General features: G+C 73.5%; 51 protein-coding genes, 1 pseudogene and 1 riboswitch (2 of these 53 running past the window's edge). Of the genes and pseudogenes, 20 read left to right on the top strand and 32 right to left on the bottom strand.

Annotated features, from left to right (window positions below; all coding sequences use genetic code 11):
- Positions 1-172: the 5' end (the start) of a sensor histidine kinase gene (locus M1O15_RS11965; protein ID WP_248633663.1), read on the bottom strand. It extends 1,832 nt beyond the left edge of the window; the window shows 172 of its 2,004 coding nt (coding positions 1-172); its start codon is at positions 170-172; the stop codon falls past the left edge of the window.
- 577 nt (positions 173-749) lie between these two features.
- Here M1O15_RS11965 and M1O15_RS11960 point away from each other — a divergent pair.
- Complete coding sequence (locus M1O15_RS11960; protein ID WP_248633661.1) at positions 750-2,468, top strand: purine-cytosine permease family protein; 1,719 nt, start codon at positions 750-752, stop codon at positions 2,466-2,468.
- Between the two features lie 95 nt (positions 2,469-2,563).
- Positions 2,564-2,827 (top strand): GlsB/YeaQ/YmgE family stress response membrane protein, encoded by a 264-nt coding sequence (locus tag M1O15_RS11955; protein ID WP_248633660.1) that lies wholly within the window; start codon positions 2,564-2,566, stop codon positions 2,825-2,827.
- A gap of 95 nt (positions 2,828-2,922) precedes the next feature.
- Here M1O15_RS11955 and M1O15_RS11950 read toward each other — a convergent pair whose 3' ends face one another.
- The gene (locus M1O15_RS11950) at positions 2,923-5,304 is read right to left on the bottom strand and encodes a phosphoketolase family protein (RefSeq protein ID WP_248633658.1); all 2,382 of its coding nucleotides are present in this window, start codon (positions 5,302-5,304) and stop codon (positions 2,923-2,925) included.
- Positions 5,305-5,741: 437 nt separating this feature from the next.
- Between M1O15_RS11950 and M1O15_RS11945 the strand changes: the two genes are divergently transcribed.
- Both M1O15_RS11945 and M1O15_RS11940 read left to right on the top strand, forming a co-directional pair.
- The gene (locus M1O15_RS11945) at positions 5,742-6,077 is read left to right on the top strand and encodes an STAS domain-containing protein (protein ID WP_248633656.1); all 336 of its coding nucleotides are present in this window, start codon (positions 5,742-5,744) and stop codon (positions 6,075-6,077) included.
- A 60-nt stretch (positions 6,078-6,137) separates the two neighbouring features.
- Positions 6,138-6,818, top strand: coding sequence for a pyridoxamine 5'-phosphate oxidase family protein (locus M1O15_RS11940; protein ID WP_248633654.1), 681 nt, complete (start codon positions 6,138-6,140; stop codon positions 6,816-6,818).
- 15 nt (positions 6,819-6,833) lie between these two features.
- On the opposite strand, the gene M1O15_RS11935 is transcribed toward M1O15_RS11940, so the two are convergent.
- Both M1O15_RS11935 and M1O15_RS11930 read right to left on the bottom strand, forming a co-directional pair.
- A complete protein-coding gene (locus M1O15_RS11935) occupies positions 6,834-8,558 on the bottom strand; it encodes a sensor histidine kinase (RefSeq protein ID WP_443735615.1) in 1,725 nt (574 codons plus the stop codon).
- A 164-nt stretch (positions 8,559-8,722) separates the two neighbouring features.
- Positions 8,723-9,496, bottom strand: coding sequence for a response regulator (locus M1O15_RS11930; RefSeq protein ID WP_248633652.1), 774 nt, complete (start codon positions 9,494-9,496; stop codon positions 8,723-8,725).
- A gap of 295 nt (positions 9,497-9,791) precedes the next feature.
- On the opposite strand from M1O15_RS11930, the gene M1O15_RS11925 reads away from it, so the two are divergent.
- From M1O15_RS11925 to M1O15_RS11895, 7 genes are all read left to right on the top strand, one after another.
- A complete protein-coding gene (locus M1O15_RS11925) occupies positions 9,792-11,630 on the top strand; it encodes a methylmalonyl-CoA mutase family protein (RefSeq protein WP_248633650.1) in 1,839 nt (612 codons plus the stop codon).
- Positions 11,630-13,903, top strand: a complete 2,274-nt coding sequence (scpA, locus tag M1O15_RS11920) for a methylmalonyl-CoA mutase (RefSeq protein ID WP_248633648.1) — start codon at positions 11,630-11,632, stop codon at positions 13,901-13,903. Before M1O15_RS11925 ends, scpA begins: the two co-directional genes overlap by 1 nt.
- 14 nt (positions 13,904-13,917) lie before the next feature.
- Positions 13,918-14,916 carry a methylmalonyl Co-A mutase-associated GTPase MeaB gene (gene meaB, locus M1O15_RS11915; protein ID WP_248633642.1) on the top strand — a complete coding sequence of 333 codons (999 nt, stop codon included), beginning with the start codon at positions 13,918-13,920 and terminating at the stop codon, positions 14,914-14,916.
- A 243-nt stretch (positions 14,917-15,159) separates the two neighbouring features.
- On the top strand, positions 15,160-15,495 hold the full coding sequence (locus M1O15_RS11910; protein ID WP_248633640.1) for a hypothetical protein: 336 nt from the start codon (positions 15,160-15,162) through the stop codon (positions 15,493-15,495).
- Entirely contained in the window at positions 15,450-15,740 is a 291-nt protein-coding gene (locus M1O15_RS11905) for a hypothetical protein (RefSeq protein WP_248633638.1), read from the top strand. Before M1O15_RS11910 ends, M1O15_RS11905 begins: the two co-directional genes overlap by 46 nt.
- Entirely contained in the window at positions 15,737-17,053 is a 1,317-nt protein-coding gene (locus M1O15_RS11900) for a sensor histidine kinase (RefSeq protein ID WP_248633637.1), read from the top strand. The genes M1O15_RS11905 and M1O15_RS11900 overlap by 4 nt, the downstream gene beginning before the upstream one ends.
- Positions 17,054-17,094: 41 nt before the next feature.
- Entirely contained in the window at positions 17,095-17,715 is a 621-nt protein-coding gene (locus M1O15_RS11895) for a response regulator (RefSeq protein WP_248633757.1), read from the top strand.
- A gap of 65 nt (positions 17,716-17,780) precedes the next feature.
- Here the strand turns inward: M1O15_RS11895 and M1O15_RS11890 are convergent, their stop codons facing one another.
- Complete coding sequence (locus M1O15_RS11890) at positions 17,781-19,445, bottom strand: alpha/beta hydrolase (protein ID WP_248633636.1); 1,665 nt, start codon at positions 19,443-19,445, stop codon at positions 17,781-17,783.
- Positions 19,446-20,001: 556 nt separating this feature from the next.
- On the opposite strand from M1O15_RS11890, the gene M1O15_RS11885 reads away from it, so the two are divergent.
- Positions 20,002-20,865: a helix-turn-helix domain-containing protein gene (locus M1O15_RS11885; protein WP_248633635.1), complete on the top strand. Its 864-nt coding sequence runs from the start codon at positions 20,002-20,004 to the stop codon at positions 20,863-20,865.
- Between the two features lie 18 nt (positions 20,866-20,883).
- Here the strand turns inward: M1O15_RS11885 and M1O15_RS11880 are convergent, their stop codons facing one another.
- The 3 genes from M1O15_RS11880 to M1O15_RS11870 all read right to left on the bottom strand — a co-directional run bounded on the left by M1O15_RS11880 (position 20,884) and on the right by M1O15_RS11870 (position 23,292).
- Positions 20,884-21,729 (bottom strand): SAM-dependent methyltransferase, encoded by an 846-nt coding sequence (locus tag M1O15_RS11880; protein WP_282576629.1) that lies wholly within the window; start codon positions 21,727-21,729, stop codon positions 20,884-20,886.
- Positions 21,730-21,912: 183 nt separating this feature from the next.
- Positions 21,913-22,137: a DUF397 domain-containing protein gene (locus tag M1O15_RS11875; RefSeq protein WP_248633634.1), complete on the bottom strand. Its 225-nt coding sequence runs from the start codon at positions 22,135-22,137 to the stop codon at positions 21,913-21,915.
- A 738-nt stretch (positions 22,138-22,875) separates the two neighbouring features.
- Positions 22,876-23,292, bottom strand: coding sequence for an ANTAR domain-containing protein (locus M1O15_RS11870; protein WP_248633633.1), 417 nt, complete (start codon positions 23,290-23,292; stop codon positions 22,876-22,878).
- Positions 23,293-23,488: 196 nt separating this feature from the next.
- On the opposite strand from M1O15_RS11870, the gene M1O15_RS11865 reads away from it, so the two are divergent.
- Positions 23,489-23,983 carry a hypothetical protein gene (locus M1O15_RS11865; RefSeq protein ID WP_248633632.1) on the top strand — a complete coding sequence of 165 codons (495 nt, stop codon included), beginning with the start codon at positions 23,489-23,491 and terminating at the stop codon, positions 23,981-23,983.
- A gap of 36 nt (positions 23,984-24,019) precedes the next feature.
- Here M1O15_RS11865 and M1O15_RS11860 read toward each other — a convergent pair whose 3' ends face one another.
- The 3 genes from M1O15_RS11860 to M1O15_RS11850 form a co-directional block, all read right to left on the bottom strand.
- Positions 24,020-25,231 (bottom strand): MBL fold metallo-hydrolase, encoded by a 1,212-nt coding sequence (locus tag M1O15_RS11860; protein WP_248633631.1) that lies wholly within the window; start codon positions 25,229-25,231, stop codon positions 24,020-24,022.
- A gap of 125 nt (positions 25,232-25,356) precedes the next feature.
- The gene (locus tag M1O15_RS11855; RefSeq protein ID WP_248633629.1) at positions 25,357-26,151 is read right to left on the bottom strand and encodes an SGNH/GDSL hydrolase family protein; all 795 of its coding nucleotides are present in this window, start codon (positions 26,149-26,151) and stop codon (positions 25,357-25,359) included.
- 209 nt (positions 26,152-26,360) lie between these two features.
- On the bottom strand, positions 26,361-27,269 hold the full coding sequence (locus M1O15_RS11850; protein WP_248633622.1) for a M23 family metallopeptidase: 909 nt from the start codon (positions 27,267-27,269) through the stop codon (positions 26,361-26,363).
- A gap of 3 nt (positions 27,270-27,272) precedes the next feature.
- A riboswitch (cyclic di-AMP (ydaO/yuaA leader) is annotated at positions 27,273-27,427 on the bottom strand.
- 590 nt (positions 27,428-28,017) lie between these two features.
- On the opposite strand from M1O15_RS11850, the gene M1O15_RS11845 reads away from it, so the two are divergent.
- Positions 28,018-28,851: a tyrosine-protein phosphatase gene (locus M1O15_RS11845; protein WP_248633620.1), complete on the top strand. Its 834-nt coding sequence runs from the start codon at positions 28,018-28,020 to the stop codon at positions 28,849-28,851.
- 6 nt (positions 28,852-28,857) lie between these two features.
- On the opposite strand, the gene M1O15_RS11840 is transcribed toward M1O15_RS11845, so the two are convergent.
- From M1O15_RS11840 to M1O15_RS11760, 17 genes are all read right to left on the bottom strand, one after another.
- Positions 28,858-29,067, bottom strand: a complete 210-nt coding sequence (locus M1O15_RS11840; RefSeq protein ID WP_248633619.1) for a DUF6126 family protein — start codon at positions 29,065-29,067, stop codon at positions 28,858-28,860.
- A gap of 30 nt (positions 29,068-29,097) precedes the next feature.
- A complete protein-coding gene (locus M1O15_RS11835) occupies positions 29,098-29,724 on the bottom strand; it encodes an XRE family transcriptional regulator (protein ID WP_248633618.1) in 627 nt (208 codons plus the stop codon).
- Between the two features lie 77 nt (positions 29,725-29,801).
- Positions 29,802-31,196, bottom strand: coding sequence for an aspartate aminotransferase family protein (locus M1O15_RS11830; RefSeq protein WP_248633614.1), 1,395 nt, complete (start codon positions 31,194-31,196; stop codon positions 29,802-29,804).
- Positions 31,193-32,209, bottom strand: coding sequence for an adenosyl-hopene transferase HpnH (hpnH, locus tag M1O15_RS11825; RefSeq protein ID WP_248633612.1), 1,017 nt, complete (start codon positions 32,207-32,209; stop codon positions 31,193-31,195). Before hpnH ends, M1O15_RS11830 begins: the two co-directional genes overlap by 4 nt.
- 5 nt (positions 32,210-32,214) lie before the next feature.
- Positions 32,215-32,880 (bottom strand): phosphorylase family protein, encoded by a 666-nt coding sequence (locus M1O15_RS11820; RefSeq protein WP_248633611.1) that lies wholly within the window; start codon positions 32,878-32,880, stop codon positions 32,215-32,217.
- Positions 32,877-34,886 carry a squalene--hopene cyclase gene (gene shc / locus M1O15_RS11815; protein WP_248633608.1) on the bottom strand — a complete coding sequence of 670 codons (2,010 nt, stop codon included), beginning with the start codon at positions 34,884-34,886 and terminating at the stop codon, positions 32,877-32,879. Before shc ends, M1O15_RS11820 begins: the two co-directional genes overlap by 4 nt.
- Positions 34,887-35,044: 158 nt before the next feature.
- Positions 35,045-36,145 (bottom strand): polyprenyl synthetase family protein, encoded by a 1,101-nt coding sequence (locus tag M1O15_RS11810; protein ID WP_248633601.1) that lies wholly within the window; start codon positions 36,143-36,145, stop codon positions 35,045-35,047.
- Positions 36,142-37,575, bottom strand: a complete 1,434-nt coding sequence (gene hpnE / locus M1O15_RS11805; RefSeq protein ID WP_248633599.1) for a hydroxysqualene dehydroxylase HpnE — start codon at positions 37,573-37,575, stop codon at positions 36,142-36,144. Before hpnE ends, M1O15_RS11810 begins: the two co-directional genes overlap by 4 nt.
- Positions 37,576-37,654: 79 nt before the next feature.
- Entirely contained in the window at positions 37,655-38,596 is a 942-nt protein-coding gene (gene hpnD, locus M1O15_RS11800; RefSeq protein WP_248633597.1) for a presqualene diphosphate synthase HpnD, read from the bottom strand.
- Between the two features lie 8 nt (positions 38,597-38,604).
- Entirely contained in the window at positions 38,605-39,519 is a 915-nt protein-coding gene (gene hpnC / locus M1O15_RS11795; protein ID WP_248633596.1) for a squalene synthase HpnC, read from the bottom strand.
- Between the two features lie 281 nt (positions 39,520-39,800).
- Entirely contained in the window at positions 39,801-40,610 is an 810-nt protein-coding gene (locus M1O15_RS11790) for an ABC transporter ATP-binding protein (protein WP_248633595.1), read from the bottom strand.
- Complete coding sequence (locus M1O15_RS11785) at positions 40,603-41,532, bottom strand: ABC transporter permease (RefSeq protein WP_248633594.1); 930 nt, start codon at positions 41,530-41,532, stop codon at positions 40,603-40,605. Before M1O15_RS11785 ends, M1O15_RS11790 begins: the two co-directional genes overlap by 8 nt.
- Before the next feature lie 95 nt (positions 41,533-41,627).
- Complete coding sequence (locus M1O15_RS11780) at positions 41,628-42,521, bottom strand: glycosyltransferase family 2 protein (RefSeq protein ID WP_248633592.1); 894 nt, start codon at positions 42,519-42,521, stop codon at positions 41,628-41,630.
- 8 nt (positions 42,522-42,529) lie between these two features.
- Complete coding sequence (locus M1O15_RS11775; protein WP_248633590.1) at positions 42,530-43,309, bottom strand: CDP-alcohol phosphatidyltransferase family protein; 780 nt, start codon at positions 43,307-43,309, stop codon at positions 42,530-42,532.
- Complete coding sequence (locus tag M1O15_RS11770) at positions 43,287-44,348, bottom strand: iron-containing alcohol dehydrogenase family protein (protein ID WP_248633589.1); 1,062 nt, start codon at positions 44,346-44,348, stop codon at positions 43,287-43,289. Before M1O15_RS11770 ends, M1O15_RS11775 begins: the two co-directional genes overlap by 23 nt.
- Entirely contained in the window at positions 44,336-45,070 is a 735-nt protein-coding gene (locus M1O15_RS11765) for a phosphocholine cytidylyltransferase family protein (protein WP_248633588.1), read from the bottom strand. The genes M1O15_RS11770 and M1O15_RS11765 overlap by 13 nt, the downstream gene beginning before the upstream one ends.
- A complete protein-coding gene (locus tag M1O15_RS11760) occupies positions 45,067-46,947 on the bottom strand; it encodes a DUF5941 domain-containing protein (protein ID WP_248633755.1) in 1,881 nt (626 codons plus the stop codon). Before M1O15_RS11760 ends, M1O15_RS11765 begins: the two co-directional genes overlap by 4 nt.
- Positions 46,948-47,288: 341 nt before the next feature.
- Between M1O15_RS11760 and galE the strand changes: the two genes are divergently transcribed.
- From galE to idi, 4 genes are all read left to right on the top strand, one after another.
- Positions 47,289-48,272 (top strand): UDP-glucose 4-epimerase GalE, encoded by a 984-nt coding sequence (galE, locus tag M1O15_RS11755; RefSeq protein ID WP_248633587.1) that lies wholly within the window; start codon positions 47,289-47,291, stop codon positions 48,270-48,272.
- A 180-nt stretch (positions 48,273-48,452) separates the two neighbouring features.
- Positions 48,453-49,394 (top strand): cation diffusion facilitator family transporter, encoded by a 942-nt coding sequence (locus M1O15_RS11750; RefSeq protein WP_248633586.1) that lies wholly within the window; start codon positions 48,453-48,455, stop codon positions 49,392-49,394.
- A gap of 297 nt (positions 49,395-49,691) precedes the next feature.
- Entirely contained in the window at positions 49,692-50,972 is a 1,281-nt protein-coding gene (locus tag M1O15_RS11745) for a bifunctional class I SAM-dependent methyltransferase/N-acetyltransferase (protein ID WP_248633754.1), read from the top strand.
- A 247-nt stretch (positions 50,973-51,219) separates the two neighbouring features.
- Positions 51,220-51,753: an isopentenyl-diphosphate Delta-isomerase gene (gene idi, locus M1O15_RS11740; RefSeq protein WP_372499461.1), complete on the top strand. Its 534-nt coding sequence runs from the start codon at positions 51,220-51,222 to the stop codon at positions 51,751-51,753.
- Positions 51,754-51,934: 181 nt separating this feature from the next.
- On the opposite strand, the pseudogene M1O15_RS11735 reads toward idi, so the two are convergent.
- Positions 51,935-52,435 (bottom strand): annotated as a pseudogene (locus M1O15_RS11735) (ATP-binding protein); the annotation flags it as partial.
- Between the two features lie 105 nt (positions 52,436-52,540).
- Positions 52,541-53,086 (bottom strand): HdeD family acid-resistance protein, encoded by a 546-nt coding sequence (locus tag M1O15_RS11730; RefSeq protein WP_248633753.1) that lies wholly within the window; start codon positions 53,084-53,086, stop codon positions 52,541-52,543.
- Between the two features lie 335 nt (positions 53,087-53,421).
- Between M1O15_RS11730 and M1O15_RS11725 the strand changes: the two genes are divergently transcribed.
- Positions 53,422-54,165: an enoyl-CoA hydratase/isomerase family protein gene (locus tag M1O15_RS11725; RefSeq protein ID WP_248633582.1), complete on the top strand. Its 744-nt coding sequence runs from the start codon at positions 53,422-53,424 to the stop codon at positions 54,163-54,165.
- A 46-nt stretch (positions 54,166-54,211) separates the two neighbouring features.
- Here the strand turns inward: M1O15_RS11725 and M1O15_RS11720 are convergent, their stop codons facing one another.
- Together M1O15_RS11720 and M1O15_RS11715 are read right to left on the bottom strand one after the other, a co-directional pair.
- On the bottom strand, positions 54,212-54,856 hold the full coding sequence (locus tag M1O15_RS11720) for a DJ-1/PfpI family protein (protein WP_248633580.1): 645 nt from the start codon (positions 54,854-54,856) through the stop codon (positions 54,212-54,214).
- A 49-nt stretch (positions 54,857-54,905) separates the two neighbouring features.
- Positions 54,906-55,871 (bottom strand): GlxA family transcriptional regulator, encoded by a 966-nt coding sequence (locus M1O15_RS11715; RefSeq protein ID WP_248633578.1) that lies wholly within the window; start codon positions 55,869-55,871, stop codon positions 54,906-54,908.
- 271 nt (positions 55,872-56,142) lie between these two features.
- Between M1O15_RS11715 and M1O15_RS11710 the strand changes: the two genes are divergently transcribed.
- Positions 56,143-56,846 carry the 5' portion of an SCO6745 family protein gene (locus M1O15_RS11710; RefSeq protein WP_248633575.1) on the top strand. The gene runs 160 nt beyond the window's last position, so 704 of the gene's 864 nt are visible here — the first part of the coding sequence; its start codon is at positions 56,143-56,145; its stop codon lies beyond the right edge, outside the window.

Genomic DNA, 56,846 nt, shown 5'->3' with positions numbered 1-56,846 from the left:
CGACGACGGGCAGTCCGGCGGCGCGCAGCAGCCGGAGGCGTATACGGGTGTCCGGGGTGGTCGACGGGGTGCGCGGCCGGCCGGGGTGGGGCAGGGAACGGGTGCCGGGCCGGCCGTGCCGCCCGCCCTCACGGCGGTCCGGTCGCGCGGCGGGGGCGCGAAGGTGAGACATCGACGTCCTTGGTACGGGGTTCTGGCTACGGGGACGAGCGGGCGGGGAGCGGACGGGCGTTCGACGGTTGTGCGCGGGCATGCGGAATGGCACACCGGTGCGCGGACCGTTGATCACCGGGCACTCACGGTAGTCAGCAAGGAGCCGGTCGCGGTGCGCAGTTGGGAAAGTTGCCCACCCGGCTTCCCGCTCTGGTATGAGGGCTCGCACGACCGAGCGATAACGACCGAGCGATAACGACCGAGCGACAACGGCCGAGTGCTGTCGGGAGGACGGGCGACCGGTCCGCAAGGGGCCCCGCGGTGAGGTTCCGGTGACGGGCCGTTCAAACGGGCGGGACCCGCCGGTAACACGGGCTGCCTAGCCTGTCCGGCCAGGGACGGGGGCCGCGCGCCCCCCACCGTGCCGTACGGCGCACCCCCGCCGGGTGGGGGTCCGCGGCGCGGCGCCGCACCCCCGCCCCCGCTCGCCCGTGCTGCCGACGACGCCACACGGGCCGGTCCGCGCGGCACGGCAGGACGACGCCCGACGCGTACCGCACCCGCAGCCCGCACACCGCACCCCGAAGGGGGCCGGCATGAGCACCACCGAGTCGCAGCCGACCGAGGCGGACCGCGTCCCCACGGCAGCAGCCGAGTCGCCGTCCACCGCCCCACCGCCCCCGACCCCGTCTCCGCCGGACGCGGCCGGGGACCAGGCGGTGCGGGAGACCCTGGAGGACTACACCCTCCGCTTCGCGCCGCGGAGTTACCGCCGCTGGACGCCGATGGTGGTGGCGACCACCGCGCTCGGCGGGATCGCCTACATGGCGGACTTCTCCATCGGCGCCGGGATCGCGCTGGCGCACGGCAGCGGCAACGCCCTGGTGGCGATCGCCGTGGCGGCGGTGGTCATCTTCGTGACCGGCTTCCCGCTCGCGTACTACAGCGCCCGGTACAACATCGACCTGGACCTGATCACCCGCGGCTCGGGGTTCGGCTACTACGGCTCGGTGCTGACCAGCGTGATCTTCGCCAGCTTCACCTTCATCTTCTTCGCCCTGGAGGGCTCGATCATGGCCCAGGGGCTGCTGATCGGCTTCGGGCTGCCGCTCTGGCTGGGCTATCTGGTCTCCACGCTGATGGTGATCCCGCTGGTGATCTACGGGATGAAGGCGCTGAGCAGGCTCCAGGTGTGGACCACACCCGTCTGGCTGCTGCTGATGGTGGGTCCGCTGGTGTACCTGGTGGCCGCCGACCCGGGCACGGTGGACGCCTTCCTCTCCTACGCGGGCACCGACGGCGAGGGGGCCGTGGACACCGCCTCGGTGCTGCTGGGCGCCGGGGTGTGCCTCTCCCTGATCGCGCAGATCGGCGAGCAGATCGACTATCTGCGCTTCATGCCGCCGAAGACCGCGGCCAACCGGCGCTCCTGGTGGACCGCGGTGGTGATGGCGGGCCCCGGCTGGGTGCTGCTCGGCGCGCTGAAGCAGGCCATCGGCGTCTTCCTCGCCGTCCATCTGCTCTCCCAGGCCGGACCGGTGGCGGCGACCGAGCCGATCCGGCAGTTCCAGGCCGCCTTCGACGCGATGATGCCGTCCTGGCTGGTGATCCCGCTGGCGGTGGTGCTGGTGGTGATCAGCCAGATCAAGATCAACGTCACCAACGCCTACTCCGGCTCGCTGGCCTGGACGAACTCCTTCACCCGGGTGACCAGGCGCTACCCGGGCCGGATGGTGTTCGTCCTGGTGAACCTGGGCTTCGCGCTGATCCTGATGGAGGCCGACATGTTCAGCTTCCTCAACACGGTTCTGGGCTTCTACGCGAACACCGCGATCGCCTGGGTGGTCACCGTGGCCACCGACATCATGGTCAACAAGTACCTGCTGGGACTGTCCCCGAAGCAGCCGGAGTTCCGCCGGGGCATGCTGTACGCGGTCAACCCGGTGGGCGTGGTCGCCTTCACCGCCTCCTCCGGTCTGTCGATCGCCCTGTACTTCGGGCTGTTCGGCGACACGCTCCAGCCGTACTCCCCGGTGGCCGCGGTCGTCCTCGCCTTCGTCCTCACGCCGCTGACGGCGCTGGCCACCCGCGGCCGCTACTACCTGCGGCGCACCGGGGACGGCATCGCCGAGCCGCTGCTCGACGCGGAGGGCAACCCCAGCGGGACGGTGTACGACTGCCATGTCTGCCGCCGCCCGTACGAGCGGCCGGATGTGGCCGCCTGCCAGACACACGGTGCGGTGGTCTGCTCGCTCTGCCTGAGCACGGACGCGGTCGGCGACCATGTGCTGCCAGCCGCTTTTACAAAACTGTAGAACCGGAGGTGTGTGCCGGTGGCGGCGCGGGGCATCCGTCAGCTGTTCGAAACCACCGCCGGTCGCCGGCGGATGCCTTTGTGGAGGGAAGCGGGATGGAGATCTCGGGAATCATCAGCGCCATCGTGATCGGCATCGTCATCGGTGTGCTGGGCCGGCTGGTGCTGCCGGGCCGCCAGCGCATCGGCGTGCTGTGGACGATCGGCGTCGGCATCCTCGCGGCCCTCGTGGGCACGGCCATCGCCGCCGCGCTGGGCGTGGCCGACAGCGACGGCATCGACTGGATCGAGCTGCTGATCCAGATCGGACTGGCCGCCGTGGGCGTGGCCGCGCTGGAGCGGATCAAGGGCCGCCGCTGAAGCCCTCGGCCGTACCTTCGCCCTACCGCCGGCCGCCGCCCCCGGAAGTTCCCGGGGGCGGCGGCCGGCGGTCGTACCGCACCGGCCTCGGGCCGTCAGTCCGACCAGCTCCAGTCGGCGACCTCCGGCAGGTCGGTGCCGTGCGCGCGGATCCAGTCGTGGTGGCGGGTGCGGACGTCCTCCATCCGCTGGCGCACCACGGCCGCCCGGACCGCGAGCCCGGGCACCCGGTCGATCACGTCCATCACCAGCCGGTACCGGTCCAGGTCGTTGCGGACCACCATGTCGAAGGGCGTGGTGGTGGTCCCCATCTCCTTGTAGCCCCGGACATGCAGATTGCCGTGGCCCCGGCGGCGGTAGGCGAGCCGGTGGATCAGCCAGGGGTAGCCGTGGTACGCGAGGATCACCGGCTTCTCCGGCGGGAACAGCGCGTCGTACTCGGCGTCCTTCATCCCGTGCGGGTGCTCCTCGTGCGGCATCAGCCGGGCCAGGTCCACGATGTTGACCACCCGGACCGCCAGTTCCGGCAGCTCGGTGCGGAGCAGCGAGGCGGCGGCCAGCACCTCCAGGGTGGGCACGTCGCCCGCGCAGGCCAGCACCACGTCGGGGACGTCGCCGGTGCGCTCGGTGCCGGCCCAGTCCCAGATGCCGACCCCCCGCGCGCAGTGCGCCCGGGCCTCCTCCAGGCTCAGCCAGTCGAAGGCGGCGTTCTTCCCGGCGACGATGACGTTGACGTGCTCCCGGCTGCGCAGCGCGTGGTCGGCCACCGACAGCAGGGTGTTGGCGTCCGGCGGCAGATAGACCCGGACGACATCGGGGCTCTTGTTGAGGACATGGTCGATGAATCCGGGGTCCTGGTGGGAGAAGCCGTTGTGGTCCTGGCGCCAGACATGCGAGGTGAGCAGGTAGTTGAGCGAGGCGATCGGGGCGCGCCAGGGCAGCGTGCGGGAGGTCTTCAGCCATTTGATGTGCTGGTTGACCATGGAGTCCACGATGTGCACGAAGGCCTCGTAGCAGGAGAACAGCCCGTGCCGGCCGGTCAGCAGATAGCCCTCCAGCCAGCCCTGGCACAGGTGCTCGGACAGCACCTCCATCACCCGGCCGTGCCGGTCCAGGTCCTCGTCGGTGGGCAGGATCTCCTCGCCCCAGACCTTGGCGGTGGCCCCGTAGACGGCCTGGAGCCGGTTGGAGGCGGTCTCGTCCGGGCCGACCAGCCGGAAGTCCCGGCGGTCGGCGGTGTCCGCCATGATCTGCTCGATCAGCCCGCCGAGCACCTCGGTGGGCTGGTTGCGGCTGGCCCCGGGCCTGTCCACCCGGACCGCGAAGCGCTCCAGCGGTGCCAGGGGCAGGTCGCGCAGCAGCACGCCGCCGTTGGCGTGCGGGGTGGCGCCCAGCCGGCGTGAGCCCTCGGGCACACAGGCCAGGACCTCCGGGCGGGGGCGGCCGTCCTCGTCGAACAGCTCCTCGGGGCGGTAGGAGCGCAGCCACTCCTCCAGCTGCGCCAGATGGGCCGGATCGTCCCGGACGCCGGGCAGCGGCACCTGGTGGGCGCGCCAGGTGTTCTCCACCGGCTTGCCGTCCACCTCGGCGGGACCGGTCCAGCCCTTGGGGGTGCGCAGGACGATCACCGGCCAGCGCGCCCGTTCGGTGGCGCCTCCCTCGCGGGCGGCGCCCTGGATCTCGCCGATGCGGTCCAGGGCCCGGTCCAGCGCGGCGGCCATCGCCTGGTGCACCTCGGCCGGCCGGTCGCCCGTGACATGGAGCGGCTCATGGCCGTAGCCGCGCAGCAGCTGGTCCAGTTCGTCCTGCGGCAGCCGGGCGAGGACCGTGGGGTTGGCGATCTTGTAGCCGTTGAGGTGCAGGATCGGCAGTACGGCGCCGTCGTTGACGGGGTCGAGGAACTTGTTGGCGTGCCAGGACCCGGCCAGCGGCCCGGTCTCCGCCTCCCCGTCGCCGATGACGCAGGCGACCAGCAGCTCCGGGTTGTCCAGCGCGGCGCCGTAGGCGTGGGCCAGGGAGTAGCCGAGCTCGCCGCCCTCGTGGATGGAGCCGGGCGTCTCGGGGGCCACATGGCTCGGTACGCCACCGGGGAACGAGAACTGCCGGAACAGCGCCTCCATCCCGGGCGCGTCCCGGCTGATGTCCGGATAGACCTCGCTGTAGCTGCCCTCCAGCCAGGAGTTGGCCAGTACGGCGGGCCCGCCGTGCCCGGGCCCCCAGACGCAGAGCGCGTCCAGGTCGCGGGCCTTGATCACCCGGTTGAGGTGGGTGTGGACCAGGTTGAGGCCGGGGGACGTGCCCCAGTGGCCGAGCAGCCGCGGCTTGATGTGCTCCGGCCGCAGCGGTTCGCGCAGCAGCGCGTTGGCCATCAGGTAGATCTGCCCCACCGCGAGGTAGTTGGCGGCGCGCCAGTGCGCGTCCAGGGCATCGGCCTCCTCCGGCGCCAGCGTGGTGCGGGCCGGTGCGTCGTCGCTCATGCGGTTCTCCGTTCCGGGTCGAACACGGTGAGTATCCGCCGCCGCGCGGGCCTCCGCACGGCGACGTCCCCCGCAGGCACGGGCACACGCGCGGGTGCCCGGGCCGCGTCGGTCGGGGCCCGCAAGGGCGGGGTCGCGCCGGTCGGGCCCGTACGGCGGGGCGGCGCCGGGCGGGTTCCCGTACAGCGGCCGCGCACGCCGCCCGAGGGCCGTACGACCGAATCACGCCGCCCGGGGCGTACGAGCAGGTCGCGGGACGCACGGCGCGGTTCCGGCCGGCGGGGAGCGGCGAAAGTCGGGACCTTCGGCCCTCGGCGGGAGCCCGGGGGTCCTGTCGCCGGGTGGCGGGGAGGTGGTGGTCTTGCGGAGGCGGGGAGGCAGGCCGCCCGTGCTCCCTCCTCTCCGCCCTCTCGCACCGCCCCCGGAAAGGCCAGCGCATGACCACCACCCCGATCTCCCTGACGGTAATCTCCCGCGGCAACGGGACGACGGCGCTCGCCCTCAGCGGGGAGCTCGACCTCGACACCTCCGCCCGCATCGAACCGGAGCTCTCGCTGGTCGCCAGACAGACCGACGAACGGCTGCTGGTCGACCTGTCGGGGGTGACCTTCTGCGACACCTCGGGGGCCGAGCTGTTCCTCCGGCTGCGCAGGCGCCGGGCCTGTGAGGGCGAGCGCCGCGGCGAGCTCCGCCTCTGCCGAGTGCCCAAGCAGACGGGCAGAGTGTTCCGGATCCTGGGCGTGGACCAGGCCATCCCCTGCTCGTTCGGCTAGACCGGGCCGCCGCACCACACGGCCCGCCGCACCAGGCGCATCGGCACGAAGGAGCCGGAAGTGTACGGAGTGTACGGAACGAACGGGACCCGCTCCCCCGGCGGAGCAAGGGGTACGGCGCCGAGCCGACGGCCCTGCCCCCGGCGTACGCAGCCGACCCGGGCCGAGGCGATAGAGCTGCTGGCCGGCGTCACCCTGGGGCGCCTGGTCTGCACCCGCGACGCCCTGCCCGCGGTGCTGGTCGGCCACCATGTGGTGGTCGACGGCGAGATCCTCGTACGACTGTACGACCGGGCCGCCGCCGCCTCGGTCACGGCTTCGGCCGACGGCCCGGGCACCGTCGTCGCCTACCAGGCGGACCTGGTCGACCCGGTGACCCGAACGGGCTGGAGCATCGTGGTGACCGGATACGCCCTCGGCCGCACCGCCCCGGCCACGGGCCATGGCTCCCCGCCGTACCCCTCGCCGGCGCCCGACGAGTATCTGCTGCGGATCCGTCCCGGCATCGTGACCGGCTCCCGGCTGGAGGAGGAGCCCGCCTCCCCGGCACCGGCCTTCCCGGCACCGGCCTCCTCGGCGCCGGCCTTCCCGGTACGGGCCTCCTCGGCACCGGCCGGGGCGCCCCTCCTCGTACCGGACGGCGAGGCCGCGGCACCGGCACCGCAGGGCTCCACCGCGGCCCGGGAGACCTGCGGGGCCGCCCGTGGAGCCGGGGCGCTCTGCTCCCCGGCCTGCCGCTGAGGCCCGGCCCCCGGCTCAGTGCCCGTCGCGGGTGAGCGGGGCGCGCCAGACGAGGCGGCTGCCGCCGTCGGGGACCTGGCCCGCCTCGAACGCCCCGCCCGCGGCGCCCGCCCGCTCCTGGAGGTTCCGCAACCCGCTGCGACGCCCCTGCGCGGGGATACCGCAGCCGTCGTCCACCACGGTGAGCACGACCTCGTCGGCGGTGGCCCGCAGGCCGACCTCCAGCCGGGTGGCGTGCGCGTGCCGGGCCGCGTTGCTCAGCGCCTCGGTGAGCACCGCCATCACATGGTCCGCGATCGGGCCCGGCACATCGGTGTCGAGCAGCCCTTCCATGCTCAGCCGGGGCGGGAAGCCCAGCGCGGTGCCGGCCTCGCCGACCGCGCGGGCCACCTGGGCGCGCAGACTGGGGCCGGTGTCGTCGTCGCGGGCCCGCAGCCCGAAGATGGTCGACCGGATGATCCTGATGGTCTCGTCCAGGTCGCCGACCGCCCGCTGGACCCGTTCGGCCGCGCCGGGGTGGTCCACCAGCCGGGCCGCGCTCTGCAGGGTCATCCCGGTCGCGAACAGCCGCTGGATGGCGAGGTCGTGCAGATCGCGGGCGATCCGGTCGCGGTCCTCCAGCAGGGTGATCTGCTCGGCGTCGTCCCGGCGCTCGGCGAGTTCCATGGCGAGGGCCGCCTGCCCGGCGAAACCGAGCAGCGGGTCCAGCTCCCCCACCGTGAACACCGGTTCGCCCTCCGGCCGGGCCAGCAGCAGCACTCCCCGGGTGTCCTCGGAGCCGGTGCCCAGCGGGACCGCGACCGCGGGTCCCAGTCCCCCGGCGAACTGCCGGGGCCCGGCCGGGAAGCGGCGGTCGTCGGCGACGGTCATGGTGGTGACCGGCTTGCCCGCCCGGTAGGCGGCACCGGACAGGGTGCCCTCCACCGGGATGACCAGGCCCCGCCTCGCCTCCTCCTCCCCTCCGAGCGCCAGCTCGACCACCAGCTCGTCGGTGCCGGGCATGGGCACCGACACATCGGCGAGCCGGGTCCCGGTGATCTCCTTGGCCCGGCGGGCGATCAGCTCCAGGACCCTCAGCCGCGGACTGCCGGAGAGCAGGCTGCTGGTGATCTCCGCGCTGGCCTGCAACCACCGCTGCTGGCGCTGCGAACTCTCGTAGAGCCGGGCGTTGTCGATCGCCACCCCGGCGGCCACCGAGAGCGTGGAGATCACCGAGACGTCCTCGGCGTCGAAGTCCAGCCCGCCCCGCTTGTCGGTGAGGTAGAGGTTGCCGAAGATCTCGTCGCGGACCAGGATCGGCACCCCGAGGAAGGTCCGCATCGGCGGGTGGTGCGCCGGGAAGCCGTACGAGGCGGGGTGCTCGCCCAGCTCCCGCAGCCGCAGCGGCTCCGGGTTGCGGATGATCTCTCCGAGCAGTCCGTGGCCGGCCGGGAGCTGGCCGATCCGCGCGATCCCGGCCTGGTCGAGCCCGGTGGTCAGGAACCGCGAGAGGCTGCGGCCGTCCGGCCCGATGACGCCCAGCGCCCCGTACCGCGCGTCCACCAGCAGCGCGGCCGCCTCGACGATGCGCCGCAGCACCTGCGCCAGGTCCAGCTCCCGGCCGACCGACACCACGGCCTCCAGCAGGCTGTGCACCCGGTCCCGGGTGCCGCGGGCGGCGTTGATACGGGCCTGCAGCTCCTCCAGCAGCTCGTCCAGCCGCATCCCGGGCATCCGGGACCACGGCTCCTCCACGCCCACTGAATCTTCCTCCCGCGGCCGGCCGTCCAGGTACGGGCAGCAGCGTAGCGGTGTCATGACCCTCCGTCAGATCCACTGACGGATCCCCTGCCGGGTCCGCGGACGGATCCCCCCGCCGGATCCGCTGACGGGTCGACTCCGCGGCCGGCGCCCCGTGCCGTGCCCTAACCCGGACGGCCGTGCCGCGCCGGGCGGCCGTCTCCGCCCGGCCGGACCGGCTGCGCGGGCAGCTGGGCGGCCAGCACGGCGGCCTGCACCCGGCGCTCCACCCCGAGCTTGGCCAGCAGCCGGGAGATGTTGTTCTTGACCGTCTTCTCCGCGAGGTGGAGGCGCTCGCCGATCTCGCGGTTGGTCAGCCCTTCACCCACCAGGGTGAGGACCTCCCGCTCCCGTGCGGTGAGCGTCGCGAGCCCCGGCGGCCCCTCCTCGGGCCGCTCGCCGCCCCGCAGCCGGGCCATCACCCGCGCGGTGGCGCCGGGGTCGAGCAGGGACTGCCCCGAGGCGACCCCGCGCACCGCGGCGACCAGGTCGGTCCCGGTGATCTGCTTCAGCACATAGCCGGACGCGCCCGCCATGATGGCGTCCAGCAGCGCCTCCTCGTCGTCGAAGGAGGTCAGCATCAGACAGGCCAGCTCCGGCATGCGCGAGCGCAGTTCCCGGCAGACGCCCACCCCGTCCCCGTCCGGCAGCCGCACGTCGAGGACGGCCACGTCGGGCCGGAGGGCGGGCACCCGGGCGAGGGCCTGCGCGGCCGTGCCCGCCTGCCCGACCACCGTCAGATCGGGCTCGCCGTCCAGCAGGTCGTGCACCCCGCGGCGCACCACCTCGTGGTCGTCCAGCAGGAACACCCTGATCGGCCCGCGCTCACGATCACCACCGCCGGATTCCGTACGTACCTCCGCGCGGGTGTCCTGCTCGACGTGGGCGTCTCGCGTCATCAGGGTGCTCCGTGGTTCCCGGTGGGCCCCGCGGTCGGAGCCGCCCCGCTCACCGTGCCCGCGCCGGGCAGGCCCGCGCCAGGGCCGGTCGGCCCTACTCCCGGCCCCGGCACTCCCGCGCCGGTCAGCGCGGCCGACCCCGCAGAGGACGCCGTCCGGACGCCGCCCGGACCGGCCCGGCACCGCCCTCAGCCGGACAAACACCCCGTAGGTGGCACTGAGTGCCGCGACAAGAGAACAAGGTCACACTCGCGGCCCCTGCTGCACCTTTGTGCATCTGACCTAGCATCCGAGCATGACGGTCCTGCCTGACGACGGCCTTCCGCTGGCCGCCGAGTTCCCCGACGCCTCCCCCGAGCAGTGGCAGCGCCTGGTGGCGGGCGTCCTGCTGAAGTCGGGCAAGGACGTGCCCGCCGACCAGGCGGAGGACGCCCTGTCCACCCGGCTGGAGGACGGGCTCACCATCCGCCCGCTGTACACCGCGCGCGATTCCGCGCCCGACCCCGGGCTGCCCGGCTTCGCGCCGTTCGTCCGCGGCGGCCGGGTCGAGGGCGGCACGGTGGGCGGCTGGGACGTGCGCCAGCGGCACACCGCGGACGACGGTGCCGCGGTCCTGGCCGACCTGGAGAACGGCGTCACCTCGCTCTGGCTGGTCCTCGGCGAGGGCGGCATCCCGGTGGACCGGCTCGGCCAGGTGCTGGACGGCGTCTATCTGGACCTGGCACCGATCGTGCTGGACGCCGGCGCCGAGACGCCGGCCGCGGCGGACGCGCTGCTGGCGCTGTACGCGGAGCGGGGCGTCGCCGACGAGGCGGTACGCGGCAACCTCGGCGCCGACCCGCTCGGGTACGAGGCCCGTACCGGGCGGGCGCCGGACTTCGAGGCGGCGGCCGGTCTGGCGCGGCTGTGCGCCGAGCGTTTCGGCCGCGCCGGCGCCGGCGGCGGGACGCTGCGGGCGCTGACCGTGGACGCCCTGCCGTACCACGAGGCGGGCGGTTCGGCGGCGCAGGAGTTGGGCTGCTCGCTGGCCACCGGCGTGGCGTACCTGCGGGAGCTGACCGGGGCCGGTCTGGGAATCGCGGAGGCCTGCCGGCAGCTGGAGTTCCGGTACGCGGCCAGTGCCGACCAGTTCCTGACCATCGCCAAGCTCCGTGCGGCGCGCCGCCTCTGGGCCCGGGTGGCCGAGGTCTGCGGGGCCGGCGGGGCGGGGGCGCAGGTCCAGCACGCGGTGACCTCGCCGGTGATGATGACCCGTCGGGACCCGTGGGTGAACATGCTGCGGACCACGGTCGCCACGCTGGCGGCCGGGGTGGGCGGCGCCGACTCGGTCACCGTGCTCCCCTTCGACCACGCGCTCGGCCTCCCCGACGCCTTCGGCCGGCGCATCGCCCGCAACACCGCCACCATCCTGGTGGAGGAGTCGCATCTGGCGCGGGTGATCGACCCGGCCGGCGGCTCGTACCACGTGGAGCGGCTCACCGACGAACTGGCCGAGGCGGGCTGGGCGTTCTTCCAGGAGATCGAACGGGCCGGGGGCCAGGGCGCCGCCCTGCGCTCCGGGCTGGTCGGCGAGCGGCTGGCCGCGACCTGGGCCGAGCGGAGCGCCAAGCTGGCCAAGCGGCGCGAACCGGTCACCGGCGTCAGCGATTTCCCGCATCTGGCGGAGAAGCCGGTGGTCCGCGAGCCGGCGCCGCAGCCCCTGTCCGGCGGGCTGCCCCGGGTGCGGCGCGACGAGGCGTACGAGGCGCTGCGGGCGCGTTCCGACGCGCATCTGGCCGCCACCGGCGCCCGGCCCCGGATCTATCTGGCCGCGTTGGGCCCGGCCGCCGCGCACACCGCCCGGCTGACCTTCGCCGCCAACCTCTTCCAGGCCGGCGGCATCGAGCCGGTCACCGAGGGCGCGTTCGCCGACAGCGGGGCGGCCGAGGCCTGCCTCTGCTCCAGCGACACGGTGTACGGGGAGCAGGCCGAGGCGGTCGCCGCAAAGCTGCGCGCGGCGGGCGCCGGGCATGTGTTCCTGGCCGGCCGCCCGGCCTCGGAGCAGGGGTACCAGGGGATCGACAGCTATGTCTTCGCGGGCGGTGACGCCGTCGCGGTGCTCACCGCCGCCCTCGACCGTATGGGAGTGTCGTGATGGGAGTCCTCGGGAGCACGGGAGCCCCGGGAAGCGGGGACGTCCCCGACTTCTCCGGGATCGGGCTGGGGTCGCCGTCCCCGGCCGCCGGCGCCGACGAGTGGCGTACGGCCGTCAAGCGGGCCGCCGGCGGGGACGACCTGCTCTGGGAGACCCCGGAGGGCATCGGGGTCAAGCCGCTGTACACCGGGCAGGACCTGGAGGGCCTGGACTTCCTGGACACCTTCCCGGGCATCGCCCCGTACCTGCGCGGGCCCTACCCGACGATGTACGTCAACCAGCCGTGGACCATCCGCCAGTACGCGGGCTTCTCCACGGCCGAGGAGTCCAACGCCTTCTACCGGCGCAACCTGGCGGCCGGGCAGAAGGGCCTGTCGGTCGCCTTCGACCTGCCCACCCACCGCGGCTACGACAGCGACCACCCGCGGGTGACCGGTGACGTCGGCATGGCGGGCGTGGCCATCGACTCCATCTACGACATGCGCCAGCTCTTCGACGGCATCCCGCTGGACCGGATGACCGTGTCGATGACGATGAACGGCGCGGTGCTGCCGGTGCTGGCGCTGTACATCGTGGCCGCCGAGGAGCAGGGCGTACCGCCGGAGAAGCTGGCCGGGACCATCCAGAACGACATCCTCAAGGAGTTCATGGTCCGCAACACGTACATCTATCCGCCGAAGCCGTCGATGCGGATCATCTCCGACATCTTCGCCTTCACCTCGCAGCGGATGCCGCGGTACAACTCGATCTCCATCTCGGGCTACCACATCCAGGAGGCCGGGGCGACGGCCGATCTGGAGCTGGCGTACACCCTGGCCGACGGGGTCGAGTACCTGCGGGCAGGCCGGGACGCCGGTCTGGACGTGGACGCGTTCGCGCCCCGGCTGTCGTTCTTCTGGGCGATCGGCATGAACTTCTTCATAGAGATCGCCAAGTTGCGGGCGGCCCGGCTGCTGTGGGCCAAGCTGGTCGCCCAGTTCGAGCCGAAGAACACCAAGTCGCTGTCGCTGCGCACCCATTCGCAGACCTCCGGCTGGTCGCTGACCGCGCAGGACGTGTTCAACAACGTCACCCGGACGTGTGTGGAGGCGATGGCGGCCACCCAGGGACACACCCAGTCGCTGCACACCAACGCGCTGGACGAGGCGCTGGCACTGCCCACCGACTTCTCCGCGCGGATCGCCCGGAACACCCAGCTGCTGATCCAGCAGGAGTCGGGCACCTGCCGGACCATCGACCCGTGGGGCGGCAGCGCGTACGTGGAGCGGCTGACCTACGACCTGGCGCGCCGGGCCTGGCAGCACATCCAGGAGGTGGAGCGGGCCGGCGGGATGGCGCAGGCCATCGACGCGGGCATCCCCAAGCTGCGGGTGGAGGAGGCCGCGGCCCGCACCCAGGCCCGGATCGACTCCGGGCGCCAGCCGGTGATCGGCGTCAACAAGTACCGGGTGGACACCGACGAGCAGATCGAGGTGCTCAAGGTCGACAACTCCTCGGTGCGCGAGCGGCAGCTCGCCAAGCTGCGGCGGCTGCGCGAGGAGCGCGACGAGCGGGCCTGCCAGGACGCGCTGGACGCGCTGACCCGGGCGGCCGGCGGGGACGGCAACCTGCTGGAGCTGGCGGTGCGCGCGGCCCGCGCCAAGGCCACCGTCGGGGAGATCTCGGACGCCCTGGAGAAGGTGTACGGGCGCCACGCCGGCCAGATCCGTACGATTTCCGGTGTGTACCGCAACGAAGCCGGCGAGTCCCCGTCCGTGGAGCGCACCCGCGCCCTGGTGGACGCCTTCGACGAGGAGGAGGGCCGCCGCCCCCGCATCCTGGTGGCCAAGATGGGCCAGGACGGCCATGACCGGGGCCAGAAGGTGATCGCCACCGCCTTCGCCGACCTGGGCTTCGACGTGGACGTCGGCCCGCTGTTCCAGACGCCGGCCGAGGTGGCCCGCCAGGCGGTGGAGGCCGATGTGCACATCGTCGGCGTCTCCTCGCTGGCCGCCGGGCACCTCACCCTCGTCCCGGCGCTGCGCGAGCAGCTGGCCGAGGAGGGGCGCGAGGACATCATGATCGTGGTCGGCGGGGTCATCCCGCCGCAGGACGTGCCGACCCTGCTGGAGATGGGCGCGGCGGCGGTCTTCCCGCCGGGTACGGTCATCCCGGACGCGGCGTACGACCTGGTGCTCCGGCTGGCGGCCGACCTCGGCCACGGCGAGCTGGGCGCGGCCGGTTCCGGTGGCACCGGTTCGGGTGAGGCGACCGCCGCAGGGCAGGGCGACTGAGGGCCGGGGGCGGTATGGCGATCGATCTGGACGCGTACGTCAAGGGCGTGCTCGACGGCAAGCGGGCGCTGATCGCCCGGGCCATCACGCTGGTGGAGTCCACCCGCCCCCAGCACCGCGCGCTGGCACAGGAGTTGCTGACCGCGCTGCTGCCGCACAGCGGCAACGCCCGCCGGATCGGGATCAGCGGTGTGCCGGGCGTGGGGAAGTCGACGTTCATCGACGCGTTCGGCACCATGCTCACCGGTATGGAGCACCGGGTGGCGGTGCTGGCGGTCGACCCGTCCTCCACCCGTACCGGCGGCTCCATCCTGGGCGACAAGACCCGGATGGAGCGGCTGGCGGTGGACCCGGCCGCGTTCGTCCGCCCCTCCCCCACCTCCGGCACGCTCGGCGGGGTCGCCAAGGCCACCCGTGAGTCGATCGTGGTGATGGAGGCCGCCGGCTATGACGTGGTGCTGGTGGAGACCGTCGGCGTCGGCCAGTCCGAGACGGCGGTCGCCAACATGGTGGACGTCTTCCTGCTGCTCACCCTGGCCCGCACCGGGGACCAGCTCCAGGGCATCAAGAAGGGCGTGCTGGAGCTGGCGGACGTGATCGCCGTCAACAAGGCGGACGGCCCGCACGAGCGCGACGCCCGGACCGCCGCCCGCGAACTGGCGGGCGCACTGCGGCTGATGCACGGCAAGGACGCCTTCTGGACGCCTCCGGTGCTCAGTTGCAGCGCCCGGGAGACCACCGGCCTGGACACCGTCTGGGACCGGCTGGAGCAGCACCGCACCCTGATGGACTCCACCGGCCGGCTGGCGGCCCGCCGCCGGGACCAGCAGGTCGACTGGACCTGGACCATGGTCCGCGACGAACTCCTCGGCCGCCTCCGCGCCGACCCGGCCGTCCGCGCCCTGGCACCCGAGCTGGAGCGGCGGGTCCGCGACGGCGAGCTGACGGCGACCCTGGCCGCCGAACGCATCCTCCGCGCCCTGGGCGGCGGTTCGGGCGGCCCGGCGGCGTGAGGTAGACCCGGGCCGGGGGCCGGGGCGGCACGGGCCTGGGCGGCCACCGCCCCGTCGGGCGCCTGACCGGCGTTCGGCCGCATGCCCCATGCCCCGCCGCCCCCAGCGGCGGGGCCCTGCGCCGTACCGTCTCCTCCCTCTCGTCCCGGCTCCTCCCCCGGGCCGGGTTCCTCCCCCACCCGGGGGAGGCGGATCGCTCTCGCGCGGGATGGCACGGTCGGTGAGCGGCGGCAGGGTGGTCCCATGACCTCCGACGCCCTGTCCGCCGTCCACGCTCCGCCCAGAGGGCTGCCCCTGGCGCTGCGTACCGTGGCGATCGCCACCTGTCTGCCCTACCTCGTGCTGAAAGTGGTGTGGATAGCGGGCGGCAGGGTCGGCATCCCGGACGGCAGTGTGCTGCTGGAGCACCGGACGCTGCTGCTCGTCGCCAACACGGTCCTGCGACTCGCCTTCTCCGAAGCCGGGGGCGGCGTCCGGGGCTCGCGGCCGTTCCTCGACGAGTGGGTCTCGCCCAGCGCACCGCGGACTTCGCCATGCTGCACGGTTCACGGGCCGCGTTCGCCGCGGTGGCCGCGGTGAGCGTCCTGGTCCTCGCCTTCCGCCCGTTGCCGGGGCTGCCGCTGAAGCCGCTGCTGGGGGCCGCCTGGGTGGGCGCGAGCACCCTGGCGGCCTGGGGCGGTTGGCTGCTGTTCGCGGCGCTGGCACCTCTGGGCGGTGCCGAACCGCCTTCGGCGCTGACCGTGTCGGCCTACGCTGTGGAAATGATCTCCGGTCTGCTGCTGAGCTGCGTGCCGGCCCGTCTGCTGACGGCTCGGCGCCCGTGACGAGCACGGCCGCCACCACCGCCACCCCCCGCTCGGCGGCCCGGGCGCTGTTCGGGCGGCAGGCGCGGCTGCGCTGGGCGCATCTGGTGCTCGGCGGTGCGCTGCTGATGCCGTTCTGGCTGCTGAGCGTGGTCACCATCGGCTCGCTGACCGGCGCCGGCAACGCGCTGGAGGGCAATACCCGCCTCCAGTTCGCGGCCTACGCGGCCGCCCTGCCGCTCATCGCCGTGGCGGGGTGGCTGCCCATGGCGCGCCCGCTGTCGGTGGCCGCGGCCCGGTCCCTGTGCGGGCAGCCCGCCGAGCGGTTCGCCGACGGACCGGCCCGGGGCCGGTCCCAACGGGCGCGCACCGCCTGCTGGCTCACCCTGCATCTGTGCGTGGGTGCGGCGGTGGCGGGCGCCTCGCTGGCCCTGCCGCCGTTCGCGGTCGCCCTGATGGCTGCCGCCTTCCTCCCCGGGGTCCGCGCCTATCTGGCCGTGGACTCCTCCCCCGCGACCATCGTGCTGCTGCCGCTCCTCGGCGTGGCGTCGCTGGTGGCGCTCGTGGCGGTGTCCGCGGCTGCCGGAGCCCTGCTCGCCCGGTGCGCACCGCTGCTGCTCGGACCGTCCCCGGCCGAGCGGCTGGCGGCGGCCGAGCGGCGCGCCGCGGAGCTGTCCGAACGCAACCGGCTGGCCCGGGAGTTGCATGACTCGGTCGGCCACGCGCTGTCGGCGGTGACCCTTCAGGCGGGCGCCGCACGGCGGATGCTGGACGAGCGCCACCGGGACCTGGACTTCGTCACCCGGGCGTTGACGGCCATCGAGGAGACCACCCGCCGGACCGTGGGCGAACTGGACGCGGTGCTGGGCCTGTTGCGGCAGGACGACGGGGGGCCGCCCGGGCCGGAGGCTCTCGCGACGGCGCCGACGCTGGCCTCGCTGGACACCCTGGTGGCGGCCGGGGGTGCCCCGGTGGACCTCCGGCTGGCCGGAGACCCGCTCGCCGTCCCGGCGCAGGTGTCCCGGGAGGCGTACCGGATCGTCCAGGAGGGCCTGGGCAACGCCCTGCGGCACGCCGGAGCGGTCCCGGTGGAGCTGCGGATCACCGTAGGCGACGGAGAGGTGGAGGTCACGATGGACAACCCGACGGCCGAACGGCGCCCGGCGCCCCGAGGCGCCCGGGCGGGAGGTGGTCGCGGTCTGCGCGGGATCGCCGAGCGTGCCGCGCTCTCGGGCGGCCGTATGGAGGCCGGCCCCCGTCCCGCCGCCGGCGCCGCGTCGCCGCCGGGCTGGCGGCTCCGTGTCGTCCTGCCGTATGGAGCGGGGGCGCGGTGAGCGGCAAGGGGGTGCGCATCGTCCTGGCCGACGACGAGTTGATGGTGCGGACGGCCCTGCGGGTCATCCTGGACACCGAGCCGGGGCTGAGTGTCGTCGGCGAGGCCTCCAGCGGCGACGAGGCCGTCTCGGTGGTGCGTGAGCTGCGCCCCGACGTGGTGCTGATGGATGTGCGGATGCCGCGGGTGGACGGCATCCAGGCCACCGAACTGATCCTGGGCGGGCCCGGTCCGCTGCCGCGGATCGTGGTCGTCACCACCTTCGAGAACGACGCCTATGTGTACGACGCGCTGCGCGCGGGCGCGGCCGGCTTCCTGCTGAAGCGGGTCGCCGTGGAGGAGCTGGTGCAGGCGGTGCGGCTGGTCGCGCGGAGCGACTCGCTGCTGTTCCCGGCGGCTGTGCGGTCGCTGGCCGCGGCGTACGGCGACCGTGGGCGGACCGGCCCGCCGGCCGCCTGGGTGGCACGGCTGACCGGGCGGGAGGCGGAGGTGCTGCGGCTGATGTCGGCCGGGCTGAGCAACGGGGAGATAGCCCGGCGGATGGAGGTGAGCCCGGCGACCACCAAGACCCATGTGGCGGCCGTGCTGGCGAAGACCGGCACCCGGGACCGTACCCAGGCGGTGATCGCCGCCTATGAGGCGGGGTTCGTCCCGGTGCGGTGAGCGGCCGGCGCCCCGTCCCGATGGCGCCGGCCGCTCCGTTACCGCTGTGCTCCCTCAGACCTGGGTCAGCGCACCGCGGGCACGGCCGGCAGGTCGAGCGGCGCGGCGGCCGGGGCCGAGGCCTTGCCCGCCTTGGCGCCCGGCGGGACCGGGGTGGCGTGCGGGGCGCAGGTCACATCACGGGCGTCGGTCTTGCCGGTGAGCAGATAGGCGTCGACCCGGGTGTTGACGCAGGGGTTCACCAGGCTGGTGACGCCGTGCGAGCCCGCGTCCTTCTCGGTGATCAGCCGCGAGCCGGCCAGCCGTCGGTGCAGCTCCACGGCGCCCTCGTACGGGGTGGCCGCGTCCCGTTCCGACTGCACGATCAGCACCGGCGGCAGCCCGCGCCTGGCGCCGACCTCGACCGGCTCGTGCTGCTTGGACTTCCAGGTGGCGCAGGGCAGGTTCATCCAGGCGTTGGACCAGGTGAGGAAGGGGTGGTCCTTGTGCAGCCGGGTGTTGTCCCGGTCCCAGCGCTTCCAGCTGGTGGGCCACTTGGCGTCCGCGCACTCGACGGCCGTGTAGACGGCGTTGCCGTTCTCGGCGGCGGCGTTGCCCGCGGTGTCGGACATGTCCGGGGCGATGGCGTCGACCAGGGCCTGGGTGTCCCCGGCGAGGTAGTCGCTGAAGGTCTGGGCGACCGGCACCCAGGAGGAGTCGTAGTACGGGGCGCCCTGGAAGAAGCCGATGAGCTCGGCGGGGCCGACCACTCCGCCGATCGGCTTCGCCTTGGCGGTGGCCCGCAGTTCCTGGTACCTGGCCTCGACCTTGGCCGGGGTGTTGCCGATGTGGAAGACGGCGTCGTGCCGGGCGACCCAGGCCTTCCAGTCGTTCCAGCGGGTCTGGAAGGCGACGTCCTGGTCCAGGTTGGCCTGGTACCAGATCTTCTCCTTCGAGGGGTTCACCACGCTGTCCACGATCATGCGGCGGACATGGGTGGGGAAGAGGGTGGCGTAGACGCCGCCCAGGTAGGTGCCGTAGGACACGCCCAGGTAGTTGAGCTTGCGCTCGCCGAGCGCCGCGCGGATGACATCGAGGTCGCGCGCGGTGTTCGGGGTGGTCATCTGCGGCAGCATCCAGCCGCTGCGCTCCTTGCAGCCGTCCGCGTACTCGGCCGCCAGCTTGCGCTGTGCCCGCTTGTCGGCCTCGCTGTCCGGCACCGGGTCGGCCTTGGGCGCCTTGACGAACTCCTGCGGGTCGATGCAGGAGATGGGCGTGGAGCGGCCCACCCCGCGCGGGTCGAAGCCGACGAAGTCATAGGCCTTGGCGGTGTTGGTCCACAGCGGGCTCTTGGTGGTGACCCGGCGCGGGAAGCGCAGTCCGGAGCCGCCGGGGCCGCCCGGGTTGTAGATCAGGGCGCCCTGGCGCTCGTCCTTGGTGCCGGTGTTGCCGATCCGGTCCACGGCGATGTCGATGGTCCGGCCGAAGGGCTTCGCGTAGTCGAGGGGGACCTTCACGAAGCCGCACTGGATGGGCTTCTCCAGGCCCCAGTCGGCCGGGCAGTCCTTCCAGTCGATTCCGGCGCGGGCCGCGCGGGCCGCGGCGATCTTCACTCCCACGGCCTCCCGCGCCCCGTCGCCGGCGGACCGGGAGGCGGGAGCGGCGGTGGCCGACGGGGAGAGCAGCAGGCCGGCGGCGAGCGCCCCGGCGGCAAGAGTGGCGGCGCTGCCCAGCGCCGCGGTGCGTATCACGTGGTCGTTCCCCCTGCGTGAGGTCTGCCGCCGGCCGGCGGGGGCCGTGTCCGGCGGTGGGTCCGCGGCCGCGGCCGAGCTGGCCCGGCCGACCGCAGAGGGATCCTTTCGTCTACCCCGGACGCTCCGACAGAGCTCACTCAGGGATTTTGCCAAGCCGATATTCGGACCATCATGTCCCGCTGACCGGACCTGGCTTGCTCCCGACCCCTCCCCCGGCCCACCGGCACGACTCCCGGGCCGGAGCCCGGGGGTCTTCCACCGCACGGCATGATCCCGAACGTCATGCGCTTGCATGACTGCCGGAAATGAATACTCCATAAGCCTTGCGCATATGCCAATGGCAAATTGACTGGTGGGGACGCGGGCAACCTCTCCCGCACCGGAAAGCACGGCCGGGCACTGTCCGCGCATTGACGCGATCCGGTGGAGCCATCCGCATCCGGTACTGCACCATGGTCCCTGCGTCTGAACGAGGATGCCCAGCAGTGCACTTCTAGGAGACTCAGTGCGACCCCAGCCGGCCCGACGACAAGCACGGGAGCTGCACGGTGCCGTGCCCACCGCCCAGCACATGGTGGTGGGCCGTGAATTGCGGCGGCTGCGCAGCGCCGTCGGATTGCAGCAGAAGGACGCCGCGACCCGCCTGGGAATCAGCACCTACATACTCAGCCGCAACGAGACCGGCGAGACGCCCTGCAAGACCGACACCGTCTACCAGGCCTGCTCCGTGTACGGGGCGACCTCCGAGGAGCGGGACCGCCTCCTCCAGTTACTCGCCGAGGCGAACGAGGAGCGGTGGTGGCAGGGTTCGGAGTGGCGCGGTGTCGCCAAGAACCAGCTGCTCACCCTCATCAGTCTGGAAGAGGCGGCCAACCTCGTCAGGGTGTACGACCGCGACCGGTTTCCGGGTCTCCTGCACACCCGCGACTACGCGTATTACGCCATCGCCTTCGCGGCCCCGGAAGGCACCTCCAAGCGGGAGATCAAACGCCGTACCGAACTCCGCATGGAACGCCAGCGCCACTTCCATGCCAGATCCGGCATCCGCTACATCTGCATTCTGGACGAGCTCTGCCTGCGCCGCACCATCGGAACGCCCGATATCATGATCGAGCAAATGGAGAAGCTGCTCTCGCTCGCGGACGATCCGCGCTACAGCTTCCGGATGATCCCGGTCAACGGTCACAATCTTCCGACCCTGGGGCCGACCGTCCTCTTCGATTTCGAGCAGCCGGTCCTCCCGACGGTGCTGTACGAGGACCGGGCCGAAAGCGCCTTCGTCTGCCAGGAGCCCGACGAGGTGGACCAGCGCAAGAAGCGGTTCGACCGGCTGCTCGAGAAGAGCATGACGACGCTTCAGACGAAGCGCCGCATCGGGCAGCACATCGAACGGATCATCCGGGACGGCAGGACGTAGGGCCGCCGGCCGAGGCCGTCAAGGCTTCCTCGCCACACCGGCGTACAGCGACACATCGGCATCACCCACCAGGCTGGGGCCGCTGGCCGGCTCCGGCCGCCAGCGGTGTGCCACCACCAGGCCCGGGTCCACCAGGTCGAGTCCGTCGAAGAAGCGCCGCACCTCCTCCCATGAGCGCACCTGGGCGGGGGTGCCCTTCTCCGTGTAGAGGCGGACGATCTCCCGCCACGGACCCGGCGCGAAGTCACCGGTGCAGTGGGTCAGGCTCAGATACGAGCCGGGGGCCAGCCGTTCGAGCAGCCGGTTCACCGTGCCGTACGGATCACGGTCGTCGGGGAGGAAGTGGAGCAGCGCGTGGAGCGTCAGCGCGACGGGGCGCCCCAGATCGAGGCCGCCCTCCTCCTCCGCCGCCGCGAGCACCGCCTCGGGGTCGGAGACATCGGCTTCCAGATAGGTCGTCCTTCCCTCCGGTGAGCTGGTCAGCAGTGCGTCCGCGTAGGCCAGGACGATCGGGTCGGTGTCGACATAGCAGACCCTGCTGCCGGGCGTCCGGGACTGGGCGACCTCGTGCACATTGGGCTCGGTGGGGATGCCCGAGCCGATGTCGAGGAACTGGGTGACGCCGCACTCTGCCGCGAGAAAGCGAACCGCCCGGTGCATGAAGGCCCGGTTGACGCGGGCCACGGTCGGTATGGCGGGGAAGCTCTGGATCACCGCCTCCGCGGCATCCCGATCCACCCGGTAGTTCGTCTTGCCGCCGAGGTAGTAGTCGTACATCCGCGCGCTGTGTGGTCGGTCCTGGCCCAAGTCCTGCTCCGAGCCGAAGCCGTTCGGCAGATCCGGCGTCTCACCGAGCCCGTGCATCGCGTCCGCACCCCTCATCCCTCAGACGTCCCCCGAGCCCGGCGGACTCGGCCCCCACACGTGCAGCTGCACGTGCATGCGTACCGGGTGGCTCCCGCCGGTACAAGCGGCAGCCGGACGCGGCACCATCCCCACGGCCCGCCGTGGCCGGAACGACCGGCCCACCTGGCCGGTCCGGGCGGATCAGCCGTCGAACCGTCCGCTCCGCAGCGCCCGCACGAAGGTGTCCGCCACCCCGCGGGCGACCTGGACCACCGGACCCGCCGGAACCTTGGAATCACGCAGCAGTACCGCGCTGTCCAGCTCCGCCAGCTCGACGCACTCACCGTTGAAGTTGCTGTAGGAGCTCTTCCGCCAACGCGGTGACGCCTGCGCCGACCCGTCTTCGCGCACCTTCACCCGTGCCATGGTCCCGCCTCTCCCGATGATCGCCGGTCTCCCCGGTCGGCCCTGCAATTGCATGGGCGACCGCTAGGAGTATGGCCACCGGCACATCGACTCATACACCGGACGGCGTGAAGATTTGCGACGCACGGGAGTGCGCCGGAGCGCAACTGCGGGCGAATGAACGAGGTTTCGCAGTTCACCTCGGTAGGGGGCGTCAGGCGAGACGCCCTCGGGGCGGAGAATCGAAATAGCTCCCGGTCATATGTTCGCCCACTATGCGCGTGTCATCTGACCTGCCCGAATGCCCACGCACCGGCCTCCCGTGGGCCCGAAATCCCCGGCGCACTCTCCACGACCCCGCCCGCCCCGCCGCCCTTGCGGGGCGCACATGCCGACCTGGCGCGCACCACCGGTGAACTCCCGGCCCGCAGTACGGACTTCACCCTCATCCGGCTGTACTACCGTCGGAATCGCCCGATTACCTGATCGGCGAACGCGGCCTGGCCGCACAACGGGAGCCTTGGCCTCCGCGGCCCGCCCATTCCCCCCTACCGAAGGAGAAACACCGGATGGCGCCATTCTCCGGCCGACCGGGCTGCCCGCAATGCGAGCGCGCTCCGGGACTGGAGGCCGGCAGCGGCCCGCCGGCCGCCGTATGCCGGATCTGCCTTCTCCGCTTTCTGCTGAGAGCCGTACAACTGTCCGAGATCGTGCTCGAATGGACCGCACAGGGAGAAGGCGCCGGCCCTGGTTCAGCGGTCATCGCCTTTCTCGCGATCGTCTGGAACCACCTGCGCCGCGACGAGGAGGAAGGCTGAGCCCCGTCTCTCGAATCCCGAAGGAGACGTCCCGCCCCGCCTCGTCCACTCCGCAGGCGCCCCCCAGGGAGCCCCGACGCTGCAGCGCCGCGTCCAGGCCGCGGTGGATCTCCGGCGGCAGCCACGCGCAGTGCGGCCACTGCACCAGGTACTCGGCCACCTCGCGCAGCTTGGTGTTGGTGTGCTGGGAGACCTCGCGGAGCACCTCCCAACCGGCATCGGAGCGCAGTCCGCCGTAGGCCAGCACCACACCGATCGCCTGGTCGATCACGGCATGGGAGACGACGGCGTGCCGCAGCTGGGCGACCTCCTCCCGCAGTGCGGAGATCTCGCCGATCCGGTGCTCTTGCTCTGGCATCGTGGGGCCCGCTCTCTGTTCCCTGACCGTGCGGTCATGATCACGCTGCCCGCATCGGGCCGGCGGAAAGGCCCCCGAGGCGAACGGTTCCAGCCCTGCCGGTCCGGAAAACGAAGCGCGGCGCCGAGGTGGACATCCCCGCCGCGGTGGCGAAAAAGGCCATCGACGCGGCGCCGAGGTGACCTACCGTGAACCGATGGGGAACGTGTTCGCAGGCGGCGGGCAGAGCCTGTACCTGTCCAACGGCGGCACCGCGGTGTTCGTCGACGTGCTGACGCTGGCGGTGTCCGATCTCGCCGAAGCCTCGTGGGACTACCGCTTCGCCGCTCTGCTCACCCTGCAGGACCAGCAGATGATGGGGCGCGGTGCCGTCGGCTTCGACCTGGAGGATGTCGACTGGGGCGCGTCCGCGGCCGAGCGTGCCCGGTCGAAGGAGTTCGTCCTGCGCTCCACCGCGCTGGCGCTGACCCGCCACCGGTGGGACGAGCTGGGCTACGAACCCCCCTTCGCCCAGGGCTACCTGCGGACCTTCGCCGCCCTGGTCGAGTCCTTCGAGCCGCCCGAGCGCCCTGCCACCGAGGGGGTGTTCCCACCGGTGGAGGAGCGCGCGATGGCCTCCTGCGCCCGCCATCGCGTCCTCACCGCACTCCCCTACTGGGACGGCTGCTTCTTCTGCCACCGTCCCGAGTGAGCCCGAGCCGCCGTACGGGCGTCGGGCCCACCGGCCTCACCGCTCGCCGGCGGGATCCAGATCCGCGCCACGCGCCTCACCCGGAACCTCGGCGGGCTGCGGACCGCGCCACGGCCGCTCGATCGACCGGGACACCGCCCGCCACCACGGCTCCCGGGGCACCGTCCCGGCAGGCTCGAACGGCTCGCCGGGTCGGGGGGACGCCACCGTCTGGCCGGCCTCCTCCCCCGCGTCCCTCGTCCACTCCGCCGGCTCCGCCCACGGGTGCGGGGCGAGGTTGAAGGTGCCCCAGTGGATCGGCAGCAGCACCCCGGCGGGGGCACCCCCCTGGAGGTCAAGGTGGGCGCGCAGGCCCTCGGCGGGGGTCATGTGGATGTCGGGCCAGAAGTCGCTGTAGGCGCCGAGCTGGATCATGGTGACGTCGAAGGGGCCGTGCGCGGCGCCGATCTCGCGGAAGCCCTCGAAGTAGCCGGTGTCCCCGCTGTGGAAGATCCGGTGCTCGGGGCCGGCCAGCGACCAGGACGCCCACAGGGTGTGCTGCCGGTTGCGCAGTCCCCGCCCGCAGAAGTGGCGGGCCGGGGTGGCGGTGAGCCGGACACCGCCGACCTCGGTGGACTCGTGCCAGTCCAGCTCGCGCAGACGGGAGGCGGGCACGCCCCAGTGCTCCAGGTGCGCACCGACGCCCAGCGGCACCGCGAAGAGGGTGTCGGTGGTGGCGAGGGCCCGGATGGTGGGCAGGTCCAAGTGGTCGTAGTGGTCGTGGGAGATCACCACCACGTCCACCGGGCCGAGCGCGGCGAGCGGCAGCGGCACCGGGTGCAGGCGCTTGGGCCCGGCGAAGGAGAAGGGGGAGCACCGCTCGCCCCAGACCGGGTCGAACAGGACCCGGACGCCGTCGATCTCGGCGAGCACGCTGGAGTGGCCGAGCCAGGTGACGCGCAGGCCGGTGGCCGGCGGCCGGGCGAGGTCCGCGACGGTGGTGGGGTGCACGGGGATCCGCCCGGCCGGTGCCCGCCGGGCCTTCGACTCCTTCTCGAAGTACGTCCGGGCGAAGTCCAGGGAGGAGCCCGAGGGCCGATGGCGGGTGCCCACCGGGTTCCGGAACACGCCGTCCGCGAAGTTCGGCGAGGCCTGGACGCGTGCCCAGCGCTCCCCACCGGCGTCCGCCCCGAAGGCGGCCGGACGTATCGCGCGAAGCCGGGCGCGCGGCGGAAGCGGGGACCCCGGGCGGGGCAGGGAGCCGGTCACAGGACCTCCACGGGTGAGGGGTCTTCCATTATGGAAGGCGGCTCTGACAGCGGTGAGGCGGCACCCCCGGCGGAACCGTCCGGGTGCCTCAGCCCCCGCATCGGGCCCGCGGCCCCGCCCCCGCCTCAGAGCGGCAGCAGGTCGGGGCGCTTCGCCGAGACGTGGTCGCCGGAGGACTGGCCGCGCAGCCGGCGGCCGATCCAGGGGACGAGGTACTCGCGGGCCCAGTTGATGTCGTCCCGGCGGACCTCCAGGGTGCCGCGCGGAGGGAGCGGCGGCCAGGGCTGGTCCGGGTCGGCGGGGACCGGCAGGCCGAGCACCTGTCCGGCCCGCAGGGCGACGCGGGTGTGGCCCTCGGGCGACAGATGGAGCCGGTCCAGGTCCCAGGCCCGCCGGTCCTGCACGGTGCGCAGCGACCACAGGTCGAGCACCGGGCAGCCGTACCGGTCGGCGATCGCCCGGACATGGCCGTTGTAGGTGGCGATCTTGCCGCGCAGATGGCGCAGCACCGGGACGCCCCGGGTGTCGAAGCCCGTCGTCACCAGGACCGTGCCGACCGCCGGGGCCAGCGCGGCGACCGCGCGCTCGAAGCGTTCGGCCACGTCGTCGGGGTCGCTGCCGGGGCGGATGATGTCGTTGCCGCCGGCGCAGAAGGTCACCAGGTCGGGGGCGAGTTCGCGGGCCCGGGGGAGCTGCTCGGCCACGACCTGGTCGAGCAGCCGTCCGCGTACGGCGAGGTTGGCGTACCGGAACGACTCGGGTTCCGGCAGCCGGTCCGCGAGGAGCACCGCGAGACGGTCCGCCCAGCCGACGAGGGCCCCACCGGGCCCCGGGTCCCCGACGCCCTCGGTGAAACTGTCACCGATCGCCGCGTACGACCCGCATACGGCACGTTCACTGAAGGTCGAATGGTCTGCCACGGCACGTCATCCTTCTACGGAGGATGTGACCTACGCGACCGTAAGGAGGGGTTGACGGGGCGTGATGTTTGCCACCGGTCAATTTTCCACCAAACGCGGAATAAGCGGGGTGCGGAAAAGCGGGGCGGAAATACCGGGGAAGGCAGTGGACGCGCCTCCGCCCGGCACCGTGTGCGGGTGCCGGGCGGAGGCGGAGGGGCCGGGAAGGATCAGATGCCGACGCCGTGGCTGCGGAGGTAGGCCAGCGGGTCGATGTCCGAGCCGTAGCCGGGGCTGGTGCGGATCTCGAAGTGCAGGTGCGGGCCGGTGACATTGCCGGTGGCGCCCGACAGGCCGATCTGCTGGCCGGCGCTCACGGTCTGGCCGGCGGACACCCCGAGGGAGGAGAGGTGGGCGTACTGCGAGTAGTTGCCGTCCTCGTGCTGGATGACGATCTCGTTGCCGTACGCGCCGCCCGATCCGGCGGAGACCACGGTGCCGGGGCCGACGGCCTTGATCGGGGTGCCGGTGGAGGCGGCGAAGTCGACGCCGGTGTGGTAGCCGGAGGACCACATGGAGCCGGACTGGTGGTACGGGGTGCCGATGCCGCCGTCGACCGGGGCGACGAAGCCCGAGCCGCTGGTCTGGCCGGAGGAGGTGGGCGCCTCGGCGGCCGGGGCCTCGGGCTTCGGGGCCTCGGAGCGGGCGGTGCTCCGGGAGGCGCGGTCCGCGTCGGCCTTCGGCTTGGCCGGAGCGGCCTCGGCCTTGCCGGACGTGGCGCCGAGGGTCAGCTTCATGCCCGGGTGGATCATCGCCGGGTCCTCGCCGACGACCTTCCGGTTGTCCTCGTACAGCTTGTGCCAGCCGCCCTTGACGTTCTTGTTGTGGGCGATCTTGGCGAGGTAGTCGCCGGCGACCACGGTGTAGGTGCGGGGCGCGGCCTGGGCGGCGCTGTGCGCCGCGGCCTGCTGGACGGCGGCGGTCCGGGCGGCGGCGGCCGGGGCGCTCTGCTCGGCGGCGTGGGCGCCGCTCGCGGCGAACAGCGGCAGCGCGATGGCGGCGCCACCGGTGCCGGCGGCGACGAACCCGCGGGTGAGGGGGCTGGACTTGGGACGGCGGTGCTTACCCTTGCCGGGCATGGCGAATCCTCTCCGGCGCCTGCGAGGTGAGCTGTCGGGTTCGGACTGGAGATGTCCGGCCGTGCGCTGACACGGCTTCACCCCGAGCCGGGCCCCTCCCGGGGTTCGGCGTACTACCTGGGTCCCCCGCTCCTGCCACGCGTGGGTGAGTGTGAATTCCGGGCCGGTGGCAGGATTCGGCGGTCCGGCCGGATTGCCGTGAACTTAAGCGAGCGGAGTCGGCGCGAACAAGCCGCGGCTTTCCGATGGGTATTGCGGGGAGTGCGGCGGGAGCATGATCGCGGTCACCCTGTGTGGATTACGGATCATGAGTTCCCGTCCCATGCACGGGAATTGGAAGCCCCTCGCGGGCACGGACCGTCACGGTTATGACGCTGCTCACGCGGCCCGGCTCATTTGCCCCACGACCAGGGCAGGTTGGGCTGGAACATAGCCAAACGAGCAATTCGGACAGAAGCCCTCACTCGGGGGCGAGTCGGCCCGGTCACGCCATCCTCCGGGCATCCTCCGGGGCGCAAGGGAACGCACTTCCGCCGACACATCGGGCCTTACGTGCATGAGCCCCGAAACGGACAGGGAGGCCGCCCGTCCGGGGCGGGGGCGGCCCAGGGTGCCGAGCCCGCGCGCGGCGGGTCCGCGCAGGTCCGGGGTCGTACAGCCCCTCCAAAGACGCCGTGACCGTGCCGTATCGTCGGAGCCGCGACCTCGTCGGCGGCCGGCGCCGACGGCAGACGCGGAGGAGACCTTCGTGACCCAGCAGCTGCCGCAGGCACCGTCCACCGAGCCCGAGCTGACCGGGGTCCGCAACTTCCGGGACGTCGGCGGACTGCCCACGGTGGACGGCCGGCGGGTGCGGCAGGGCACGCTCTACCGCAGCGGCCACCTCGCGCACGCCACCGGGGAGGACGCCGCCTTCCTCGCCACGCTGGGGCTCCACACCGTCTTCGACTTCCGCAACTCCGCCGACCAGAAGCTGGAGGGGCCGGACATCGCGCTGCCGGGCGTGCGGAATGTGAACATCCCGCTCTCCGACCCGGCCGACGGCGCCGAGTTCTGGACCATGGTCCGGGACGGCGACCTCGACCAGCTGCGCGCCATCCTGGACGACGGCAAGGGCGCGAACCGGATGATCGCCTCGTACCGCTCGATCATCACGGACCGCACCGGGGAGCACAGCCGGGTGCTGCACGCCCTCGCCGAGGAGAGCGTGCCGGCGCTGATGCACTGCGCCGCCGGCAAGGACCGGGCCGGGCTGTCGGTCGCGGTCACCCTGCTCGCCCTCGGGGTGGAGCGGGAGGCGATCGAGGAGGACTACCTGAAGTCCAACGAGCCGAGCCGCCGCTACAAGGTGCGCCGCACCGACACCTCGGCGACGGGGATGTCCGCCGAGGTGATGGAGCTGCTCAACCCGCTGTTCGAGGCCCGGATCGAGTATCTGCGGACGGCCTTCGACACCATCGAGGCGACCTGGGGCACCACCGACCGCTATCTGGCCGAGGGGCTGCGCCTGGCCCCGGAGACCCGGGAGCAGCTGCGGGAGCGGCTGCTCGAAGGGGCCGGGGACGGCGTCGAGAGGGTCTGACGGCTGCTACTGGTTCTGGCCGCCGAGCACGAAGAGCAGGTACAGGAAGGCCGCGAAGAGGTGGCCGGCGATGAGGTAGGCGAAGAGCCGGACCAGGATGCCGGTCGGGAAGCGCCGCTCCTCGCGGTCCGCACGGACGTCCTTCCCCGCCCGTCCGGGCGCCGGGGCGGGGGCCCCCGAGGTCTCGCCGCGGTCCGCGGCCGGTTCCTGGATCATGGTGGATCGCTCCTCTCGGCGCCGGGCCGCTCAGCGGGCCCGGCCGGTGCCGCCGCCGAGGCACAGCTCGGCGGCGGGGCTCTGCATCAGGGTGTGGACGAACAGCAGCTCCGCCCCGCCGGCGGTGGCCGCGGCGATACGGTGCGGGGTCAGCGAGTCGAAGTGGGCGGAGTCCCCCGGGTCGAGGACGTGTGCCGTCTCGCCCAGGGTGAGCCGGACCCGGCCGCCCAGGACGTGGAGCCACTCCTCGCCGGGGTGCACCCGCACCAGGTCGGCCGGGGTGGCGTACGGGACCTCCACCCGCAGGGCCTGCATGGCGCGGCCCCGGGCGCCGGCTCGGCGGTAGATCCAGCCGTCGGCCTCGGTGGGCTCGGCCCGGTCGGCCCGCAGGACCGGGTCGCGCTCCGGGGCGCTCTCCCCCAGCAGCTCCGAGACGGTCGTACCGTAGATGCGGGCGAGCCCGAGCAGCATCGGCAGCGAGGGCTGGCGGCGGCCGGTCTCCAGCCGGGAGAGATGGGCCGGTGACAGCCCCGCGCGCCGGGCGGCGGCTTCCAGGGTGAGTCCCCGGCGCCGGCGCAGCGCCCTCAGCTGGGGCGCCACGTCCGGCAGCGCCGGGTCGGACTCGGAAAGGCCGGGCGGATCGGCCTGGGTGCTCATGGCACCATTGCGCCACTGTCTTCCCTCTGAGGCAAATGGATTGCCTCAGAGGCAAAGCCTCCGGCTGACGCCAGGGCTCAGCGCTGGGCCACGGCCTGCTTGACCAGGGTGCGGCCGAAGTCCCACATCAGCCCGCCGCCGCTGTGCGCCTCGTCCATCACCGCGGTGAACGCGGAGACGAACCGCTCCACCTCCCGCTCCCCGATGATCAGCGGCGGGATCAGCTTGATCACCTCCAGCCGGTCGCCGGAGACCTGGGTGAGGATGCGGTGGCGCTGGAGCAGCGGGACCACCACCATCTGGGCGAAGAGCCCCTTGCGGGCGGCCTGGAGCATGGTCCAGCGGCCGCGCAGCCCCAGCGAGGACGGGCGGCCGAACTCGATGCCGATCATCAGTCCGCGCCCGCGCACCTGGTGCAGCATCTCGTAGCGGCCGGCCAGCGCGGCCAGCCGGTTCCTCAGCTCTTCGCCGGTGCGCCGGGCGTTGGCGACGAGCTGCTCGTCCTCCAGTACGGCGAGGACGGCCAGACCCGCGGCCATGGCCTGGGCGTTGGAGCCGAAGCTCGCCGAGTGGACCACCACCCGGTCCATGGAGGAGAAGACCTTCCTGAAGATCCACTCCTTGCCGAGGGTGGCGCCGACCGGGACATAGCCGCCGGAGAGCGACTTGGCCACGCAGACCAGGTCCGGTTCCACCCCGTCGTCGTGCTGGTAGGCGTAGAAGTCCCCGGTGCGGCCGAGCCCGGTCTGCACCTCGTCGGCGATCAGCAGGCTCTTGTGGCGGCGCAGCAGCTCCTGGGCGGCGCGCAGATAGCCGGGCGGGGCCTCGTGGACGCCCTTGCCCTGGATCGGCTCCACGATCAGCGCGGCCACATCGCCCTTGCGCAGCTCGCGCTCCAGCGCGTCCAGGTCGCCGAGCGGGACGGCGGTGTCCGGCAGCAGCGGGGCGAAGCCGTCCCGGAAGCAGTGCTCGCCGTTGACCGAGAGGGAGCCCGCGGTCAGCCCGTGGAAGGCGTGCGCGCAGTAGAGCACCCGCGGCCGGCCGGTGGCGTAGCGGGCGAACTTCAGCGCGGTCTCCACCGCCTCGGTGCCGCTGTTGGAGAAGAAGACCCGCGTCAGGTGGGGCGAGTGGACGAGCAGCCGCTCGGCGAGCAGTCCGGGCAGCGGCGGGGCGTCGAAGCGGGTGAGGTCGGCGAGCTGGGCGTCGAGCACGTCGTGCAGCGCCTTGCGGACCACCGGGTGGTGCCGGCCCAGGCCCATCACGCCGAAGCCGGAGAGCATGTCCAGGTAGTCGTCGCCGTCGGCGTCGTAGAAGTAGGCGCCCTCGGCCCGCTCGTAGAACTTGTCGAAGCCGATGGTGCGCAGCATCCGCGGCAGCTGCGGGTTGATGTGGCGGCCGTGCAGCTCGTAGCGCTCACCACCGCGCGCGGCGAGCAGTGCCGCCAGGTCGAAGGTGCCCACGGGGGCGTTCACTTGGCCGAGGCGGAGGCGCGGGCCGCCCGCAGCGACTCCTTCAGCGAGCCCATGGTGGCGAGCACGGCGGTGGGTTCGTAGCCGCAGTGCGCCATGCAGTTGGCGCAGCGCGGGTCCTTGCCGCGGCCGTACTTCTCCCAGTCGGTCTCCTCGATGAGCTGGCGGTAGGTGGGGACGTAGCCGTCGGCCATCAGGTAGCAGGGCCGCTGCCAGCCGAAGAGCGAGTAGTTGGGGATCGCCCAGGCGGTGCAGGGGAAGTCGGCCTTGCCCTCCAGGAAGTCGAGGAAGAGCGGCGAGTGGTTGAGCCGCCAGCGGCCCCGGTTGCCGCCGGAGAACGCCTTGCGGAACAGCTCGCGGGTCTGCTCGACGCCGAGGAAGTGCTCCTGGTCGGGGGCCTTCTCGTAGGCGTAGGCGGGCGAGATCATCATCTCGTCCACCTTGAGGTCGTCGTTGAGGTAGTTGAGCACCTCCACGACGGTCTGCGGGGTGTCGGTGTTGAAGAAGGTGGAGTTGGTGGTCACCCGGAAGCCGCGCCGCTTGGCCTCCTTGATCGCCTCCACCGCCTCGTCGAACACGCCCTCCTTGGCGACCGACTCGTCGTGCCGCTCGCGCAGCCCGTCGATGTGCACGGCGAAGGCGAAGTACGGGGAGGGGGTGAAGTTCTCGATCTTCTTGCGCAGCAGCAGGGCGTTGGTGCAGAGGAAGACGTACTTCTTCTTCTCGACCAGCTGGCGGGCGATCTCGTGGATCTGCGGGTGCATCAGCGGTTCGCCGCCGGCGATGGAGACCATCGGGGCGCCGGACTCCAGCACCGCGCCGACCGCCTGGGCGACCGGCATGCGCTGCTTGAGCACGCCCGCCGGGTGCTGGATCTTGCCGCAGCCCTCGCATTTGAGGTTGCACGCGTACAGCGGCTCCAGCTCCACGATGAGCGGGAACTTCTCCCGCCTGCGGAGCTTCTGTTCGAAGAGATACGTCCCGACCCTGATGGTCTGGCGGAGCGGCATGGCCATCTGGCTCACCTCCGGGGGAGCAGCGAGAAACGGTGCCATTCGAGGAACGCGGGCATGACCGAGCGGAGCACGCGGAAGGCCGATATTCCCCCGGTGACCGTGCCGATCCGCACCAGCTCGTGCTCGGGGGCGTCCACGACCACCCGGACGGCGGCAACGGGCCGCGGTCCGACGGCGAGCGCGGCCCGCAGGGTGGCGGCGGACTCCATGTCGACGGCGAGGGCGCCGCGGGCCCGCAGCAGCGCGCGTTCCTGGCCGCGGACGACATGATCGGAGCCGATCAGCGGGCCGGTGTGCACACGGCGGCCGGGGGCGGCCCGCTCCAGGGCGGCGACCAGGATCTCCGTACCGGCGCACGGGGTGGCGCCCTCGGGGCCGCGGGTCTCCTCGGCGACCACCAGGTCCCCGGGGTGCATCCCGGGCCGCAGCCCGGCGCAGAAGCCGGAGGCCAGCACCGCGGCGCCGGCCAGCGCCGGGTCGCCGAGCGCCCCGGACACCGCGCGACGGGCGTTGTCGGGCCCCATGCCGGTCCGCAGCACGGTGTACGGGCCCGGGGCGGCCGCGCCGGGCCGGCGGGCGCTGCGCAGGGCGAGCTGCTCGATGCCCAGGGCGCAGGCGACCAGCAGCGGCGACGGCGGCTCTTCGGTGCCGGACGGCGGGGCTGCCGTCACCGGCGGGCCCCGGCGGCCTCGGCGGGGAGGGGTGCGGAGGAGGGCACCGGGCGCGGCTCGCCGTGCACATAGCGGCCGAGCGCGGTGAGCGGGAACACCTGCCGGTACAGGTGGTAGTTGATGGAGAAGTCCCAGGGGAAGCCGGTGCCGGTGAAGTACGGCTCGTCCCAGGAGCCGTCCTCCCGCTGGGACTTCACCAGCCAGCGCACCCCGCGCTCGGCGGCCTCGGAGTCCCGCTCCCCGGCGGACAGCAGGGCGAGCAGCGCCCAGCCGGTCTGGGAGGCGGTGGAGGCGCCCCGGCCGACCCAGCGGGGCTCGCGGTAGGAGCGCAGGTCCTCGCCCCAGCCGCCGTCCTCGTTCTGCGTCGAGGCCAGCCAGTCGACGGCGCGGCGGATCGCCGGGTGGCTGCCGGGCAGTCCGGCGGCGACCAGGGCGGGGACGACCGCGCCGGTTCCGTAGACGTGGTTGACGCCCCAGCGGCCGAACCAGGAGCCGTTCTCCTCCTGGTGCTCCAGCAGCCAGTCGACGCCGCGCCGGGTGCGCGGGTGGCGGGCCTTCCCCTCCCAGGCGAGCATCTCCACCACATGGGCGGTGACATCGGCGGAGGGCGGGTCGATCACCTCGCCGAAGTCGCAGAACGGCAGCCGGTTGGGGAAGGGGCTGGTGTTGTCGGCGTCGAAGGCGCCCCAGCCGCCGTCCCCGCACTGCATCCCGGCGGTCCAGCGGGCGCCGCGCCGCACGGCGGCCTCGATCTGGGCCGGGTCGGGGTGCTTCACCCGGCGCAGGGCGAGCAGCACCTCGGCGGTGTCGTCGATGTCCGGGTAGTTGTCGTTGTGGAACTCGAAGGCCCAGCCGCCGGGCGTGAGTTCGGGGCGGCGCACGGCCCAGTCGCCGGGCCGGACGATCTCCTCGCCGAGCATCCAGTCGGCCGCCCGGACCAGCGCCGGGTGGTCGGCGGGCACCCCGGCGTCGGCCAGCGCGATCACCGCGAGGCAGGTGTCCCAGACCGGCGACTGGCAGGCCTCGATCATCCGGGCGCCGTCCTCGCGGACCACGGCGAACCGGTCCAGGGACTCCAGGCCGGCCCGCATCACCGGGTGGCCGAGGTCGTAGCCGAGCAGGTGCAGGGCGATCAGCGAGTAGACGGCCGGCGGCTGGATGCCGCCCCAGCAGCCGTCGTTCTCCTGGCGCTCGATGATCCAGCGGGCGGCCGAGCGCAGGGCGGCGCGGCGCAGCTTCCTCGGCGCGATCCGCCGGTAGGCGCGTACCGCCTTGTCGATCCGCTGGAAGGCGCCGTCCCAGCTGGCGAGCGGGGCGAGCGGCCGGGGCGGGTTGGGGCAGCGGGGGTCGGTGTGCAACTCGTCCAGGGCGAACGGGCCGGGCCGCACCGGGCGTTTGGCGAGCACCACGCTCATCGGCACGATGGTCTGCCGGGCCCAGCAGCCGAAGTCGTGGATGTTCAGCGGGAACCAGGACGGCAGGAAGATGATCTCGGGCGGGAGCTCCGGCAGGTCCTCCCAGCGCCACCAGCCGAACAGGGCCAGCCAGATCCGGGTGAAGACCCGGGCGGCGGCGATCCCGCCGTGCCGTCTGACCCAGTCGGCGGCACGCTCCATGTGCGGCTCGTCGGGCAGGTCGCCGGCCAGCCGCAGCGCGACGTACGCCTCCACGGTGGCGGAGAGTTCGCCGGGGCCGCCGTAGAAGGTGGCCCAGGTGCCGTCTTCGCGCTGCTCGCCGCGGATGTGCAGGGCGGCGGCGCGCAGGGTGTCCTCGTCCAGGATGCCGAGGAACTGCCGCAGCAGCAGGTCCTCGGCGTCCATGGTGACGTTGGTCTCCAGGTCGCCCTTCCACCAGCCCTCGGCGTCCTGGCGGCCGAGCAGATGGGCGACGGAGCGTTCGGCGGCGCGGGCCGCGGCCTGCCGCACCTCCTCGGCGGCCGCGGCGGCCGGCTGTGCGGTGGCGGCGGCCACCGGTGCCCCGGTGCTTCCTTCGGTCTTCGCTGTCATGGCTTCCCCTCGGTGCAGTCGGTGTGCTGCTCATACGGGAGGGCCACCGGCCGGTGCGCGAGGGCACCGGCCGGCGACGGCGCGTCATATCAGGAAGGTCGTCATCATCCGAGGAGGGATCCGAAGGGGTCGTCCGGGGCGGTTGAGGGGGCTGCGGGTCAGCGGCGGCGGACCACCACGAAGTCGGCGAGCGCGGTGAGCTGGTCGCGGACCCGCTGGGGCATCTCGACGCGGTGCAGCGCCTCGACGGCGACGGCGTGCTGGCGGCGGGCCTCCTGGGCGGTCCACTCGCGGCCGCCGGCCTCCTCGATGAGGGCGGCCCGGGTGGCGAACTCCTCCTCGGAGAAGGCGTCGAAGTCGGGGCTCTTGGCGTCGGCGGCGAGCAGTTCGCCGAGCTTCTCGGAGGCGGGCCCGCCGGCCGCGAGGGCGGCGACCACCGGCAGCGACTTCTTGCGCTGGCGCAGGTCGCTCCAGGTCTGCTTGCCGGTGGACTCCGGGTCGCCCCAGATGCCCAGCAGGTCGTCCACGGCCTGGAAGGCCAGGCCCAGGTGGTAGCCGTAGGCCTCCAGGGTGTCGGCGGTGCGCTCGTCGGCACCGCCGAGGACCGCGCCGATGGAGCAGGCGCAGGCCAGCAGGGCGCCGGTCTTGTTGCCCTCCATGGCCAGGCACTCCTCGACGGTGACCCGCTCGCGGTGCTCGTAGGAGATGTCCTGGGCCTGGCCGTCGATCAGCTTGCGGCTGGCGGCGGTGAGCCGGCGGGTGGCGCGGCCGGCCTCCACGGTGCCGAGCTCCAGCAGCAGCTCGTTGGCGAGCGCGAACAGGGCGTCACCGACCAGGATGGCCTGCGCGGGGCCGTGCACCTTCCACACCGTGTCGCGGTGGCGGCGCTGCTCGTCGCCGTCCATCAGGTCGTCGTGGAGCAGCGAGAAGTTGTGCACCAGCTCGACCGCGACGGCGCCGGGCACCCCGGTCTCCGGCGGCATCCCGGCGGCCTCGGCGGACAGCAGGGCGAGCGCGGGGCGCACCGCCTTGCCGCCGTCGCCGTCGGCCGGGTTGCCTAGGGCGTCGATCCAGCCGAAGTGGTAGGCGGCCACGGTGTCCATGGGGGGCGCCAGCCGGTCCACGGCCGCCTTGAGGACGGGCGTGGTCAGGGTGCGGCCCCGCTCCAGCAGCGCGGTGACCTCCGCGGTGTCGACGGCCGGGGTCGCCGGGGGCACTGTCGGCACGGTCTCTCCTTGGGTATGGGTGCTCAGGCTCATGCCGCCTCCTCAAGCGGTCGTACACGAGGGCGGCCGAGGGCCGTCAGAGCGGCGTCGGCGGCGGTGAGGCCGCTGCGGACCGCTCCTTCCATGGTGGCGGGCCAGCCGGTGGCGGTCCACGCGCCGGCCAGCAGCAGCCCGGGGGCGCGGGTGCGGGCGCCGGGCCGCAGCCGGCCGTTGCCGGGGGCGGGGTCGAAGGTCGCGGTGCGCTCCCGGGTGACGAAGAAGTCCCGGACCTGGGCGCCGCGCGCGGCGGGCAGCAGCCGCTGAAGCTCCGGCAGATAGCGCTCGCGCAGCTCGGCCACCGGCGCGTCGATCTCCTCCCGCGCCGCGGACTGCGAGAGCGCCAGGTACTGGCCCACCCGTCGCCCGCCACCACCCTTGTCCGAGGGCCCTTCGGGCCCGCCCCTCGACAATCCCGAGGCGTCGGTGCGGTCGAAGACCCACTGGACCGGGGAGCCCAGCGCGGTGAAGAACGGCTGCCGCAGCACCCTGCGGTCGTACAGCACATGGATGTTGAGGATCGGCGCGGTGCCCAGCTCCAGCAGGGCGCCGGGCTGGTCCAGGGCCCCGTCGGGCAGCAGTCCGTGCGCCTCGCGCTGCGGTACGGCGAGGACGACCGTGTCGGCGTCGATCCGCTCGCCGGGGATGTCCACGCTCCAGCCGCCGGGGCCGTTCGGCAGGACGGCGGTGGCCTTGGCGCGGGTCTCCACCCGCACCCCGGCGGCGGCCAGCGCCCGGCCGGCGAGGGTGTCGTGCAGCTCGCCGAGCGGTACCCGGGCCCAGCCGATGTCGGCGGCGCCGGGCTCGCTCAGCAGCCCGGTGCGGAAGACCATGGCGGCCAGCTGGAGCGAGGCGGCGGGGGCGGGGGCGTTGAGGGTGGCGACGCCGACCAGGTCCCACAGCGCCTCGACGGTACGCGGGGACTGGCCGTGCCGGGCCAGCCAGGAGCCGAAGTCCTGGGTGTCCAGCGCCGGGTCGGCCGGGTCGAGCTTCTTCAGGGCGAGCCCGGCGCGGGCCACCGAGAGCCGCTCGGCGGGCGAGAGGTGCGGATAGCCGGCCAGGCCGGCGGCCAGGTGCAGCGGCACCGGCAGCGCGGTGCGGCGCAGCCGGCCGAGCCGGGGGCCGCGCGGGTGGGCGACGTCCAGCACAGGCACGTCCAGCCGGTCCTGGAGCGGGGCGAGGTCCGCGCCGCCGACCCGGTCGAGGAACCAGCGGTACGCGGTGCAGCAGCGCAGGTAGACGTGCTGGCCGTTGTCGACGGTCAGCTCGCCCCGGCGGAAGGAGAAGGCCAGCCCGCCGAGCCGGGGGCGGCCCTCCAGCAGGGTGACCCGCAGCCCGGAGTCGGCCAGCCGCAGCGCGGCGGCGGTGCCGGCGAGCCCGCCGCCGACCACGACGGCGTGGCGCCGCCGGTCGGTCTGCTCGCTCATAGGGGCTCCTGTCGGGTGATCACGGTGGGGGAGGACGCCGGAGCGTGCCGCCTGGTTGCCTCGGGCCGGGCCGGGCGGATCATCGGCCGCGCCCGGGGTCGCGGGGCCGGGCGACGATCCGGGTGTCCAGTCCGGACAGCCCGCGCACGGCGACGTACGCCTTCTCCCGGCCGGGCAGCGCGACCCGGCCGCGCAGCACCGCCTCCGGCTCCCGCTCGATCCGGTCCAGCAGGCGCCGGTAGATGCCGGCCATCGCGGCCACGCAGGCGCCGCTGCGCCGGTCGAGCATCGGCAGCAGCCGGTAGCCCTCGGCGAACAGGGCGCGGGCGCGCTGCACCTCGTGGTGGACCAGCCCGGCGAAGTCGGCGTCGGCGAGCAGGTGCGGGTCGCGGAAGCCGGCCGAGCAGCCGAACTTGGCGAGGTCCTCGGCGGGCAGGTAGGTGCGCCCCTCCAGGGCATCCTCGCGCAGGTCGCGCAGGATGTTGGTGAGCTGGAGGGCGAGGCCGAGGGTGTCGGCGTACTCGGGGGCGCGGGCGGCCTCCCGGGCGCCGGGGGCGGTGCCGAAGATGCCCAGCGAGAGCCGGCCGATGGCGCCGGCCACGCAGCGGCAGTAGACCTTCAGCTCGTCCCAGCTCTGGTACGTCTCGCCGCGCACGTCCATCAGCACGCCGTCGATCAGCTCGTCCAGTCCGTCCAGCGGCAGCGGGAAGCGGCGGGCGGTGTCGGCGAGGGCGACGGCGACCGGGTCGGTGTCGTCGGCCTCGACCTCGCCGCGGCGCACCCGGTCCAGCAGGGCGCGGGCGGCCTCCAGGCGCTGCTGCTTGGTGTCGGGGGCCAGCGGGCCGTCGCCGATGTCGTCCACCCGCCGGGAGAAGGCGTACAGGGCGGACATGGCCTGCCGCTTGCCGGCCGGGAGCAGCCGGATGCCGTAGGCGAAGTTGCGGGCCTGTCCGCCGGTGACGGCCTCGCAGTAGCTGTAGGCGGCCGCCACCTGGGGGGAGGCCGGGTTGTGCGCGTCCATGGTCCCGCTCACCCTTCTGTGCGGGCCGCGCGCAGCACGTTGGCGATCTGGCGCAGCAGGTTCGGTCCGGTGGGCCGGGGCGGTCCGGGCAGCACGTCGTAGCCGGCGGCCGTGACGGCGTCGAGCGCGGCGTGCCCGCCGGCGGTGAAGCCGGCCAGCAGCAGCCGCAGCCGCCCGCGGACGCTTCCGGCGAGCGGGGCGCCGCCCTCGTCCAGCAGCCGGCGGGCGCGGTCGGCCTCGTAGGCGATCAGCGCGCGGACCGAGGCGCCGGCGGTGGGCCGGGCGAGGTCGTCCTCGCTGACGCAGAAGCGTTTCATGTCCTGGGCCGGCAGGTAGATCCGGTCGCGCCCGAGGTCCTCGGCGACGTCCTGGAGGTGCTCGACCACCTGGAGGGCGGTGCACACGGCGTCGGAGCGGCGGACCCGTTCGGGGGTGGTGGTGCCGGTGACCCCGAGCACCAGGCGGCCGACCGGGTTGGCGGAGAGCGCGCAGTAGGCGAGGAGGTCGTCCCAGGTCTCGTAGCGCCGCACCAGCTGGTCCTGCCGGTTGGCCGCGATCAGCCCGAGGAACGGTTCGGGGGCGAGCCGGTGGCGCCGGACGACCGGCTGGAGGGCGCGCAGCAGGGGGTGGGCGGGGACGCCGTCGAAGACCCGCCGCAGATCGGCCTCGAAGGCGTCGAGCACGGCGAGCCGGTCCTCGGCCTGTCCGGGGGCGACGCCCAGGAGGCGCGCGTCGGCGCCGCCGGGGGCGAGGTCGCCGTCGCCGATGTCGTCCACCAGGCGGGCGTAGCCGTAGATCGCCATCAGGTCCTCGCGCCAGGCGCGGGGCAGGAAGAAGGGCGCCACGGGGAAGTTCTCGTGGGCCGCCTTGTCGAGGGTGGCGCGGGCGGTGGTGCCGGTGGTGCTCCGGCCGCGGTCCGTCATCGCGGGCTGCCCGGCGCGGGGACGGCGGGACTCTTGCGAAGCTGGAGATCAACCGTCAATGCCGTCACGTCTCCCGTTCTACACTGCCAACCCAATACATCTCATTTCGGACACGCCGAAGCGGCCCGCGCGGGCGTTTGCACCGGTGGAGCCGGGAAATACCCACACTTGCCGCGAAACGGCACCGGGACAGCCTACGCATGGACAACGTACGGACCCCCACAGGGGTGCCCGGGCGCGGCGGAACCACACCCGGGCACGCACGGAAACCCGCAACCCGCCTAGCGGCCGGTCTCCTTCTCGTAGGCCTTCAGCACCTCGTCGGTGGGGCCGTCCATCAGCAGTTCGCCCTTCTCCAGCCAGAGCACCCGGTCGCAGGTGTCGCGGATGGACTTGTTGCTGTGGCTGACCAGGAAGACGGTGCCGGCCTCCTTGCGGAGCTCGCGGATGCGCTCCTCGGAGCGGATCTGGAACTTGCGGTCGCCGGTGGCCAGCGCCTCGTCGATCATCAACACGTCGTGGTCCTTGGCGGCGGCGATGGCGAAGCGGAGCCGGGCGCCCATGCCGGAGGAGTAGGTGCGCATCGGCAGGGTGATGAAGTCGCCCTTCTCGTTGATGCCGGAGAAGTCGACGATGTCCTGGTAGCGGGCGCGGATCTCCTCGCGGGACATGCCCATGGCCAGCCCGCCGAGGATGACGTTGCGCTCGCCGGTCAGGTCGCCCATCAGCGCCGCGTTGACGCCCAGCAGCGAGGGCTGGCCGTCGGTGTAGACCTTGCCGCTCTCGGTGGGCAGCAGCCCGGCGATGGCCCGCAGCAGGGTGGACTTGCCCGAACCGTTGGTGCCGATCAGGCCGATGGCCTCACCGCGGTACGCGGTGAAGGAGACGCCGCGCACGGCGTGCACCTTGCGCACCCCGCGCTCCTCGCCCTTGCCGCGGCGCAGGATGCGGCTGAGCGCGGCGGTGGCGCTGCCCTTGCCGCCGGCGCCGCCGTTGACCCGGTAGACGATGTGCACCTCGTCGGCGATGACGGTGGGCACCCGGGCGGCGTCCGCGCCGAGCCCGGTGGGGTTGTCGATGTGCTCAGCCACGGCCGTACCGCTCCTCCGCCTTCCAGAAGTACACGAACCCGGCGGCGCCGACGAGGACGGCCCAGATCAGGGCGGCGAACCAGACGTGCTCGGGCAGGTTGCTCGCGGTGTAGCCGTCGATCAGCGAGAACCGGATCAGGTCCATGTAGATCGCGGCCGGGTTGTACATGAGGATGTCGGCGATCCAGGCCGGCTTGTCCTTGAGCATGATCGGGATGGAGAACATCACGCCGGAGGCGTACATCCAGGTCCGCATCACGAACGGCATCAGCTGGGCCAGGTCCGGGGTCTTGCTGCCGAGCCGGGCCATGATCAGCGACAGTCCGACGTTGAAGACGAACTGCAGGGCCAGCGTCGGGGCGATCAGCAGCCAGCTCCCGCCGGGGTAGCTGCCGAAGGCGATGGCGACGGCGAAGAGCACGATCATCGAGACCAGCAGCTGCTGGAGCTGCTGGAGCGCGAAGGAGATCGGCAGCGAGGCGCGCGGGAAGTGCAGGGCCCGCACCAGCCCGAGGTTGCCGGCGATCGCCCGGACCCCGGCCATCACCGAGGTCTGGGTGAAGGTGAAGACGAAGACGCCGGTCACCAGGAAGGGGATGTAGACGTCCTTGTCCATGCCGCGCCCGGCGTTCAGGATCAGGCCGAAGATGAGGAAGTAGACCGCCGCGTTCAGCAGCGGGGTGGCCACCTGCCACAGCTGGCCGAGCTTGGCCTGGCTGTACTGGGCGGTGAGCTTGGCCTGCGAGAACGCCAGGATGAAGTGGCGGCGGCCCCACAGCTGCCGCACATAGGCGGCCAGGCTCGGCCGGGCGCCGCTGACCGAGAGTCCGTACTTGGCGGCCAGCTCCGCCCGGGACAGGCCCGCGTCCGGGGATGGCGGGGCGGTCACGGCGACCGCTCCGTCATGGGTCTGCTCACTCATGAGGGAAAACTTTCGTGTTCACGTGCGCGGTGAATCGGGCGCGGGACGCGCTGGCGGACAGGACCCGGGTGCCCGTGGTGACGGAGACGAGCTTGTCAGATGACAGGCGGCCGGCCCAGTGCGGTCAGACGCCACACCGTACGCCACCGCATGGGCCGCCGGGGACCGCAGTCGGTGCTCCAGCCGGCCCGGAAACCGCCGAGCCAGGCCTTCAGCGCGGCCGCCGAGGGGCGGCGGGCCAGGGTGAGCAGCAGCCACACCCCGAGGTAGACCGGGACCAGCGGGGCGGGCAGGTTGCGGCGGGCCAGCCAGACCCGGTTGCGGGCCACGTTGCGGGCGTAGGCCGCGTGCCGGGAGGGCGCGGTGGTGGGGTGCAGCAGCACCATGTCGGCGCGGTAGTCGATCATCCAGCCGGCGTCCAGGGCCCGCCAGGCCAGGTCGGTCTCCTCATGCGCGTAGAAGAACGCCTCGGGTAGCCCGCCGACCTGCTCGAAGACCGTGGTGCGCACCGCGTTGGCGCCGCCGAGGAAGGTGGTGACCCGGGAGGAGCGCATCGGATCGGAGGCGCGCAGCCGGGGGACGTGCCGGCGCTGGGTGACCCCGGTCTCGGGGTCGGCGATGCGGAAGCTGACGATGCCGAGCTTCGGGTCGGCGGTGAACGCCTCGCGCAGCAGTTCGGCGGTGTCGGTGCGCTCCAGGAGGCCGTCGTCGTCCAGGAAGAGCAGGACGTCGACGTCGGTGCCGCCGGGGCCGAAGGCCTCGATGCCGACGTTGCGGCCACCGGGGATGCCCAGGTTCTCCGGGAGGTCGATGGTGCGGACGCCGTCGGGGACGCCGGTGACGGGGGCGCCGTTGCCGACGACGACGACCTCGATCGGGTCGCCGTCCTGCTTGGCGACGGACTCGATCAGGGCGCGCAGGTCGTCGGGGCGGTTGCCCATGGTGATGACGACGGCGCCGAGCTTGAGCGGCGGTGCGGTTTCGGTCATGGCTCCGTTCACCTCAGCCGGCTGGAGACGAGGATCGACACCAGGTGCAGCAGGGTCTGCAGCAGGGCGATGCCGGCCAGTACGGCGACGCCGAGGCGGCTGAAGAACAGGTCGCCGCGGACGGTGTCCAGCACGGCGAGCACCAGGATCAGCAGGGACGCCTCGATGCCGAGCACCAGGCGGTGGAACTTCAGCGCGGCGGCGGCCCGGCGGGCCAGCGCCATTCCGGAGGAGCGGGGCTCGGCGGCGGCGTCCTTGACCACCGGCATCCCGGCCTGGTGGCGGGCGACCCCGACCAGGTCGGTCTCGGCCTTGATCAGGATGGCGCCGAGCGCGGCCAGGGTGCCGAGGAAGGCCCACAGCCAGTCGATGCGGCCGCTCCCCCACAGGTCGGCGGCGCGCAGCCCGAAGCCGACCAGCACGGCGGCGTCGCAGAGGTAGGCGCCGACCCGGTCCAGGTAGACCCCGGCCAGCGAGTACTGCTTCTTCCAGCGGGCCACCTCGCCGTCCACGCAGTCCAGCAGCAGATAGAGCTGGACGGCGACGACGGCGAGGACCGGGCCCACCAGGCCGGGGACGAGAAGCGCGGGCGCGGCGAGCACCCCGGCCACCGTCATGACATAGGTGAGCTGGTTGGGGGTGACCTTGGTGCCCACCAGGAGACGGGTGATCCGCAGCGAGATCTCCCGCATGTACAGGCGCCCGCCCCAGTGCTCTCCGCTGCGCCGGTCCTTGACGCCGGCGGGGTGCACGACCGGGCGGAGTTCAGCTACGGATGGTCTTGGCATAGTCGGCGTACGCGTCCCTGATCTGGTCGGTGGACAGGTCGAGGTGCTCCAGGACGGTGTAGCGCCCGGGGCGGGTGTTCGGGGCGTACTCCACGGCGCGGACGAACTCGTCCGGGGTGAAGCCGATCTCCTCGGGCAGCACCGGCAGCCCGTGCCGGCGCAGTACCTCGGCGAAATGCGCGGACCGGCCGGTGGCGCCGCGCAGATGCATGGCGAAGGCGGCGCCGAGGCCGACCTGCTCGCCGTGCAGCCCCCGGCGCTCGGGGAAGAGCAGGTCGAAGGCGTGGCTGATCTCGTGGCAGGCGCCGGAGGAGGGCCGGGTGTCGCCGCTGATCGACATGGCGATGCCGCCGAGCACCAGGGCCTCGGCCAGCACGATGAGGAAGGCGTCGTCGGCGACGGTGCCGGGCTGGCGCAGCACGGACTCGCCGGCGGTGCGGGCCATGGCGGCGGCGAGCCCGTCGACGGGTTCGCCGGTGTGCTGGTGGGACAGCTCCCAGTCGGCGATGGCGGAGAGGTTGGAGATGGCCTCGCCGATGCCGGAGCGGACGAACTTCTGGGGCGCCTCGCGGATCACGTCCAGGTCGATGACCATGGCGATCGGCGAGGGGACCCCGTAGGAGCCGCGGCCGTTGTCGTTGTCCAGGGTGGAGACCGGGGAGCAGATGCCGTCGTGCGAGAGGTTGGTGGCCACCGCGACCATGGGCACGCCGACCCGGGCCGCGGCGTACTTGGCCACGTCGATGATCTTGCCGCCGCCGAGGCCGACCACCGCGTCGTACCGCTTGCCCTTGATGGCGTCGGCGAGCCGCACGGCCGCGTCGATGGAGCCGTCCTCGACCGCGTACCAGTCGGCGTCGGGGAGCAGCGGGGCGAGCTTGGCGCGCAGCGCCTGGCCGGAGCCGTTGCTGACGGCCATGGCGAGCCGGCCGGAGGCGGAGATCCGCTGGTCGGCGAGGATGCCGGCCAGCTCGTCCATCGCGCCCCGGCTGATGTCGACGACGACCGGCGAGGGGATGAGCCGGGTCAGTACTGGCACGCGATCTCACGGCCCTTCGCGAGGTCGTCGTGGTTGTCGATCTCCACCCACGCCACCTCTCCGATGGGCGCGGTGTCGATCCGGAAGCCGCGGTTCACCAGCTCCTGGTAGCCGTCCTCGTAGTAGAGGTCGGGGTCGCGTTCGAAGGTGGTCTTCAGCGCGTCGGCGAGGTCGGCGGCGGCCTCGGGCTCGATCAGGGTGACCCCGATGTACTCGCCGGAGGCCTCGGCCGGGTCCATCAGCTTGGTGATCCGGGTGACCCCGGTGTCCCCGGCGACGACCTTCATCTCCTCGTCGGCCAGCTTCTTGGCGGCGTCCAGGGCGAGGACGATCCGGCGGCCCTCGCCGCGGGCGGCGAGCAGGGTGTGCTCGACGGAGACCGGGTGGACGGTGTCGCCGTTGGCGAGGATCACGCCCTCGGCCAGCACGTCACGGGCGCACCAGAGGGAGTAGGCGTTGTTCCACTCCTCGGCCTTGTCGTTCTCGACCAGGGTGAGCTTGACGCCGTACGCGGCCTCCAGCGCGGCCTTGCGCGCGTACACGGCCTCCTTGCGGTAGCCGACCACGACCGCGGCCTCGGTCAGCCCGACCTCGGCGAAGTTGGCGAGGGTCAGGTCCAGGACCGTCTTCTCGCCGGCGACGGGCACGAGGGCCTTGGGCAGCGTGTCGGTGTAGGGGCGCAGACGCCGTCCGGCACCGGCGGCCAGGATGAGGCCGATCATGCGGGTTCTCCTTCGTCGTGTACGGCGGGGGCCGAGGAGGACACCCAGAAGCGGATGGACTCCACGAGCACGACCAGCGCCACGGCCACCGCCAGGACGGTGAGCGCGGTGGTCAGGGCGCTGCCGCGGGAGGTGAGGACGGCGGTCAGGACCGCGACCGCGAGGGTGCGGAGCTCATGGCCGCCGATCGTCCGCACCAGCCAGGCGGGCGGCGCGCCGGTGCCGCCGCGGATGCGGTACACCGTGTCGTAGTGATGGTAGGCGACCGCCGCGACCAGCCCGAACGCCGCGGGAAGGGCCCCGGGGACCTCGGAGCGGGCGGCCAGCACCAGCACGGTGGTGTACTCGGCGGCCCGGAAGGCGGGCGGCACCAGCCAGTCCAGGGCGCCCTTCAGCGGGCGGGCGACGGCCAGGCCGGAGGTGAGCGCGTAGAGCAGCGCGGCGAGCGTCGGCCACGGTCCGGTGACCGGGGCGAAGGCGGCGGTGGCGACCACGGCGGCGCCGCCGAGCAGGGCGATCGCGGGCGGTGCGATGGCGGGCAGGGCGCGGGCCGGGCGGGCCAGGGCAGTGGCGAGGGCGCCCGCCAGCGGGCCGGTGTCGGCGAGCTCGGCGAGCGCCCGGGCGGCCCGGTCGGTGCGGCGGGCCCGGCGGGTGAGCGAGCGCAGCAGCCGGCCGGCGGTGGTGTAGGAGGCCGCGAAGGCGCAGCCGATCAGCAGGGCCCAAAAGACGACGCGGGGCGTGGTGAGCGCCGTGAGGACGGCGATCATGGCCCAGCGCTCGCCGATGGGCAGGACTATCATCCGGCGCACCCAGACCGTCCAGCCGCGGCTGTCCAGCTTGTCGGAGAGCGCGGCGGTGGGGCTGGTGTTGCCGGTGGCGTCGTGGTTGGCCTCGTTGAACGAGAAGTCGATCACATGCCGGCAGGTCTGGAGCACCATCGCGGCGAGCGCCAGCGCCCAGACGTCGTCCCCGGAGCGGGCCGCGCCGAGGGCGAGCCCGGCGTAGTACGCGTACTCCTTGGCGCGGTCGAAGGTGGCGTCCAGCCAGGCGCCGAGCGTGGAGTACCGCAGCGAGTAGCGGGCCAGCTGCCCGTCGGTGCAGTCCAGCACGAAGGAGAGGAGCAGCAGCACCCCGGCGGCGACATAGCCGCCGCGGGTCCCGGTGGCCGCGCAGCCGGCCGCGATCAGCGCGGTGACCAGTGAGGCGGTGGTGACCTGGTTGGGGGTGAGGCCCCGGCGGGCGCACCAGCGGGCCAGATACCGCGAGTAGGGGCTGACGCAGAACGTGGTGAAGAAGCCGTCACGGGCCTTGACCGCCGAGCGCAGCCGCACCGCCTCGTCGTCCACGGCGGCCACCGCGTCCCGGGTCTCCTTGGCGCTCTGCGGGTCCTGCGGGACGGCGGCGACCAGGGTGCCCAGCTCGGGCCGGTGGACGGCGGTCCCGTCGGCCTCCAGCGCGGCGGCGGCCCGGTCGGGCAGCACGGCCTGCTGTACGGAGGCGGGCCGCTCGGGCAGCACGGCCTGCTGTACGGGCGCGGGCGCGTCGGTGGCCGTTGCCGGGGCGGCCGGGCGCGGGGGCGCTCCGGCGGCCGCGAGGGCGCGTTGGAGCGCGGGGCGGGCGGCCGGCTGCGCGGTGAGCGCGCCGGGGGCGGCGGCGGCCGGGAAGCGGGGGTCGGTCAGCGTGAGCCGGAGGGCGTGCAGATGCCCGGTGAAGCGGGGGTCGACCAGCGCGACCCGCTCGCCGGCCGGGACGGCGGCGAGCAGCTCGGCGGCCTGCCGCTGGTCCGCGGCGGTGCGGACGTCGAAGCCCAGCGACCGCAGATCGCCTTCGAGGGGCGATCCGGGCACCGCGGGTCCGGTGAGGATGGCGGTCGACAGACGGACTCACTCCTTGGCGCTGACAGGGCGGGGGCACGGCGGCTCGGCCCGGTCCCGGGCGGCGGCACGTCGGCAGAGGCTATCGGATGGACTTCATGCCGAGTTCACCGAGGCTGACCGGTGGAGCGGGCCGGGAGCGGGCAGGATGCCCGGCCGCTCCGGGCCGCCCGCGATCGGCCGGCGGACCGCTCGCGATCTTGCCGCGGGCCGCCCGCGATCATCTTGGTGGATGGGCCGCCCACCCGACAAACCGGCCGGGCGCCGCCTCTTGGCTCCCCTCTCCCCCGCTGTCCCACCCGGCCCTCGGAGCGGGCCATCGGCGACCACATAGGGTGGCCGTCATGACGTGGTTGATCACAGGCGGTACCGGATACATCGGCGCTCATGTGGCCGGGGCGATGGCCGCGGCCGGCGAGCGGGTGGTGGTCCTGGACGATGTCTCGACCGGCGTCCCCGAGCGGCTGCCTGCGGACATCCCGCTGGTCAGGGGTTCGCTGGCGGACCGGGCGCTGGTGGCGGACACCCTGGCCGGGCACGGGGTGCGCGGTGTGGTGCATCTCGCGGCGAAGAAGCAGGTCGGGGAGTCGGTCGAGCAGCCGCTGCGCTACTACCGGGAGAACCTGCACGGGCTGACCGTGCTGCTGGAGGCGGTGGTGGAGGCCGGGGTGGAGCGCTTCCTGTTCTCCTCCTCGGCGGCGGTCTACGGGGTGCCGGAGACCGAGCTGATCACCGAGGAAACCCCCACCGCGCCGATCAGCCCCTACGGCGAGACCAAACTGGCCGGCGAGTGGCTGGTCCGGGCGACCGGGCGGGCCCACGGACTGGCCACGGCCTGTCTGCGCTACTTCAACGTGGCGGGCGCGGTGCGGCCGGAGCTGGCCGACACCGGGGTGTTCAACATCATCCCGATGTTCTTCGACCGGATCACCCGCGGCGAGGCGCCCCGGATCTTCGGTGACGACTACCCGACCCCGGACGGCACCTGTGTGCGTGACTACATTCACGTCGCCGACGTGGCCGACGCCCATCTCGCGGTGGCCCGCCGGCTGGCCGGGCAGCGGGGACCCGGCGACCTCACCCTGAACGTGGGGCGCGGCGAGGGCGTCTCGGTACGGGAGCTGGCGGAGGTGGTGGCCGAGGTCACCGGCAGCCGGATGGCCCCGGTGGTGGAGGGCCGCCGCCCGGGGGACGCGGCCGAGGCGGTGGCCTGTGTGGACCGGATCGCCGAGGAGCTGGGCTGGTCCGCCTCGCGGGGAGTGCGCGAGATGGTCGGGTCCGCCTGGGAGGGCTGGTGCCTGCGCCACCCGGAGGCCCGGCGGCAGTGAGGCGGGGCTGACGCGGGGTGGGGGCGTCCCCCCCGTTTCCCTGACCTGCGGACATAACCGCAGGTCAGGGCACATGACAACGGTGTTCAGTACCGGCTTGCGGATACCCCCTACCCGTAGTTCACTGGCCGATCGGAAGGGCCTCGCAAGGGCAGTCGTCGATCATCGGGAGGCGTCCTCATGGGGGCTGGGCACGATCACGGGCACACCCACGGCAGCACCCCGCCGACGGGCACCGCGGCGGCCGCGTACCGGGGGCGGCTGAGGATCGCGCTGGCCATCACCGTGGCGGTGATGGTCGCCGAGATCGTCGGCGGGCTGATGGCGGACTCGCTGGCGCTGATCGCGGACGCCGCCCATATGGCGACCGACGCGGTGGGGCTGGCGATGGCGCTGCTGGCCATCCATGTCGCGGGCCGCCCGGCGAGCGAGAAGCGGACCTTCGGACTGGCCCGGGCCGAGATCCTGGCGGCTCTGGCCAACTGCCTGCTGCTGCTCGGCGTGGGCGGCTTCCTGCTGGTGGAGGCGGTGCAGCGGTTCATCACCCCGGCCGACACCAAGGGCGGGGTGGCGCTGGTCTTCGCCGCGGTCGGCCTGGTCGCCAACATGGTGTCGCTGTCCCTGCTGGTACGCGGCCAGAAGCAGAGCCTGAACGTGCGCGGCGCCTATCTGGAGGTGCTGGCGGACGCCCTGGGCTCGGTGACGGTCCTGGTGGCGGCCGGGGTGATCCTGCTGACCGGCTGGCAGGCGGCGGACCCGATCGCCTCGCTGGTGATCGGCCTGATGATCGTGCCGCGCACGGTGAAGCTGCTCCGGGAGACGCTGGACGTGCTGCTGGAGGCCGCCCCCAAGGGGGTGGACGTGGGCGAGGTGCGCCAGCACCTGCTGGATCTGCCCGGCGTGGAGGACGTGCACGACCTGCACGCCTGGACCATCACCTCCGGGATGCCGGTGCTCTCGGCGCATGTCGTGGTGAGCCCGGAGACACTGGACGCGGTGGGGCACGAGAAGCTGCTGCACGAGCTCCAGGGCTGCCTGGGCGACCACTTCGACGTGGAGCACTGCACCTTCCAGCTGGAGCCCAGCGGGCACGCCGCACACGAGGCGCGGCTCTGCCACTGAGACAGGACGGCGCCGGCGGGCCTGTCGGTTGGGGCTGTTAGGGTGGACGGGCCCGTGTGCGAGCCGGGCGCCCCGTGGATGACGACGACGAGTGTGAGGAGCTGAGGTTGATGACCGTCGCGGTGACCGCTGCCCAGCGCAGCGACCGGTCCAGCATCGACTTCCGCTACCGGGTCTCCGGCTGACACCGACATGACGCCGAGGTGAGCGCGCCCGTCCGGCCGCTCCCCTCCGCCTCCTGCCTCCGTCGGCCCGGAAACCCGTTCACACCAAGGGTTGACTCCGTTGTCCGACCACATTTCCGACCACCACCGCGCGTCCGAAGGCGGTCCGTCCGCCGACGCGCTCCACGACGCCTTCTTCGCCCTGCACCGCGGGCTGCCGCGGCAGGGCCCCGGCTCCGACGCCACCACCCGCCGGCTGCTGACCCTGGCCGGTCCGCTGCCCGAGCGCCCGCGCGTGCTCGACCTGGGCTGCGGCCCCGGACGCTCCGCGCTGCTGCTCGCCGCCGAGGCCGGTGCCCGGGTGACCGCGGTCGATCTGCACCTCCCGTTCCTCGACGAGCTGCGCCGGGCCGCGGAGGCCCGAGGCCTCGGCGAGGCCATCGAGACCGTCCACGCCGACATGGGCGAGTTGCCGTACCCGGACGGGTCCTTCGACCTGGTCTGGGCGGAGAGCTCGGCGTACTGCCTCGGCTTCGACCGAGCGCTCGGTCAGTGGCGGCGGCTGCTCGCCCCCGGCGGGGCGCTGGTGCTCACCGAGTGCGGCTGGACCGTGCCGGACCCCTCCCCGGAGGCCCGGACCTTCTGGGACGCGCACTATCCGCTGCGTACCGAGGCGGCGAACGTCTCGGCCGCGGTCGCCGCGGGCTACCACGTCACCGGGACGTACCGGCAGCCGGAGGGCGACTGGGCGGACTACTACGGTCCGCTCGCCGCCCGGGCCGACGCCGCCGACCCGGCCGCGCCCGGGATGGCCGAGGCGCTGGCCGCCACCCGCGCGGAGCTGGCCATGCGCCGGGAGCACGGCGGCGAGTACGGCTACACCGGCTACATCCTGCGCCCCACCGATCCCCGGTGGCGGACCCGGCCGGAGGCCCCGGCGGACCTGACCGCCGTGCACCGGCTGAACGCCGCCGCCTTCGGGCAGGAGGACGAGGCCGACCTGGTCGAGGCACTCCGGGCCGATCCGGCCGCCTGGCTGCCGGAGTTCTCGTACGTGGCCGAGGCCCCGGACGGCTCGGTCGCGGCGTACGCGCTGCTGACCCGCTGCCATGTCGACGGGGCACCCGCGCTGGCGCTGGCGCCGGTCGCGGTGGCCCCGGAGCACCAGCGCCGGGGCGCCGGGCGCGCGGTGGTACGGGCCGTGCTGGACGCGGCGCGGGCGCGCGGGGAGCGGCTGGCCCTGGTGCTCGGCCATCCGGAGTACTACCCGGCCTTCGGTTTCACGCCGGCCTCGCGCTACGGGATCCGGCCCGGCTTCGAGGTGCCGGACGCCTCGATGATGGCGCTCGACCTGGCCGGTTCCGGCGAGCTGCCGACCGGCCGCATCCACTACCCGGCAGCGTTCGGGGTGTGAGCGGTGGCTGATCCCCCGTAAGTTACGCGTAGGCGACATGGCGGTCGTGGGGCATCCTTTGTCGACAAGCGGCTTTTGTACGGCTGTACGGCAGACTGAGGGTGCCCCACAGGGCCGAGGACAGAAGCGAAGGATGGTTATGCCGACCACACCAGCCACCGTGACGGACGGCGCGAACGGGAGTCCGGCGGACGTCCGGGCGGACGGCCTGACGGCCGACGCGCCGGGCGCGGCCCAGCGTCCGATCATGCTCGAACTGGTCGACGAGACCGGCGCCACCATCGGGACCGCGGAGAAGCTGGCCGCGCACCAGGCCCCGGGACAGCTGCACCGGGCGTTCTCGGTGTTCCTCTTCGACGAGGAGGGGCGGCTGCTGCTCCAGCGCCGGGCGCTCGGCAAGTACCACTCCCCCGGGGTGTGGTCCAACACCTGCTGCGGCCACCCCTATCCGGGCGAGGCGCCGTTCGCGGCGGCGGCCCGGCGGGTCCACGAGGAGCTGGGCGTCTCGCCGTCGCTGCTCGCCGAGGCGGGCACGGTCCGCTACAACCACCCGGACCCGGAGTCGGGGCTGGTGGAGCAGGAGTACAACCACCTCTTCGTCGGGATGGTGCAGTCACCGCTGCGGCCGGACCCCGAGGAGATCGAGGAGACCGCGTTCGTCACCGCCGCGGAGCTGGCCGAGCGGCGCTCCGCCGGGATGTTCTCGGCCTGGTTCATGACGGTGCTGGACGCGGCGCGCCCGGCGGTCAAGGAGCTGACCGGGGAGACGGGCGGCTGGTGACGGGCCGACGGCCGGCGGGCTGCCGGTAGGCGGCTTCTCAGGGCCCGGCCGGGCCCGGGCGCACACGGGGCGCCCGGGTTCCGGCCGGGCCCTGTCGCGGTACGGGGCCCGGCGGCGGTACAAGGCCCGGCGGTACGGGGTCGGGCTGGGGTGCGGGGCCGGGCTGCGGTAGGGGGGCGGGGGCGCTCAGGGGGAGGGCGGCCCAGACCACCTTGCCACCGCTCGCGGTGTGCTCGACATCGCACTGGCCGCCCGCCTCCCGGCTGATCTCCCGGACCAGCAGCAGCCCGCGCCCGCCGGTGCGGTCGTCGTCCGCCTCCAGGGCCCGGGGCCGGTAGGGGTGCTCGTCCTCCACCGCCACTCTGATCCACTCGGGGCCGACCGCCACCTCGACGGCCAGTTCGGGTGAGAGCAGTGCGGCGTGCCGTACCGCGTTGGTCACCAGCTCCGACACGATCAGCAGCACGGAGTAGAGCGTGTCGCCGTCGATCGGCACGCCTTGACGTTTCAGCAGGTCCTTCACCGCGCGCCGGGAGTGGGGTACGGAACCGTCGGCGGCCGGCGCGGTGAAGCGCCAGACCCCCTCGTAGGGCCGGGGCCCGGCGGGCGCGGCCCCCCGGGTCGCCGTGGTGGTGCGGTTTCCGTCCTCGTGTCCGGCCGTCGCGTGCTCGGTTGTCGCCACGTCACCGAGTGTGGGCAGAGGGCGGGAGGGCTCGCGCTACTGACCAGAAGTCAGCGGCAATTCGACGCATTCCGACCGGACGCGCCCGGCAGTGCCACTTCCCTGCTACTTCTTCAGCCGTCCGTGGTCGTCTTCTGGCGGGTTCTCGGAGACCATATGCACGATCCGGCGGCCGCCCACCCCGACCGCGAGCAGCCCGAGCCCGTCGAACAGCAGCGCGAGCGAGAAGAAGGCGCCGAGCACGTAGAGGCTGCTGCTGGGCCACTCGACCAGGACCAGGACGCCCAGCAGCAGGCCGAACACGCCCTGCAGCAGCGTCCAGCCGAACTGCGGACCCCGTACCACCACACTGCCGACCAGCCGAAAGAGGCCGCCGGTGAGGAAGAGCAGGGCGGCGAACATGGTGAGCGCCTCGGCCGACTCCACCGGATGGCGGATGACCACCACGCCCGCGGCGATGTTCAGCGCGGCGACCACCGTGGCCAGCCAGAAGTAGCCCTCCTTGCGGGACTCCACCGCGTGCAGCAGCCCGACCAGTCCGCCGACCAGCAGCAGCCAGCCGAAGAGCAGCATGGTGGTGAGGGTGGCGAAGGCGGTGTAGAACAGGCCGACCAGTCCGCCGATCACCAGGATCGCGCCCAGCAGGGCCAGTACGCCGAAGCTGCGGCTGAGCTTCTTGCGCTGCCGGGCGGCGGGGTGGGTGGGCTCGGTGTCCCGGCGGCCCGGGCGTGTACCGGTGGTGGGCGGGGCGGACGGCGGGGCGGCGGCCGGGCCGGAACCACCGTAGCCGGGGTCGGGTCGGCCGTAGCCGGGGTCCGGGGGGCCGCCGGCCGAATCGGGACGGTGGGGGGTGCCGGGGTCGGGGGCGGTGTCGGCCATCGGCTCGCCTCGCTCTCTCACGGTGCCGCGCCGCTACCGGCGCCGGTCGCGTTACCGGTACCCCTCTGACGATCGTATGACCGCCCTGGGCGGATAGCATCCGCCCCATGGAGCCGCAGCTGGAGCACACCGTCGCCGACGGCGTCGCCACCGTCGTGATCAGCAACCCCGCCAAGCGGAACGCCATGACCGCGGCGATGTGGCGGGCGCTGCCCGGTCTGCTGGCGGAGCTGGCGGCCGACCCGGCGGTGCGGGTGCTGGTGCTCACCGGCGCGGGTCCGACCTTCTGCGCCGGGGCGGACATCTCCACGCTGCGGGAGCCCGGTGACGAGCAGCAGGCGCTCGCGGTACGGGCCGAGGAGGCGCTGGCCGCCTTCCCCAAGCCGGCGCTCGCCGCCGTGCGCGGCTACTGCGTCGGCGGCGGCAGCCAGCTGGCGGCCGCCTGCGACCTGCGCTTCGCCGAGGAGGGGTCGCTGTTCGGGATCACCCCGGCGAAGCTGGGCATCGTCTACCCGGCCTCCTCCACCCGGCGGCTGGTGGCACTGGTGGGGCCGTCCGCCGCGAAGTTCCTGCTGTTCTCCGCGGAGCTGGTGGACACCGGGCGGGCGCTGCGCTGGGGACTGGTGGACGAGGTGCTGCCGGCGGGCGAACTGGACAAGCGGGTCGCCGAGTTCGCCCGGGTGCTGGCCTCGCGTTCGCTGCTCACCCAGGAGGCGGCGAAGGACTTCGCGGCCGGCCGCACCGACCGGGAGGCGCACTGGGCCGAGCAGGCCCGGGGCAGCGGGGACACCGCGGAGGGCGTGGCGGCCTTCCTGGAGCGCCGCGCCCCGCGGTTCACCTACCCGGGGTGACGCGCCCCGCGGTTCACCTACCCGGGGTGAGCGAGCGAGGAGCCGCTCAGCCGGCCGGATCGACGTGGGTGGCCAGCTCGGTGCGGCAGAAGTCCACCAGATGGGCCGGGGCCTTGTCCGGGGAGCCCGCGTCATAGGGCGGCTGCGGGTCGTACTCGGTCATCAGCTGCACGATCCGGGCCATGTCGTCCCCGCCGAGGCGGCCGAGCAGGTGCAGGGCCATGTCGATGCCGGAGGAGACCCCGGCGGCGGTGACGTACTTGCCGTCGAAGACGACCCGCTCACCGGTGGGCTCGGCCCCGTAGCCGGCGAGCCTGTCCCTCGCCAGCCAGTGGGTGGTGGCGCGGCGGCCGGTGAGCAGTCCGGCGGCGCCCAGCACCAGCGAGCCGGTGCAGACGGAGGTGGTCCAGGTGGTGGTGCGGTCGACGGCGCGCAGCCAGTCCTGGACCACCGGGTCGTCGGCGGTGGCCCGGACGTCCGGGCCGCCGGGGACGAGCACCACGTCCGGGCGGGTCACCTCGGCGAGGGAGCGGCCGGCGACCAGGGACAGGTTGTCCTGGTCGTTGCGGACCGGTCCGGCCTCCCGGGCGACGAAGACGGTCTCGTTGCCGGGCATGCGTTGGAGCAGTTCGGCCGGGCCCACCGCGTCGAGGGCGGTGAGGCCGGGGTGGAGCAGGATCGCGATCTGCATGGGGTGGGTCCCTTCGGTGCGCGTGCGGTCGACGGGTGTCGGGGTGGGGTCAGTGGGCGGGGAGCGGGGCGTGGAAGCGGCGGCGGTACTCGGCGGGGGCGGTGTCCAGGGCCTTGGCGAAGGCGCGGCGCATCGCCTCGGCGGTGCCGTAGCCGGCGGCGCGGGCGACCTCCTGCACCCCGTCGGTGGTGTCCTCCAGCAGGCGGCGGGCGTGTTCGAGCCGGACCCGGTCCACATAGCGGCCGGGGGTGGTGCCGGTCTCCGCGCGGAAGGCCCGGGCGAAGTGGCGGGGCGAGAGCCGGGCGCGGGCGGCGAGCGCCTCCACGGAGAGGTCGGCCGCCGGATGCTCGGTGATGAACTGCTGGAGCTCGCGCAGCGGTTCGCGCCGGGCCGTCTGCGCGGCCAGCTGGGCGCTGAACTGGGCCTGGTTGCCGGGGCGGCGCAGGAAGACCACCAGATGGCGGGCGATGGCGAGGGCGGTCTCCCGGCCGTGGTCCTCCTCCACCAGGGCCAGTGCGAGGTCGATGCCGGCGGTGACCCCGGCCGAGGTGGCGACCGGTCCGTCCCGCACGAAGATCGGGTCGGGGTCCACCTCCACCGCCGGCCGCAGCCGGCTCAGCCGGTCGCAGAAGGCCCAGTGGGTGGTGGCGCGGCGGCCGTCCAGCAGTCCCGCGGCGGCCAGCAGCAGCGATCCGGTGCAGACGGCCATCAGCCGCTCGGCGCGCGGTCCGTGCGTCCGCAGCCACTCCACCAGGGCCGGGTCGGGGTGCCGGGTGCCCTCGCCGCCGGGGACGAGCAGGGTGTGCTCCACCTCGGCGGCGGCGAGCGGGATGTCGGGGGCGAGGCGCAGCCCGCTCTGGGTGCGGACCGGCCGCCCGTCCAGGGAGGCGGTGGTCAGCGGGTACGGGACGTGGTCCGGGGTGGCGTGCCCGGCCCCGGCGAAGACCTCCAGCGGGCCGCTGACGTCCAGGCTCTGCACCCCGTCGAACAGCACCACCAGCACGGGCCGGACCACCGGGCCATCGGCGGGGGCGTCCGGCCCGTGCGCATCCGGCGAGGGGTCCCCGACCCCGGGCCGGCCCGCCGGGACCGCTCGACGCGAAGGGCGTACGCGCGTCCGGTGCTCCCCCGGGTCTCCACCGGCCATGCGCTCCGCCTCCTCCGCCCCGTCGCGGGCCCGGCTCCGCGGCCGGCCGCACTTCCCATCCTTCTCGCGGCACCCGGCGGCCGCAATGACGAGCAGCCCACCCTTTCTGCCGTACCGACCAGTCGGTAACGTGCAGTCCATGACGACTCTCCCGCCCCGCGCCGCACGCCGCTGCCACCACGCCGTGAACCCTCTGCACTCGACGCTCTACTTCTCCCCCGACCTGCACAGGGAGCTGGCCGCCGAGGGCGTCACCGACAGCTCCGCCGCCTACTTCGCGACCCGTTCGGCGCCGCTGGGCCGGGTCGCGGCCGGCACCGTCACCGCCACGTTCTACAACTTCAGCCATGAGCTGGTCGCCCGGCACCTGCCGGCCGTCTGGGACACCGTCTCCCCCGAGGCGGTGCTCGCCGCCCGGCTGCGTGCGGTGGACGCCACGCTGCGGCGGCTGCTCGGCGAGGAGGCGATCGCCTCCGAGGAGATGGCGGAGGCGGCCGGGCTGGCGCTGCGGGCCGCCGAGGCCTGCACCCGGCACGCCCGTCCGCTGTACTCCGCCCAGGCCGACCTGCCGGTTCCGGTGGAGCCGCACCTGGCGTACTGGCACGGGGCGACGCTGCTGCGCGAGCACCGCGGGGACGGCCACCTCGCCGCCCTGCTGCTCGCCGGGCTGGACCCGCTGGAGGCCCTGGTCAGCCACACCGCGACGGGCAGGGGCATGACCCCCCGGTTCGCGCTGGCCACCCGCGGCTGGCGGCGGACCGACTGGGACGCCGCGGTGGAGCGGCTGCGCGGGCGCGGGGTGCTGGACGCGGACGGTGAGCTGACCGAGGCGGGCGCGGCCCT

Origin of the sequence: Streptomyces lichenis, assembly GCF_023218175.1 — a bacterium.
GTDB classification, from domain to species: Bacteria; Actinomycetota; Actinomycetes; order Streptomycetales; family Streptomycetaceae; genus Streptomyces; species Streptomyces lichenis.
This window is presented reverse-complemented; position numbering and strand designations above follow the sequence as displayed.

Coding starts and splice junctions, on each gene's coding strand:
- M1O15_RS11960 (WP_248633661.1), top strand. CDS start 750: ATGAGCACCACCGAGTCGCAGCCGACCGAGGCGGACCGCGTCCCCACG.
- M1O15_RS11955 (WP_248633660.1), top strand. CDS start 2,564: ATGGAGATCTCGGGAATCATCAGCGCCATCGTGATCGGCATCGTCATC.
- M1O15_RS11950 (WP_248633658.1), bottom strand. CDS start 5,304: ATGAGCGACGACGCACCGGCCCGCACCACGCTGGCGCCGGAGGAGGCC.
- M1O15_RS11945 (WP_248633656.1), top strand. CDS start 5,742: ATGACCACCACCCCGATCTCCCTGACGGTAATCTCCCGCGGCAACGGG.
- M1O15_RS11930 (WP_248633652.1), bottom strand. CDS start 9,496: ATGACGCGAGACGCCCACGTCGAGCAGGACACCCGCGCGGAGGTACGT.
- M1O15_RS11925 (WP_248633650.1), top strand. CDS start 9,792: ATGACGGTCCTGCCTGACGACGGCCTTCCGCTGGCCGCCGAGTTCCCC.
- scpA (WP_248633648.1), top strand. CDS start 11,630: ATGGGAGTCCTCGGGAGCACGGGAGCCCCGGGAAGCGGGGACGTCCCC.
- meaB (WP_248633642.1), top strand. CDS start 13,918: ATGGCGATCGATCTGGACGCGTACGTCAAGGGCGTGCTCGACGGCAAG.
- M1O15_RS11910 (WP_248633640.1), top strand. CDS start 15,160: ATGACCTCCGACGCCCTGTCCGCCGTCCACGCTCCGCCCAGAGGGCTG.
- M1O15_RS11905 (WP_248633638.1), top strand. CDS start 15,450: ATGCTGCACGGTTCACGGGCCGCGTTCGCCGCGGTGGCCGCGGTGAGC.
- M1O15_RS11895 (WP_248633757.1), top strand. CDS start 17,095: ATGGTGCGGACGGCCCTGCGGGTCATCCTGGACACCGAGCCGGGGCTG.
- M1O15_RS11880 (WP_282576629.1), bottom strand. CDS start 21,729: ATGCACGGGCTCGGTGAGACGCCGGATCTGCCGAACGGCTTCGGCTCG.
- M1O15_RS11875 (WP_248633634.1), bottom strand. CDS start 22,137: ATGGCACGGGTGAAGGTGCGCGAAGACGGGTCGGCGCAGGCGTCACCG.
- M1O15_RS11870 (WP_248633633.1), bottom strand. CDS start 23,292: ATGCCAGAGCAAGAGCACCGGATCGGCGAGATCTCCGCACTGCGGGAG.
- M1O15_RS11865 (WP_248633632.1), top strand. CDS start 23,489: ATGGGGAACGTGTTCGCAGGCGGCGGGCAGAGCCTGTACCTGTCCAAC.
- M1O15_RS11850 (WP_248633622.1), bottom strand. CDS start 27,269: ATGCCCGGCAAGGGTAAGCACCGCCGTCCCAAGTCCAGCCCCCTCACC.
- M1O15_RS11840 (WP_248633619.1), bottom strand. CDS start 29,067: ATGATCCAGGAACCGGCCGCGGACCGCGGCGAGACCTCGGGGGCCCCC.
- M1O15_RS11835 (WP_248633618.1), bottom strand. CDS start 29,724: ATGAGCACCCAGGCCGATCCGCCCGGCCTTTCCGAGTCCGACCCGGCG.
- hpnH (WP_248633612.1), bottom strand. CDS start 32,209: ATGGCCATGCCGCTCCGCCAGACCATCAGGGTCGGGACGTATCTCTTC.
- shc (WP_248633608.1), bottom strand. CDS start 34,886: ATGACAGCGAAGACCGAAGGAAGCACCGGGGCACCGGTGGCCGCCGCC.
- M1O15_RS11810 (WP_248633601.1), bottom strand. CDS start 36,145: ATGAGCCTGAGCACCCATACCCAAGGAGAGACCGTGCCGACAGTGCCC.
- hpnE (WP_248633599.1), bottom strand. CDS start 37,575: ATGAGCGAGCAGACCGACCGGCGGCGCCACGCCGTCGTGGTCGGCGGC.
- hpnD (WP_248633597.1), bottom strand. CDS start 38,596: ATGGACGCGCACAACCCGGCCTCCCCCCAGGTGGCGGCCGCCTACAGC.
- hpnC (WP_248633596.1), bottom strand. CDS start 39,519: ATGACGGACCGCGGCCGGAGCACCACCGGCACCACCGCCCGCGCCACC.
- M1O15_RS11785 (WP_248633594.1), bottom strand. CDS start 41,532: ATGAGTGAGCAGACCCATGACGGAGCGGTCGCCGTGACCGCCCCGCCA.
- M1O15_RS11780 (WP_248633592.1), bottom strand. CDS start 42,521: ATGACCGAAACCGCACCGCCGCTCAAGCTCGGCGCCGTCGTCATCACC.
- M1O15_RS11775 (WP_248633590.1), bottom strand. CDS start 43,309: ATGCCAAGACCATCCGTAGCTGAACTCCGCCCGGTCGTGCACCCCGCC.
- M1O15_RS11765 (WP_248633588.1), bottom strand. CDS start 45,070: ATGATCGGCCTCATCCTGGCCGCCGGTGCCGGACGGCGTCTGCGCCCC.
- galE (WP_248633587.1), top strand. CDS start 47,289: ATGACGTGGTTGATCACAGGCGGTACCGGATACATCGGCGCTCATGTG.
- M1O15_RS11750 (WP_248633586.1), top strand. CDS start 48,453: ATGGGGGCTGGGCACGATCACGGGCACACCCACGGCAGCACCCCGCCG.
- idi (WP_372499461.1), top strand. CDS start 51,220: ATGCTCGAACTGGTCGACGAGACCGGCGCCACCATCGGGACCGCGGAG.
- M1O15_RS11725 (WP_248633582.1), top strand. CDS start 53,422: ATGGAGCCGCAGCTGGAGCACACCGTCGCCGACGGCGTCGCCACCGTC.
- M1O15_RS11720 (WP_248633580.1), bottom strand. CDS start 54,856: ATGCAGATCGCGATCCTGCTCCACCCCGGCCTCACCGCCCTCGACGCG.